This is a genomic window from Streptomyces sp. NPDC086554, from assembly GCF_040686095.1.
Lineage (GTDB): Bacteria > Actinomycetota > Actinomycetes > Streptomycetales > Streptomycetaceae > Streptomyces.
On sequence record NZ_JBFBJK010000013.1, the window covers coordinates 114,712 to 170,907 of the forward strand.

Here is a 56,196-nt window from a genome sequence, read left to right on the forward strand (position 1 = left end):
GCCGAGGCCGAGGAGGCGGGCCGCGTTCTCCTTGAGGATCTTGGGGCGGACCTCGTCCTTGATCTGCAGCTTCTCGAAGTCGGCCAGCCAGCGGTCGGGCGTGAGGACCGGGTAGTCGGAGCCGAAAAGGACCTTGTCCTTGAGCAGCGTGTTGGCGTACTGGACGAGCTGCGGCGGGAAGTACTTCGGGGACCAGCCGGAGAGGTCGATGTGCACGCCCGGCTTGTGCGTGGCCACGGCCAGGGCCTCGTCCTGCCAGGGGAAGGACGGATGCGCGAGGATGATCTTCAGCTGGGGGAAGTCGGCGGCGACGTCGTCGACGCACATCGGATTCGAGTACTTCAGACGGATCCCGCCACCGCCCGGGACGCCGGCGCCGATGCCGGTCTGGCCGGTGTGGAAGAGGGCGATGGCGCCGGTCTCCTCGATCACCTCGTACAACTCATAGGCGAGCGCACGGTCGTTGGGGAAGAACCCCTGGATGCTCGGATGGAACTTGAAGCCCCGCACCCCGTACTCCTCGACGAGCCGCCGCGCCTGGCGCACGCCCGCCCGGCCGCGGAACGGGTCTATGGAGGCGAACGGGATGAGGACGTCCGGGTGTTCGGCCGCGGCCTCGGCGACCTCCTCGTTGGGGACGGGCACCGTGCCGGTGGCGGACTCGGCGTCGACCGTGAAGACGACGGCGGCCATCCGCCGTTCGCGGTAGTACGCGGCGATCTCGGGCAGGGTGGGCTTCCGGTTGCCCTCGACCTTGAAGTACGAGGTCGACGCGGTGTCGAGTTCGGCGGAGAGGGAGGCCGCGCCCTTGGCGGAGACCTCGGCGTGGGTGTGGACGTCGATGGCGACGAGGTCCTCGGGGTCCATGACGGCGGCGCTCACGCGACCGGGACCTTCGGCGCGGGGATGCCGACGGACTGCGGGGAGCTGCCCACGGAGGTGTGCCAGGCGGCGGCGATCGCCTCCGGGCTCCAACCCCCGTCCGCGTAGGCCGCGTTGACCTCCTGGGGGTGCGACCACAGGGTGAGGCGGTCGCCGCCGATGCCGACACACTGGCCCGTGACGTCGCGGGCGGCGTCCGACGCGAGGAAGGGAACAAGCGCGGCGCAGTCCTCGGGAGTGCCGAAGCCCTCGCCCTTGCGCAGGAAGCCGGGCAGCGGCTCGCCGCGGTCGCGCAGCGCCTCGATGTAGGGCGCGAAGGCGGGGATGGTCTCGGTCATCGCGGTGGCGGCGACGGGCACGATGGCGTTGACGGTGATCCGTGCCTTCGCCAGCTCCATCGACCACGTACGGGCCATCGCGGCGATGCCCGCCTTGGCGGCGGCGTAGTTGGTCTGCCCGAAGTTGCCGCGCTGGCCCGCGGGCGAGCCCACCAGGATCAGGCTGCCGCCCTCGCCCTGCTCCCGCATGCGGACGGCGGCGGCGCGAGCACAGGTGAACGTACCCCTGAGATGAGTAGCGACAACGGCATCGAAGTCGTCATCGGTCATCTTCCACAGCACACGGTCGCGCAGGATGCCCGCGTTGGTGACGAGCACGTCGAGCCGGCCGAACTCGTCGACGGCGCGGGCCACCAGGCGGTCGGCGGCCTCGGAGGTGCCGACGGCGACGGGCTCGGCGACGGCACGGGCGCCGGTGTCCCGCAGGGACTTGGCGGCCCGCTCGGCGGCTTCGGGGTCGATGTCGTTGACGACGACGGCGGCACCGGCCGCGGCGAGAGCGGTGGCGTACGCGAGTCCGAGGCCCTGACCGGAGCCGGTGACGACGGCGACCTTGCCGGAGAGATCGATGGCATCGGAGCCATCGAGAACATCTGAGGCATCGGGGGCGGAGGAGTCCAGCACGAAGAGTTTCCCTTCAACAGGCAGCGATGAACGGCGAGTTCACCGGCGAGGCAGCACGAAGGACCGGCGGCACGGCGGCCGGACCGACCTGAGAAAGGAAGCTAAGACAAATCATTGTTGCCGTCAATGATTGCGGCCGTAATCAAGAATGCGGCATGCTGGACCTATGACCGCTCCCAGGACCCCCGAAGCAACCACGTCCACCCGGCCCGTCGACGCGGACGAGCCATGGATGCGCGAGCTGCACGCCGACACCGGCTACCTCCTCTACCGGCTCGGTCTGCGCTCGGGACAGATGTTCAACTCCGCGCTCCAGGAGTCGGGCCTCCGGCTGCGCCACTACGCGCTCCTGCGCTACCTCGCCACCGTCGAGGGCGCCCTGCAGCGGGAGTTGAGCACGGCGCTCGGCTATGACCCGAGCGCCATCGTCGGCCTGGTCGACGACCTCCAGGGACTCGGCCTCGTCGAACGCCGCCCGGCCCCCGGCGACCGCCGCAGCCGCATCGTCGTACTGACCGACAAGGGCCGCACCTACCTGCGCGACAGCGACGCGACGAGCCGGGTGACCGACGAGCTGACCGCCCCGCTGTCGCGGGAGGAACGGGCGACACTGCACGACCTGCTGCTGCGGGTCGCGCGGCCCTAGGGCGCGTACTGCGACAGGCTGACGCGTACTGCGACAGGCTGAATGGAGAACTTCGTGGCAACTGCCTTGCTCACAGTGATTGCCGGACTCGCCGGGCTCGTCATAGGCCGTTTCTGGGACAGCCGCTCCGAGTCCGCCCGCTGGCGCCGCGACCTCAGAGTGCGCAGCTACGAGGATGTCGCCAAGGAGTTTTACCACCACCGAGCGCTCATCCAGCGATGCAGTGCTCTGTCCGTCGACTCCTCGGAGAAGGAGGAGGCCGTCCGCGTGCTCAGCGATCACCATGCCGTATGGAATCAGCAGCTGACCGCTCTATGGATCCACGGCTCAGAGCCCGCCGCCGCTACCGCCTATTCCCTCGATCACGAAATGTCGGCTCTGCGTCGCATCGCCATCCGGGAGCAGATCCCCTTCTCTTCCTGGCACCTCCGCCGGGAGCCGGTCCAGCAGGCGTTTGACGACTTTCTGGACGCCGTACGTGCCGATCTCTCGCTCCCGGCCCTCCAGGTGCTGCGGCGCAACGCGCCCGACCGCATCTCTTGATCGGCCAGGGCCTGTTCATGCATGTCCGTCGGCCGTGTGGTGCCGCATCAACTCACCTGCCGGGTCCGGCCCGTGAGCCCCAGCAGCGCGACCGCAATCACGACGGCTGCCGTCAACAGGGTCAGTAGCGGCATGCGCTGGCCGGGTGCGAGGTGGTGCAGCAGCCGGATGTGGATGACCAGGTGGGGCAGGGCGAAGACGAGGTACACCGCGAGACCAGTGCGGATCATGGTCTGCCGCATGGTGACGGCGCCGACGCCGAGGACCACCGAGGTGGCCAGGCTCATGGCGCCGTAGTCCATCATCAGATGCGCGTTGTACGACATCCGCATTCCCACCCAGGGGATGTCGAAGAACGAGCGCGGGAACAGCAGCGCCCAGCATCCGACGATGAACTGCACCGTCGTCAGGAATACAAGACCGGTGCGGAGCAGGCCGCGGGTGCCGCCGAGTCTGTCGGTGGCGCCCGTCATCAGGATCGGGTTCGTCACGGGTTGCGACCTCCGTGGGGATGCGGTCCCCGGCCGTGCCGGGTCCCGCGTGGCTGTCAGGGTCATCAGCTCAGACCGGACAGCACTCCCGGATGTGACAGCCGGGACTCAATCGGACGTCCCCGGGTCGCACGCCTTCGCCGACCCGGAGAACCGGGTGTCGTACGCGGGCCCCCTGGTGCGCCAGCCGATCAGCGCGGCGAGACAGAGGACCGCACTGCTGAGCCAGGACATCGTTTCCGTGGCCTGCCCCGCGGGCGCGAGGTCGCCACCGACCGCCAGGGCGAGGCTGCCCAGCACACTTCCGATGGACAGGACCGCCAAGTACAGGCCGGTGAAACCCGCCGCCTGGTACTCCTGCGCGTAGATCGGCAGCACCACGTCGACGGCGGTGACCGCGGTGACGAAAAGTGCGTCCGCGGCCAGCAGACGCCGAAGGGGCGCGGACACCAGCGGCCCGAGCCAGTGCCTCCTCCCGGCCGAACTCGGCTGTTCGTACGGCGAGTTGAGCAGCAGACCGACCGCGAAGGACGTCATGAGCGCGATGACGGCGAACGCCAGCGACGGGCGAGACCGACAGGCTCAGCCAACTGGCATCATGACGGCGACGGGAGGCGCACTCGCCCCCATGGCCCCGGCCAGCGCATCGACGATGGCGACGTGCACCGCCAGGAGCAGCAGGACGGTGGCCGTCAGGTGTCCGGCGAGACAGGTGAGCAGGACGGGGCGAGGGGAATGCTGGTCGGCGAGCCGTCCGCGCAGGGGTGCGGTCAGGCCCTGGCCGATCGCCGAGCCGCTGACCGCGAGGCCCGCGGTCGTGTACGAGTAGTCGCGGCCGATCAGAAGCAGCAGGCTCAGGCCGGCCATGGCGGGCGGGATCTTCGACACCATGCCGACGGTGGCGAGCCGCCAGAAGCCGGGAACCCGTATCAGGTCCCGGTAGCCGGCGGTCGGCCGTCGCGGCCCGGCCTCGGTCAGCTCCGTGGGTGCCATCAAGGCATCCGGACGCGGAGCGCCTGCACGATCCAGGCGAGCGGCGGCGCCAGACTCTCCGGGGCGGGCCATCCGTTGATCACGGCGAGCAGTTGCAGATAACGGTCCCTGCGGGGGTCGTCCATGCTCTCCAGACGGGCCGCCAACCGCCTTCGGAGGGCGATGTCGTCGGGCAGGCCAGCGATGTGGGCGTAACGCGCCGTGAGCGTCGACACGATCGGATCCGCCTCGGGTGATGCCGGGTCGGTGCCGGCCGTCAGGGCCGGGGTGACCTGAGCTCGGACAGCTTCGGCGAGGATGCGGGGCAGGCCCGTGGTGTCGTCGGGGGCCCGGTCGGTCGCCATGTCGCGGGCCATTCCCTGCATGGTGGAGCGGAAATCCGCGTCCTGGAACAGTTCGGCAAGCTCTACCCACGCCTCGACCTGTTCGGCTTCGGGGCTATCGGGCAGCTCGGGGGTCATCGAGCGGACGACCGCCGCGAAGGCGGGGTGGTCACGCAGTCCGTCGAAGACAGACCCGAGGAAGTCGTCGACCAGGCGTCGACGTTCGGCCTCGGAGAGCTTGGCCAACTGGTGCATGAGGTCCAACTCCTCTGGGGTGGAGCCCCTCTTGGCCACCGCTGTGAGCACCGCACGCCGCAGGCGCAGCACGCGGATCTGCACGTCGAGGGCGTCGGCGTGCGCCGCGGCGACCTCGGGCAGCGAGACCTCCCGGTCCACGACCTTCCTGATCGATGCGAGGTCGACGCCCAGTTCGCGCAGGGTGCGTACGAGGCCGAGGCGGGCGACGGCGTCGGTGCCGTACAGGCGGTAGCCGGACGGGCTGCGGCCGGCGGGCGGCACGATCCCCTCGTCGGAGTAGAACCTGACCGTCTTGACCGTCAGACCGGTCCGCCGAGCCAGATCACCGATCGAGTAGAGCGTGTCACCGTCCATGTCCCCCACCTTGATGTCTCCCCCCACTGGAGACTCAAGCACTCCCCGCCGGCGACCGGAGCGTCGCGTCAAGCGTTCAACTCGCCGCCCCCGTCAGCCTGATGTCCCGCGACGACGACCCCACGTACACAGCGCGTCGCCCCTCGGGCCGCACCCACCGACCCCCGTCCGTGTCCCAGTACGACAGTTGGCGCTCGTCCACTTGCAGCGTGACCCGGCGCGACTGCCCCGGCCTCAGCTCCACCCGGTCGAAGGCTGCCAGCGTCTTCACCGCCATCTCGACGTCCGTGCCGCGCGGTGCCCCCACGTACACCTGGGGCACCTCCGCGCCCGCGCGGCGGCCCCGGTTGGTCACCGTGAACGACACCTCGTAGCCCGCGCCCGCCCGGCGCACGGACAGGTTGCGGTATCCGAACTCCGTGTAGGAGAGGCCGTGTCCGAAGGGGAAGAGGGGCTCTATGTTCGCCTTGTCGAATCCTCGGTAGCCGGTGAAGATGCCTTCGCTGTACGTGACCACTCCGTCGACGCCGTAGTAGCGCTCGGGGTGTGCCGGGTCCAGGGTGGGGTGGTCCTCGTCCCGCCTCGGCCAGGTCACCGTCGCCTTGCCGCCCGGGTTCGCGCGGCCGGTGAGCAGGTCGGCGGTGGACCAGCCGCCCTCCTGGCCGACGTAACCCGTGTGCAGGATCGCGTCGACCGCATTCCTCCACGGCATCGTCGCCGGGCAACCCGTGGTGAGGACGACGACCGTACGCGGGTTGGCCCTGGCGACCGCCGTGATCAGCTCGTCCTGGTGGGCGGGGAGAGTGAGGGTGCTGAAGTCGCCGCCGCCGCCCAGCGAGCCGCCCGAGCCGTTGAAGGCGAAGACGACCGGTGTGTGGACGCGCCGGGCGAGGCGAGCCGCCGCGGTGATGGACGCGGTGCGCTGCTCAGGGGTCACCCACGCGAACCGCACCTGGACCTGGCCTCGTTCGGCGATGCTCGCCGCCCAGCCGGTCGCCTTGACCACGACCTTGTACGCCCTGCCGCCGGTGAGCTCCACGGGCTCGGCCTGGCCGTTGTCGAGGCCGTCCGTGGTCGGGACGATCGAGGACCACTTGCGGGCGAAGCTGTCACGGGCGGCTGCCGCGGTCGTCAGCTCCTTGCCGTCCAGGCTCAGCGAGACCGCCGCGCCCCAGCCCTGGATCTTGAGCGCGTACTCGCCCGTCGTGGGCGGCACGAAGGTGCCGGTCCACTCGGCCGTCGTTCCGACCGGGAGTGCTTCGGAGCCGACAAAGTCGACCTTCTTGTCCATGCCGCCGCCCTTGCGGACCAGGCCCTCGGGGAACGCGGATGCGGGGACAGCCGTGCCCGTGAGGTCGACTCCGACCTCGTACGCGATCTTCCGCCCTGTGGTGCGGCGCAGTGCGGCGAGCGGGCTGATCAGGCGCTCCTCGAAGCCGTACGCGCGCTCGCCCGAGACCGATGTCGCTACCTGGCCTGCGGTCGGGCCGATGAGTGCGAGGTCGCGCAAGGCGGCGGGCGACAGCGGGAGTCCGCCGTCGTTGGCCAGCAACACCGCGCCCTGGACCGCGACTTCGCGGGCCACGCGGGCGCCGGCCTCAATGTCGATCCGCTTTCGGGCGGGGACCCGGCTGCCGTCGAGCATGCCGAAGGCGTCGTACTGGCCGAGGATCCGGGAGACCGCCGTGTCCAGGGCGGCCTCGGGGATCGAGCCGTCCTTGATGGCCTTCTTCAGGGGGTCCCCGTAGAAGGAGCCGTCCCACATCTGCATGTCCTGGCCCGCTTCGAGCGCGGCCGTCGAGTGGGTGGCGCCCCAGTCGGAGGTGACGAAGCCCTTGAAGCCGAGTTCGCCGCGGAGGATGTCGGTGAGGGTGGTGCGCTGCTCCGAATTCCACTTGCCGTTGAGGTGGTTGTACGCCGACATGACGGAGGACACGCCGGCGCGGACGACCGCCTCGAACGCGGGCAGGTACAGCTCGTGCAGCGTACGGTCGTCGACCACGAAGTCGTAGGAGTTCTCCGGCTTCTCGCGGTCGAACTCGTGCAGGCGCTGGTTGTTGGCGAGGAAGTGCTTGGCCTGGGCGAGCATGCCCTGCGCCTGCACGCCCTCGACCTGGGCTGCGCCGATCAGGCCGTTGAGGTACGGGTCCTCTCCCGACTGGTCCTTGTTGCGGCTGAAGAACGGCGTGCGGGAGAGCTCGATCTGCGGGGCCAGCAGGACGTCCATCTCCAGGGTGCGGCCCTCGCGGCCCATCACCGCCCCGTATTCGCGGGCGAGTTCGAGGTTGAAGGAGGAGCCGAGTGTCGAGACGGGCGGGAGGCCGGTCGCGGACTTGGTGACGTTCACGCCCGCCGGGCCGTCGGACAGCCGCAGCTCCGGGATGCCGAGGCGCTCGACGCCCGGCAGGTATCCCGCCTGCCCCAGTCTGCGGGGGTCGGTGGCGCCGTGGACGAGGCTGATCTTCTCGTCGAGGGTGAGGCGGGCGATGAGCCCCCGGACGCGGCGCGTGGCGGCGGCCGCGCCCGGGGAGCCGACGGCTTCCGCAGCTCCGGATGCGGGTACGGCCGCGGCGGCCGGACCTGCGGAGGCCACGAAGGCGAACGCTGCGGCGGTGCCACCCAATTGCTTCAGAAGTTCACGACGGGTCCTTGCAGGCATGGCGAAATGGCCTCCTGAACGCGGCTCATGGCACGCCGAACTGGCCAGCGCGGCGCCAAGATCTGAACGCGCCATCCGCTCCAGTACGGGTCTGTGGGGCCAGAGTCTTGATTGGTTGAACGCTGAAGGTCAAGGGTCGGGTGAGCAAAACTTGGCCACCCGTTCAGTTTTTGTAGGGTGCGCACGGTGCGGCGCCCGGCGCGGCACCCCGTGCGGCGCCCAGCGCCGGACTCATTGCGGCCCCATGAACGCTCCGCCGCGCCGGGAATAGCGGAGCGATCATGGCGGTCGTCCAAGGTGACGCTCACGCGGCGCACGCCGATGACCATCGGCGTCCATCGATCCGGTAGCGAGGGAGAACATGTCCAAGGCCTACGTATTCACCCGGCACGGCGGTCCTGAAGTGGAGGCCTTCGTCGAACAGGCGCCCCCGGAGCCCGGCCCCGGTCAACTCCTCGTCGCGGTGCGGGCTGCCGGGGTCAACCCCGTCGACTGGAAGCTGCGCGCGGGCAAGCGGCGGCCGGGCTCGCCGCCCGCCACCTTCCCCGAGGTCCTGGGCAGCGAGGTCGCCGGTGTGGTCGAGCGGGTGGGCGACGGCGTCGGGGGGTTCGCCGTCGGGGACGCGGTGTTCGGCAACCCGGTCACGGGCGGGTACGCCGAGCACACGCTCCTCCCCACCACGATCGCCGCCCACAAGCCGGATGACCTGACGTTCACGGAGGCGGCCGCGCTGCCGGTCGCCGCGGCGACGGCGTACGACGGCCTGCGTCAGCTGGATCTTCCGGCTGGGGCGACGCTCCTGATCACCGGGGTCGGCGGCGGGGTCGGGGTGGCCGCGGCGCAGTTGGCGCGGCACTTCGGCATCCGGGTCGTCGGGACGGCGAGCGCGGGCAAGAAGGAGTTCGTCGAGTCCCTGGGCGCGATCCACGTGTCGCCGGGTCCCGATCTGGCGGAACGGGTGCGGGCCGCCGCGCCGGGCGGGCACGTGGACGCGATCTTCGATCTGGTCGGCGGCGACGACGTGGTGGCAGTCGCGGAGCTCCTGACCGACCGCTCGAAGCTGATCACGGCGGCCGTCAAGGAGACGATCGCCGAACTGGGCGGTGCGCCGGTCGCACGGGCACGGAACAGCGAGGTCCTGGAGGCGGTGGCACAGCTTGCCGTCGACGGCGTACTGCGGCCCGAGGTGTCGGCGACGTATCCGCTCGACCGTGCCGACGAGGCGCTGCGGGCCGTGGAGAGCGGCCACACGCGCGGGAAGATCGTGATCGAGGTGAGCGTGTGACCGCCGCCCGCCCCGACCTCGCGAACCCCGAACGCCCGCCGGAAGCAAGCCCGCACCCCTTGGACAACCCGGCCTACGGAGCGCTCGCCGGGCCGCATGCCCGTTTCGCCGAGCGCCGCGGCAGGGTCCTGCGCTACCAGCTCGACGTATCGCCGTGGCTTGCCCTGCCCGACGACCCCGGCCCCGACGACTGGGCGGACCTGGCGCACCTCGCGGGCCCGGGCGCCGAGGTGCCGCTGCCCGGTGTCCGGGCGGCGCTTCCCGAGGGGTGGGAGGTGACGTTCGACATGGAGGGCGTCCAGCTGGTCGACGCATCGGTGGCGGCCGCGCCGGACCCGGAGGCCGTCCCCCTCGGCCCCGCCGACGTACCGGAAATGCTGGACCTGGTCGAACGCACCCAGCCGGGTCCCTTCCTGCCCCGCACCGTGGAGCTCGGCACCTACCTGGGCATACGCCGCGGCGGCACCCTCATCGCCATGGCCGGGGAGCGGCTGCACCCGCCGGACTGGACCGAGATCAGCGCGGTCTGCACCGACCCGGCCCACCGCGGCGAGGGCCTGGCGTCCCGCCTGATCCTCGCGGTGGCCGTCGGCATCCGGGCCCGCGGCGAGACCCCGTTCCTCTACACGTCGGCGCGCAACACCCATGCCATCCGGCTCTACGAGTCGCTGGGCTTCCGGCTGCGGCGCCGTACGCGTTTCCTCTCGGCTCGGGTTCCCACCGGGGCGCTCGCACCGGAAAAGGAGAAGACGCCAAGAGCTCCCCATTGATAACTTCCGGATCATGGAACCCATCGGCGAGAAAGAGATCCGCGCGTCCTTCGTCAACTGCTCCAAGGGCGAGGCCCGCCGGCTCACACTCCCCGCCGGCTTTGCCGAAACGCCCTGGTCAGACCTTGACTTCCTCGGCTGGCGCGACCCCAAGGCCCCGGACCGGGGCTATGTCGTGGCGGAACGGGACGGTGCGTACGTGGGCATCGCGCTGCGCGCTTCGACCGGCGCGCGCAGGAGCCTGCTCAAGTCCAGCATCTGCTCGGTCTGCGTGACCCCGCAGTCCGGCTCGGGCATCACCCTGCTCGTCGCTCCCCTGTCAGGGCCCGCGGGGCGGCAGGGCAACTCGGTCGGCATCTACATCTGCGCGGACCTGGCCTGCTCGCTCTACGTACGCGGCAAGAAGACGACGGCGCTGGCCCGGCGCTTCGAGGCAAGCCTCACCCTCGAAGAGCAGAACGCACGCACGGTGGCGAACCTGTACGGCTTCCTGGACAAGGTCCTCGAAAGGTCAGCGTCTTCGGCGGCCTGATCCCCCCTGCCTGCCCGTCACCCTTTCCCGTCACCCTTTCCCGGGCTCGACCAGCTGCAGTTCCAAGGTGGCCGAAGGCTGAGCGAGCCCGGGCCCGCCGGCCTCGGCCCAGGCGATTATCTCGTCGAGCGACGCGTCGTCCACGGCGAAGCCGACCCATGCCGCCCGGCCGCCCTTCCGCCGTCCCGCTGCTGACGGCTGGACGACGATGATGTTCGCCTGCCCGCAGGGCCCGAGGCACTCACTCGTACGCACGGCGAACCGCCCCGCCGAATCGGCGGCCGCGGCCCGCAACCGCGCCAGTTGCCAGTCGTGGTCGACGCCGGGGTTCTTGCGGGCGTTCCCGCAGCAGCAGCCCCGGCAGACGACGAGCGTGCAGGGCCTGGCGGCGGCGGATCCGATGGCTATGACGGGACTCATCCAGTGATCATCTCAGAGCGCTTCCGTGGACTGCGCCCCTGCCGCGATGAGTTCCGGCCGGGTCGCGAGTCTCTATCTGGGTGAGCAGGCTGTAGCTGGAGAACAGTCTGCAGCCGGTGAACGTCGTAGGACGACGCCGGCACGAGACACCATGGAGGACACCATGACGACCGCACCGGACGACCCGAACACCGCCCTGCCCGGCCGCCCTCCCATCGTCGATCTGGCCACCTGGCAGACCGCCCGCGACAAGCTGCTGGTCCGCGAGAAGGCCCACACCCACGAGGGCGACGCGATCGCCGCGGCCCGCCGCCGGCTGCCGATGGTGGAGTTCGACGGGAAGGTCGAGGTTGTCGGACCCGAAGGACCGGTCCCGTTCATCGACCTGTTCCAGGGCCGCGACGAACTCGTGGTCTACAAGCACATGTGGCACGACGGCGAGCCGCACCAGGGGCAGTGCGCGGGCTGCACCACGACGGCCTGGCACGCGAAGGACGCCGTCTACCTCAACGCCCGCGGCGTCTCTTTCGCCATCCTGACCACGGGCCGCTGGGACGAGGTGGCCTCGTACGTCGAGTTCATGGGCTACACCCAGCCCTGGTACTCGGTGCGCGGTGTGGACGAGCCGGTCGGCGGCGAGATGGGCTACCTCACCTGCTACCTGCGCGACGGCGACCGCGTCTTCCTCACCTACTCCACGACGGGCCGTGGCAACGAGCCGGTCAACGGCTCCCTCGGCCTGCTCGACATGACGCCGTACGGCCGCGGCGAGGCCTGGGAGGACAAGCCCGAAGGCTGGCCCGAGGGGCACGAGTCGTGCTGGTTCTGGAGCTCGGACGCGGACGGGAACGCCACCTGGGGCCCGACCGGCCGCCCCGTACCGCAGTGGACCCGCCCCGGCCGCCTGCTGTGACCCGGCGCGACCCTGCGGTCGGGAGATCCGCTACTCCCGGTGCAGGTACGCCAACCCCGGATGAACCCCCCGATACCCCTCCAGCAACCGCCGTGCCACCGCCACCGAATCCACCAGCGGATGCAGCGCGAACGCCTTCACCGCGGTGGCGCGCGACCCGCTGGATGCCGCCGCCAGGATCTCCCGCTCGACCGCCTTGACCGCGCACACAAGACCCGTCGCGTGCAAGGGCAGCGGATCCACCGTCATGGGGTGGGCGCCGTTCGCGTCCACGGAGCACGGCACCTCGATCACCGCGTCACCGTCCAGCGCCGAAAGCGTCGTGCGATTGCGGACGTTGAGGATCAACGTCGCCCGCTCGTCACGCGCGATGGCCCGCATCAGAGCGAGAGCGACCTGCTCGTACCCCCCGGACTCAAGGTCTTCCTCCGCCCGCTCCCCCACCCCCGCGGCCTCCCGGTTCTCCGCCATGTACGTGGCCTCACGCTCAGCCCGCGTCGCGTCCCAGGCCTTCCAGGCGGAGGACGAGGAGGACGAGGAGGAGGACGAGGCCGAGGAAGCCTCCATCCCCAACTCCTCGTAGAACCGCGCCTGTTGATCCCGTAGAAACGCTCCCCGCGTCTGCTCGGCCTCCTGGTACGCCCGCACCGCCTCGCGGTTGAAGTAGTAATAGTGCAAGTACTCGTTCGGCACGGCGCCCAGCGATCGCAGCCACTCCGCCCCGAAGAGCCGCCCTTCCTCGAACGAGCCGAGCAGCGCGTCATCTCCGAGCAGCCGCGGCAACTCGTCCCGCCCGTCGATCCGCAGGCCGCGGAGCCAGCCGAGGTGGTTGAGCCCTACGTAGTCGATGAATGCCGAGTCCGGATCACCGCCCAGGATGCGCGCCACCCGCCGCCCCAGGCCCACCGGTGAGTCGCAGATGCCGATGACGCGATCGCCCAGCTCCCTGGACATCGCCTCCGTGACGAGCCCCGCCGGGTTGGTGAAGTTGATCACCCAGGCGTCGGGGGCGAGTTCACGCACCCGGCGGGCGATGCCGACGGCGACCGGCACCGTGCGGAGTCCGTACGCGATGCCGCCCGCACCCACCGTCTCCTGCCCCAGAACGCCCTCGGCCAGCGCGACCCGCTCGTCGGCCGCGCGCCCTTCGAGGCCCCCGACACGGATCGCGGAGAACACGAAGTCCGCGCCGCGCAAGGCCTCGTCGAGATCGGTCGTGGCCGTGACGGCGGGCGCGTCCGGCACCCCCACGGCCTGCTCGGCGAGGACGCGGGCGACCGCCCCGAGCCGCGCCGCGTCCAGGTCGTGCAGCACGACTTCGGTGACCCGGCCATCGGCGTGATCGCCGAGCAGCGCCCCGTACACGAGCGGGACGCGGAATCCGCCGCCACCGAGAATGACCAGCCTCACGTCTCAACCACCTTCTGTCGGAACACCTGACGACCACCTCACGCACATCTGTCGACGTGTCAGAACCCACCGGTCGACGGAGGTCACGTTACGTACGATTGCCCGGCAGCGATCGACCCCCCACGGAGGCAGCGCACCCGATGACACGTTTGAAGGCAACCGAAGCACCCACCACACGCACCACGCCCACCGCAGGCACCGCACGCACGACATCCGCGGCCGCCCTGCTCACCGCGCTCACCCTGACGACGGCGATAGCCACCGGCGGCACCGCATCCGCCGACACCACCCCCCGCTCCCCCGGCGGCTGGCAGGAGTCCGGCAGTTCGTCCGTCAACTCCCTCACCGGCAGCCAGGGCCTGGCAAGCCGTGCCGACGGCAGCCTGCTCTACCGGGGCCTCGGCTCGATCCCGCTCGATCTGCGGACCAAGGGCTGGAGCCACATCGGTGACCCGGACATCGCCGACGGCCATACCGTCGACGCCTACCAGGGCGGCGACGACGCGAAGTCGAAGATGTTCGCCGTCACGACGCCCGACGGCAAGCGCTACCTCTACGAGCACCAGCTCGACGCCGGCGAGAAGCTGAACAACTCCTTCGCCTCCGTCTCCCCGGACAACCAGTGGCTGGTGTCCGGCGAATGGGGCGACCAGCCCCGGCTCCAGGTGTTCCCCGCCCCGCTCCTCAACTCCTCGACCCCGCCCACCGGCGGAGCACTCCCCCAGGCCGGGCAGATCACGCTCGACAAGCCGGTGCGCGACATCCAGGGCTGCGACTTCGTCTCCGACACCCGTCTCGTCTGCGCGTCCAACGACGCGTCGAAGGAGCTGTGGCCCGAGGACCGCCCGATCCTCCAGGTGGACCTGGCGCACGCGCTCGACGGGAAGCCCGTCACGGGCAAGGTGACCAGTCTGTTCGCCGCGCCGCAACGGAGCCTGTGCCGCGGCACGTTCGAGACGGAAGGTGTGGACTACGACTCCGCGCGCCGCACTCTGCGCGTCGAAGTGGTGCCGCCGGTGCCCTGCTTGGTGGCGACCTCCGTGTACGCGTACCGGCCGACCACGGGGTGACGGCAGGGGGTCGGTTCAGGCCTCCTTCGGGTACCAGCGCAGCTCCACGGTGTTGCCGTCCGGGTCCTGCACGTACAGGGAGATCGCGGTGCCCCGGGCGCCGAAGCGCTTGCCGGGACCGTCCACCACCGTGAACACGCCGGAATCGATGACCTCTTGCCAGTCGAGCGGTTCGACCACCAGGCAGATGTGGTCGACGTTGCTGCCCACCGGCTCTCCGGCGGGCGCCGTGACGAGGTCGATGATGGTGGTGGGGCTCACCCGCACCGAAGGGAAGGGGACCTTGTCGGCCCGCCATTCGTCCACCCGTACCGGTTCAAGTCCCAGCGGGCCGGTGTAGAAGGCGAGTGAACGCTCGATGTCGGCGACGTTCAGGACGAGGTGGTCGAAGGCGATCACGCGCATGGGGTGTCTCCGCGGGGTCGGGGCGCCGGGGGCGCCGAAGCCGTTGATCTCGGTGACTTCAGCATCGCCCGCCCTGAACCCATCGGTCCAACACATGCTTGTCATCTGATCCATCGTGTTTCACGATGGATCAGATGGAGCTCCAGCAGATGCGCTACGTCCTCGCGGTGGCGGAGACCGCGAACTTCACCCGTGCCGCCGAGCGGTGCCATGTCGTCCAGTCCGCGCTGAGCCATCAAGTGTCCCGGCTGGAGAAGGAATTGGGTGCCCGGCTGTTCGAGCGGACCAGCCGCAGGGTCCGGCTGACCGCCGCGGGTGAGGCGTTCCTGCCGGCCGCCCGCCAGGCGCTTGAAGCGGCCGAGCGGGCTCGGGCGGAGGTGGCGGCGGCCACCGGCGAGATACGGGGCACGCTGGTCATCGGCTCGATCCCCACTGTGACGGCCGTCGATCTCGCGGCGGTGCTGCGGGACTACCGCCTGCGCTACCCCCAGGTGCGGATCAGCCTGCGGACCGGCGCCAGCGAGCGGCTCGTCGAGCAGGTACGCGACGGCGGCCTCGACGCGGCGTTCCTCGGCGTGCAGCCCGGGTTCCGGTCACAGGGCGTCCACGACCTGGAACTCGCCCATGGGCAGCACGTCGCCGTGGTCGCCCCTGACCACCCGCTGGCCGCGGAGCACGAGGTGGACCTCGGCCGCATCGTCGATGAGGTGTTCGTGGACTTCGCCGCGGGCAGCGCCGCCCGTGCCCAGTCGGACGAGGCGTTCGCGGCGGCCGGGCTGCGCCGCGAGGTCGCCTTCGAGGTGTCCGGCGTCGAACTGATGGCCAGGATGGTCCGCCACGGCCTCGGCATCGCCCTGCTGCCCGCGGCGTTCGCCGCCGAACTGCCGGGCGTGCGCGGTGTCCCGGTCACCAACGGTCCGGTGCGGGTGGAGCACCTCGTCTGGAGCCGGTTCACCCCGTCTCCCGCGGCCGCCGCCTTCCTCGCCCTGCTGGGCGTCGGCGCACCGCCGCCCGCGTGACCGCCTTCAGCCGCCCACCGTGGCGATGGAGCGGCCGGCCCATTCCGGGGCCGGTTCCGCGAGGCCGGTGAGGCGTTCGCGGATCTCGTCCGGGAAGGGCGCGGCACGGCCCGCGTTCTGGTCCACGTGGATCGCGAGCAGCTCCGTCGTCGCCACGGGGGTGGCGTCCGGGGCGGGTTCGGCATCCGCGTTCTCGACGACGTACATCTCGTGCGTGAAGCGCACCTTCTTCGCGTCCGCGCCCAACATGCGGGTACGGATGACGAGTTGAGAGCCCTCCGCGACGTCGTTCAGATAGCGGATGTGCGCCTCGACCGTGTAGAGGGAGCAGCCGGTGGACTCGCGGTAGCCCGCGTGCAGGCCCGTCTCGATCATCATGGCGTCGGTGGCGTACCCGAAGACGAGGACGTAGAAGGCCTCGCTCATGTGGCCGTTGTAGTCGATCCACTCCGGCCGGACGGTGCGGCGCAGAAGCGGCAACTGGGCGGTGCTGTCGGTCACTTGGCTTCCTTTCGCTGCTGGGGCAGGCGGCCCGTCGCCCGCAGTACGTCGATGACTCCCTGGTCGCGCTCGGCGACGAGGTCGGCGATGGTCCGGCCGTCCGCCGCGTCGTCGCATCCCGCGACCACGGCGTCGTACAGCTTCTTGTCGAGCTCGGGCGCTTCGAGGCGCGTCCACGGAGACTTCAGGGACGGGCCGAAGTGGTCGAGCATGTGGGCCATGCCGCCCTCGCCGCCCGCGAGCGCGAAGGTGAGCATCGGGCCCATGAACGCCCAGCGCAGGCCCGGGCCTTCGGTGATCGAGTCGTCGATCTCCTGGACCGTTGCCTCGCCGTTGGCGACCATGTGGAGGGCCTCGCGCCACAGGGCTTCCTGGAGGCGGTTGGCGATGAAGCCGGGGACTTCGTCCTTCATGGTGATGACGGACTTGCCCGCGATCTCGTAGAAGCGGGACGCCCAGGTCACGGCCTCGGCGTCGGTGCGCTCCCCGCCGACGACCTCGACGAGCGGGATCAGGTACGGCGGGTTGAAGGGGTGTCCGACGACGAGGCGTCCGGGGGTGGCCGCCTCCGTCTGCATGTCGGTCATCGGGTAGCCGGAGGTGGAGGAGGCGATGACGACTCCGGCGGGCGCGGCGGCGTCCAGCTTGGCGAGCAGATCCCGCTTGAGCTCCAGCTTCTCGGGGGCGCTCTCCTGCACGAACTGGGCGTCGGCGACGGCCTCTTCGAGGGTGGCGGTAACGGTGAGCCGGTCCTGCGAGGCGCCTTCGGCGAGACCGAGCTGGGTGAGCGCGGGCCAGGCGGCGTCGACGAGGCGGCGCAGCTTCTGCTCGGCGTCGGGCGCGGGGTCCCAGGCGGTGACGTCATAGCCACGGGCCAGGAAGTGCGCGACCCAGCCGCCGCCGATGACACCGGCGCCTACGCAGGCGACGCGGCGTACTTCTTCGGGGGTGGTCGTGGTGGTCATGAGGGGGGTCCTTTCTTGCTGCGCGGGGTGCGGGGAAGTGCCCCGAAGGGGAACGCCTAACGGGACTTGAGGCCCAGCTTCTGGCGCGCCTCGTCCGGCGTGGCGACACGCGAACCGAGGTTCTCGGTGATCTGCACGGCACGCTCGACGAGCTGCGCGTTCGTCACCTTGTTGCCCTTGCCGAGGTAGAGGTTGTCCTCCAGGCCGACGCGGACCTGGCCGCCGAGCAGGATCGACTGCGCGACCCACGGCATCTGCATCCGGCCGAGCGCGAAGCTGGCCCACTGGGCGCCTTCGGGGAGCATGTTGACCATGGACTGGAGGACACCCGTGTCGGCGGGGGCGCCCCACGGGATGCCCATGCAGAGCTGGAAGACGGTGGGGTTGTCGAGCAGGCCCTCGGCCAGGAGCTGCTTGGCGAACCACAGCTGGCCGGTGTCGAAGATCTCCAACTCGGGTCGCACGCCCAGCTCTTGGATGCGCTTGGCACCCTGACGGAGCATGTCGGGCGTGGAGATGTAGAGGTTGTCGCCGAAGTTGAGGGAGCCGCAGTCCAGGGTGCAGATGTCGGGGAGCAGGTCCTCGACGTGCGGGAGGCGGTCGATGCCGCCGACGAGGTCGGTGCCGGGCAGCTCACCGAGCTCCTTCAGCGGCTGGACCGGGTCGATGACCAGGTCGCCGCCCATGCCCGCCGTCAGATTGATGACGACGTCGGTGCCGGTCTCCTTGATGCGCTCGACGACCTCGCGGTACAGGCGGGGGTCGCGCGACGGGTCGCCGGTCTCGGGGTCGCGGACGTGGATGTGCACGACGGCGGCGCCCGCGTCGGCGGCCTCGACCGCCGACTTGGCTATCTGCTCGGGCGTGACGGGTACGTGCGGGCTCTTGCGGACGGTGTCGCCGGCGCCGGTGAGGGCGGCGGTGATGATGACGTCTTGGTTCACGGGCATGGTGAACTCTCCCTGGAGTAGGGGACTTTGGGGGGTCTGGGTTTGTGTCTGGGTTTGTGTTGGCGTTGGTGCCGGTGTTCATTGATGCGTACGTTCGTGAAGTGGCGCGCGGTCAGTTCCGCGGGCGGGGCGCGGTCAGCGTCGACTCGACGTACACGAGAAGCGCCTCGTGCATGTCGTCGGCGGACGTGCCGTCGTCGCCGGGAGTCGAGGCGAGCACCTGCGTCGCAAGGCCGTCGATCAGGGCGGTGAGTCTGAGCGCCGCCGAGTGCGGATCGACGAGGCGGAACACGCCCTGGTCGACGCCGCGCCGGATGACGTCGGCGACGGTGGCGCGCCACTGCCGGTAATAGTCGGCGTGCAGGCGGCCGACGGCGGTCGAGCGGGCGGCCTCGGCCCACAGGTCGAGCCAGACGCTCCACTGCCAGCGCTGCTGCGCGGTGCGGGGGGTCTGCAGCTCGATCAGCTGGCGCAGTTCGTCGGCGGCGTCGGCGGCGTCCGCGACGCGTGCCGCGCGGCGGGCGGTGTCCTCGTCCATGCACCAGCGGACGGCGGCTTCGAGGAGGTCGTCGCGGCCGGGGAAGTGGTAGTGGATGGCGGCGGTGCTGGTGGCGCAGGCCTCGGCGATGTCGGCCACTCGGACGGCGTGGAAGCCGCGCTCCGCGACGAGTCGTACGGTCTCGCGGACGATCTGGAGGGGACGGCCGCCGTCCGGGACAGCGGTGCGTTCGCGCTTCGCGGGGGGCGTGGTCGTCTGGGTGCCCAGGAGCCAGCCCGCGTCCACGCCGCCGGTGTCCGCGATGCGGGCGAGTTCGGCGGCGGTGAAGCGGCGGGTGCCGCCGAGGGAGCGGGAGAGCTTGGAGGGGTCCATCACGATGCGGCGGGCGAATTCGCGCTGGGTCGTGCCGGCGTCGGCGATGACTTTGCGGACGCGGTCCGCCACCTCGGGGTCTTGCTGCATGCCGGGCACGGTACCTTCGCGTTGCGCTGACCGCAATCTCGGTGGGCCCGCAGTCGGCTGTACCCAGCAATTGCGCCTCTGACTGACGTATCAGTTACCGCACATGTCTCTCCGTACCCGGCAGGGTCCGCACCCCGGGCCCACCGCCCCTCCCATCGGCACCCGGCACCGGCGTTGTGCCCACCCGTTCCGCCGTGCGGAACGCCTGCCCACAACGGGGACAGCGGAGACAACAGGAGCCGCCGCGGAGCGGCGGGACAGGGAAGCCCTCCACCGGCCCGCGGCGGACCACAGAGCTAGACCCTCTCCTGCACCCCCTTGACGAACTCCTCCAGGAACGGATCCGCGATCTTCACCGGACCGTGCTGGTGGTGCTCCGCCGGGTCCACCTGGATCGAGGAGGCCCGCCCCGCGGCCTCCTCCATCGCGGCGAGCGACTTCGCCGCAGCGTCCGCGTCGCCCGACTGCGCGGCAGTCAACGCCGCGAGCCCGTGCCGCAGGGCGGAACCCCACAGCTCCGTCGCGTCGAGCCACTGCTTCGCGTCATGGAGGAACAGGGAATCCGGCACGCCGGCCCGCAGCACGCCCGGCACTCCCTCAATCGACTTGGCCGTGGGCCGCAGCGCACGCACCGCCCCCGCGGGATCACTCTCGTACCGCTTCCAGAAGGCGTCCAGCTTCGGCCCGAGCACGGGCGACTGCGGCTGCCAGTTCGACTCACCGAACGTCGGCGCCGCATGGTTGAGATCCACGAACGTCTGCACCGCGTCCGCGACCCGCTCATCGCCCCCGGCGAGATACAGCGCAGCCTGCCGCGCCGACCGCGCCCGCTCGTACCCCCGGTCGTTCCAGGAGAAGTCGTTCATCGTGAAGACGGCCGGCTTGCTCGCCGCCTCCTGGTTCATCGGGTTGGAGACAATGCCGCTCAGGTGGCCGGACAGGCCCGCCTCCCGCTTGTCGTAGGGGGCGAGGAGCAGCCGGCCCGCCGTGCGCGCGAAGTCGTTGACGGGGTAGTTGTCCCAGACGAACACCTTCCGCCCGAACAGCTCGGCCGCCTTCTCCGCCTGCGCGTTGGTGATCTCCGGCGGGACCACGTCGGTCCCCGTCCACATCACCTCCACCGCGCCGTCGAGCTCGGCCCGCATCGTCTGCTTGTACGCGGTGTCCGTCAGGTCGCCGTACTCGGTGGGCACCATCTGCAGCGGATTGGCGCCCTCCTTCTGGGCGATGAAGTCCCGCTGGATGGTGTTGAGGAGACCTACCTGAGCCTTCGCCGCCGGGCCACGGCCCGGTTCGCCGAACTTCGTCCTGTCACCCTCGCAGTTCCACTTGGTGTAGCTGATGTCGTCCAGCGGAACGGAGAAGGACCGCACGCCGAGGTCGTACAGCGCTTGGAGCTTCGCGGTCAGCGCCTTGACGTCCGCCGGGTCCGAGTAGCAGATGGACCCGCCGGGCGAGACCGCGAAGGTGAAGCGGACATGGTTGGCGGTCGCGCGGTCGACGAGCTTGCCCAGCTCCGCGAGCTTGTCCGCCGGGTAGGGCTCGCGCCACTTCTCGCGGTGGTAGGGGTCGTCCTTGGGCGCGTACACATAGGTGTTGGCCTTGGTGTCGCCCAGGAAGTCCATCTGGTCGAGGCGTTCGGCCTCGGTCCAGGGCGGACCGTAGAACCCTTCGATGCTGCCGCGCAGCGGCATGGACGGGAAGTCGGAGATCTCGGCCCCGGCGATCCGTCCCCTCGATATGAGCTGACCGAGCGTCTGCGCCGCGTAGAACTGCCCGGTCGCGTCCGTGCCGCCGAGCGCGACGGTGCGGTTCGCGGCCCGCAGCGCGTAACCCTCGTCCTGCTCCGGCACCTTGGTCTCGCCGAGAGCCTTCGCGATGTCGGGGCGGGTCGCGGGGCCGAGCAGCAGGGTCAGCGGGGCACTGCCCGACGCCTTCGTCCGTACGTCGATGTCGCCGACCCCATGGGCGCGCAGGATCTCCGTGACGCGGCCCTGGGCGGCCTTGTCCGTGCCGTCGCCGACGACGAGTTCGGCACGCCCTGCGAGCGGCACGTCGTCGCCCGCGCGGGCCATGTGCTGCGGGGTCGGGGACACGACGGGGAGCCGGCCGGTCACGGCTTCCTCCTCAGCGACTTGGGTGGACGGCGGCGCGGCGGCCGCCGCCGGGGCGAGGGGAACGGCGAGGACGGCGAGCGCGAGAAGCGCCGTCCGCGGTCTGAGAGAGCGTGTGGTGCGGGGCATAAGGCCTCCGAACTTCGGGATGGGGGGTGCGGGTGGGGTGAGGAGGGGCGCGCCGGGCGCGGCGCCCGTAGGGGCGCGGGGAACTGCGCGACCAGCCCCCACCGGCCCGCAGTGAATGAACCGCATAACCAGCGGAGCGCTCGAGCGCTCGAGCGCTCAGTCGCGCGTATGCGCTCGGTACAGGTCCAGTTCGCCGTCGAGTTCGAGGGCGAGCACGGTGCAGAGGGGATCGAGCTGGTCGTCGCTCACATGGACGTACTCCCAGCCGGGTACGTCGCCGAGGCCGCCGACCCGCTCGTGGCGGGCCTCGACTCCCTTGCCGAGGACCCGTGCGGACGTCACGGCGTTGCGTACGCCGCGCAGGACGACGTACTCGTTGGGCCGGTCGAAGAGGAACAGATACAGGGTGCGGCGGTCGGCCGAGAGGGTCGAGGGGCCGTAGAAGTGGCCGTGCGGCAGGCCGCGCTCCGTGCCGTACACGGCGTCGGTGTGCCGGGACGTCCACTCCCCCAGCGCTTCGAGGCGCTCGGTCTGCTCGGGAAGGAGCGTGCCGTCCTCCTTCGGGCCGACGTCGAGGAGGAGGTTGCCGCCGCCTCCGATGGCCTCCACGAAGATGCGGACCAGCTGCCGGGGCGACTTGTGGTGGTCGTCCCGCGGCTGGTAGCCCCAGGAGTCGTTGACGGTGAGGCACAACTCCCATGGCTGGGTGGGCGGTTCGATGGGCACGCCCTGCTCGGGCGTCGCGTAGTCGCCGTGCCCGGTGAGGCGGCCGTTGACGACCGTGTGCGGAGACAGGGCGCGGATCTCCTCGGCGAGTTCCGCCATCCGCCACTGCTCGGGGCTGCGTTCCCACTCCCCGTCGAACCAGAGCAGGTCGGGCTCGAACCGTTCGAGCAGTTCCCGTACCTGTGCGCGGTGGAAGGCGAGGAAGTCCGCCCACCGCTTCTCGGACTCCTCGCCGACGGCGGGCATCGAGTAGCGGTTGCCGCGTTCGTCGGGGTCCTGGCCATCGGGGCGCACGGTGGCGTAGTCGGGGTGGGACCAGTCCAAGTGCGAGTAGTACAGGCCGACTTTGATGCCGCGGGCCCGCAGGGCGGCGACGTACGGGGAGATGAGGTCGCGGCCCGCGGGGGTGCGTTTGACGACGGACAGGTCATTGGCCGCGGTGTCCCACAGGGCGACCCCGTCGTGGTGCTTGGCGGTGAGGACGGCGTAGCGGGCGCCCGCGCGGACGAACAGGTCCGCCCAGGCCTCGGGGTCGTACGCGGAGGCGGTGAAGCCTTCGAGCTGCGCCATGTAGCGGTCGTAGGGCACCTGGTCGTGGAAGAAGGACCAGGACTCGGCGACTCCGTCCACGCTGTAGATGCCCCAGTGGAGGAAGATGCCGAGCTTGGAGTCCGTGAACCACGGCTGCATCACTGGTAGTTCTCCTCGTCGTAGCGAGTGTCGTAGCTCCAGCAGTGGGTCCACTGCCCGTCGTCGAAGTGGGTGCGCGGCGGGAAGGCGGTGGCGCACACCGGTCTGGCGATGGGGCAGCGCGGATGGAACCGGCAGCCGGCCGGCGGGTCGACCAGGCTGGGCGGCTCACCGAGGGTCTCCTCGTCGTCGAGGACCTCGGGTTCGTCGAGCAGTCCGCCCCGGTCCGGGTCGGGCGCGGACTCCAACAGGAGCCGTGTGTAGGGGTGCCGGGGGTGTTCGACGAGTGCGTCGCCGGGGCCCGATTCGACGAGCTGTCCCGCGTAGAGGACCTTGATCTCGTCGGCGAAGTAGCGGGCGCTCGCGATGTCGTGGGTGATGTAGAGGATCGCGAGACCCTCGTCGTCACGGAGTCTGCCGAGGAGGTTGAGGATGTCGAGGCGGATGGAGACGTCGAGCATCGACACCGGTTCGTCGCCGAGCAACACCTTGGGGCGGGCGGCGAGCGCCCGGGCGATGGCGACGCGTTGGCGCTGGCCGCCGGACAGCTCGTGCGGGAACTTGTCGATGAACTGGTCGGCGGGGGTGAGGTTGACCCGCTCCAGGAGGTCGATGACCGCCTTCTCCAGTTCGGCGCGGCCGCGTGCGTGGCCGTGCAGGCGCAGCGGGCGGCCGAGGATGTAGCGCAGCCGGTGCACGGGGCTCAGCGAGGAGAAGGGATCCTGGAAGACCATCTGCACCTGGCGGTAGTACGCCCGTTTGCCCTTGGCCGAGCGGGCCGCCACGACTGGGGCTCCGTCGAGGCGGATCTCGCCCTCGCTGGGCGGATAGCCGAGCGCGAGCAGCCGGGCGAGCGTCGACTTGCCGCTGCCGCTCTCGCCGACGAGGGCGGTGATGCGGCCCTGGTGCAGGGCGAGGGTGGTGGGTTCGACGGCGCGTACGACCTTGCCGTGCTGACCGGGGCCGTGCAGCGGGAAGCGCTTGGTTACCTCGCGGGCCTCAAGTACCGGTTCACCCAGGGACATTGGTGCTCCTCGGCTCGTGCTGCTGCTCCTGAAGCCCGCCGTGGAGATGGCAGGCCACCTCGCCGCCCGCCGTGGCGAGCAGCTCGGGTATGTGTTCGTCGCAGGGGTCGAACCGCTTCGGGCAGCGCGGATGGAAGGGGCAGCCCGTCGGCGGGTGCCGCAGGCCGGGCGGGGAGCCGGGGATGCCGGTGATCTCGCGGCGCGGTCCGTGCAGCGGCGGGAAGGCGCCGCGCAGTGCGGCCGTGTAGGGGTGTCGGGGGTCGGCGTAAAGCTGTCGGGCGGGTCCTGTCTCGACGACCCGGCCCGCGTACATGACGGCGATCCGGTCGGCGATCTCGATGAGCAGCGACAGGTCGTGCGTGATGAAGATGACGGAGAACCCCAACTCGCGTTTAAGGCGTGCCACTTGGCGCAGGATCTGGCGCTGCATGACCACGTCCACGGCGGTCGTCGGCTCGTCCATCACCACGAGGTCCGGTTCGCAGGCCAGCGCGAGCGCGATGGTGGCACGCTGCCGCATGCCGCCGGACAGCTCGTGGGGGTAGGCGCGCACCCGGTCGGCCGGGATGCCGACCATGCCGAGCAGCTCCCCCGCCCGCCGCCAGGCGTCGGCCTTCGACAGGCCGCGGTGCAGCCGCAGTACGTCGGCGAACTGTGCGCCGATGCGGTGCACCGGGTTGAGCGCGTTCATGGCGCTCTGGAAGACGATCGCGACGCGTTCCCAGCGCAGGGCGCGCAGTTCACGTTCGGTGAGCTTGAGGAGGTCGACCGGCGGGCCTTCGCCATGGAGGTGGACCGTGCCCGCCGTGGTGACGGCGGGCGGCCGCTCGAGCCGGGTGAGGGCCGTGACCAGCGTCGACTTGCCGCAGCCGCTTTCTCCTACGATCCCAAGGGTCTCCCCCCGGTACAGGGTGAGGTCGACGTCGCGTACGGCGTGGACGGGTTCGGCCTGGTCGAAGTAGTCGACGCGAAGGCCGCGCGCCCGCAGCAGCACGTCCGTGGTGTCGTCCGGCGTGCTCATCGTGCCTCCTCGGTGGTGCGCAGGGCGGCCGCCGCTGCCCGGCGGCGCACGGCACGGCGCGGCTTGCGGAGGCGGGGGTTGGCGATCTCGTCGATGCCGAAGTTGATGAGGCCCGCCGCGACGCCGATGACGGCGATGCACGCGCCGGGCGGGATGAACCACCACCAGGCGCCGCGCGCAAGGGCCGACGCGTTCTGCGCCCAGTAGAGCATCGAGCCCCAGCTGGTGAGGTTGATGTTGCCGAGGCCGATGAAGGAGAGCCCGGCGTCGGCGAACATCGAGAGGACCACGGCGGACAGGAAGCTCGCCGAGATCAGCGGCGCCATACTGGGGATCAGCTCGCGGGTGATGATCCACCAGCGGGACTCGCCGGTCATCTCGGCGGCGGTCACGAAGTCGCGGCGGCGCAGCGAGAGCGTCTGCGCGCGTTTGCCCCGGGCGCCCCACGGCCAGGACGTCAGGCCGATGATGAGGGCCACGGTCAGCCAGCCGCCGCGCCCCTTGACGTAACTCGCGACGATGATCAGCAGGGGCAGGCTCGGAATGACGAGGGCGATGTTCGTGCCCGCGGTGAGCAGGGCGTCCGCCGTGCCGCCCAGATAGCCGCCGGCGACGCCGACGAGCACCGACAGGGTGGTCGAGATGACGGCGGCGACCAGGCCCACCAGGAGCGAGACGCGGCTGCCGACGACGAGCTGGGCAAGGACGTCCTCGCCGGTCGCCGTCGTACCCAACACGTGGGATCCGGACGGTGGTTGCATGCCGTCGGCGGTGTGGATGGCGGTGGCGGAGAGCCCGAAGACGTCCTCCACGAGGAAGGGTCCGGCCAGCGCGAACAGTGCGAAGAACACGAGGATCGCGATCCCGGCCCGCACCTTGCGGTTCTCCGGAAGCCGTCCCTTGAAGCTCCTGAGAGTGAGGTTCATGCGCGGCCCTCCCTGGCCCGTGGGTCGATCAGGCCGTACACGGAGTCGGCGAGGAAGTTCGCCGCGAGCACCGACAGCGAGACCATCAGGAACAGCGCCTGCATCAGCGGGTAGTCGACGCTGGCAACGGACTGGTAGAGCAGATAGCCGACGCCGGGATACGCGAAGACGGCCTCCACCAGGAGCTGTCCGCCGACCACGTTGCCGATGTTGATGGCGAACCCGGCGACGCTCGGCAGGATCGCGTTGCGGGCCGCGTACCGGAACATCACCCGGCTCTTGCCGAGGCCCTTGGCGCGCGCCAGGAGGACGTAGTCCTCGGAGACCGTCGTGATCATCATGTTCCGCATGCCGATGTACCAGGTGGCCGACCAGCCGAGCGCGATGGTGAGCGCGGGCAGGGCCGCATGGCTGATGACGCTGCCGATGAACTCCGAGTTGAAGCCCGGCGTCAGGTCCCCGTCGTACGCGCCGCCCGTCGGCAGCCAGGCCAGCTGGAAGCCGAAGACGAGGACGAAGAGCAGCGCGATCCAGAAGGTGGGAAGGGCGCCCAGGAACATGGCGCCCGGTGTCGCCACCGAGTCGATCCGTGAGCCCGCGCGGCCGCCCGCCATGATGCCGCCCGCCGTGCCGATGGCGAAGGACAGGACGGCGGTGATGCCGACGAGACCGATCGTCCACGGCAGGCCCGCGCTGATGACGTCCCACACCGGTGTCGGGAAGAACGCCACCGAGAGCCCGAAGTCGAGGTGCGCGACCTGCCCGAGGTAGGTGACGTACTGGCTCCACAGCGGTTCGCCCGGATCGCCGAACAGCCGGTAGATGCTGGCGATCTGTTCGCCGGAGAGGGCCGAGCGGCCCTGCATCTGCGCGATGAGCGCGGACGCCGGGTCGCCCGGCATCAGCCTGGGCAGCAGGAAGTTGAGCGTGATGGCGATCCAGGCGGCCGCCAGGTAGAAGCCGAGGCGCTGCACGAAGTAGCGGGCCGCGCCGAGCCGGAACCGGCGCGCGGGCCGCTCCTTCGGGCTCTCCCCTGCCGCGACGAGAGGCACCGTTCCGGAGGAGGCCGTCATCCGCCTAACTCGCCTTCGCAGGGCGGAGGGACAGGATCGTCTGCACCATGTCGGTGGGGCCCGCCCAGGGCGTGGGGATGGCGTAGGGGTTCTTCTCGTCGGGCCAGCCGGTCCAGTTCTTGCTGTTGTACTGGGCTGATGCGCCGTTGGTGATGAGCGGGGCGGCGGGCACCTCGTCGATCATCAGCTTCTCCAGCTTCGCGGAGAGCTTCTTGATAGTCGCGTCGTCGCCCGCGCGCTCCATCTCCTTGAGGATGCCGTCGGCCTTCGCGCTCTTGTAGTGGCCGTAGTTGGTCCAGATGCCGACGTTGTCGCTGTGCAGCATGTCCCGGTAGAAGTTGTACGGCGTGTTGTAGAAGACGGCGCCGCCGACCAGGACGTCGAACTTGGCCTGCTGGCGCGCCGTGTCGAGCTGGGCGCTCGGCATGGGCTGGACCTCGACCCTCACGCCAGCCTTCTTCAGCTGCTGTGCGAGGACCTTGTCCCGCTGGATGGAGTCGGCGAACTCGGTCACTTCGAGGATCGTGAAGCTGAGCTGCTTGCCGTCCTTGCCGACGAGCTTGCCGTCCTTCTTCTCGTATCCCGCCTTGGCGAACTCCTTCTCCGCCGCCGCCAGTTCGGGCTTGGGCTGATCGGCGTCCTGATACGTGCCGTCGATCCACTTGCCCTGCGTCCTGCTGTCGAGGCCGGTGAGGTTGAGCGGCTTGAGCATGCCCGGGTTGCCGAGGTCGGCGAGCTCGGAGCGGTCGACGGCGAGCGAGAGGCCCTTGCGGACGTGGACGTCCTTGAACGGCGCCTTCTTGTGGTTGAAGAACATGTACGTGCCGCCGTAGGTGGGGTACCAGGCGTGGTGGTTCTCCGGGTCCTTGTCGACGTAGCTCTTCTTCACGTCGGGGACGGCGCCGCCGCTCCACTCGACCTCGCCGCTGAGCAGCTTTCCTATCTCGGACGACGAGGAGACGACCGGCGCCTTCAGCGTCTTCACCGGCACCTTCTGCTTCCAGTAGTCGTCCCTGGCCTCGAAGGTGAGCTGCTGGGCCGCGTACCGCTTGAGCTTGTACGGGCCGCTCGCCACCGGGTCGGGGTTGGTGAAGGTCTTGCCGTCCTTGCCCTTCCAGATCTTGGCGGGGACGGGGCGGATGGAGCCGATGTTGCGCAGGCGGGCGTAGCCGGGGGTGTCGAAGGTGATGACGACGGTGTGGTCGTCGGTCGCGGTTGCCTTCTCGTACTCGAACCGCCAGTCCACCGGCAGGTCCTGCTTGGTGACGTACTCCAGGGCGAAGATGACGTCCTTGGCGGTCAGCTCGGTGCCGTCGCTCCAGTTGGCGCGCTTGTCGAGATCGATGGTGATCTTCTTGCCGCTGTCGGACCAGGCGTACTCGGTGGCCAGCCAGGGGACGAACTTACCGCCCTGGAGGTTGTTGAAGGAGAACAGCGGCTCGTACTGGAAGCCGAACGTGCCCTGGCTCGCCTTCACCGAGAACGGGCTGAAGTTGCGGGCGATGGTGTTGCCGGAGAAGCCCATGTTCACGGTCAGCGAGTCCGTGCCCTTGCCGCCGGAGGCGGTGGGGGTCGCCGAACAGCCTGCGGTGACGGCGAGCGCGAGAGCGGCCGCGCCCGTGACGCCCAGTCTGGTCCACTTCATGGCGGGTTGATACCTCCGGATCGGCAGCATTGGCAACGTTGTCTGAATGCGGGGAGATGCGTGGGGGGGGCGGTGCTCAGGGGGCGGCGCGGGCCGCGGTGCTGCCGCGCGCCTCCAGGTGCGGGAGCTGGTCCTGGACGCGGACGGCGGGGCCGCCGTCGAGGAGGGCGATCAGCTGCTCGGCCGCGTGCCCGCCGTATACGGCGGTGTCGCGGACCAGGGCGGTGAGCGCGGGATGGGTCGATCGGGTGAGGACGGAGTCGTCCCAGGCGACGATCGCAAGGTCGGCGGGTACAGAGATGCCGTGCTCGGCGGCGACACCGAGACCGGCGACGGCCAGCACGTCGTTGTCGTAGACGATCGCAGTGGGCCGCCGCTCCCCCGCCAGGACCCGGCGGGTGGCCTCGGCCCCCTGGGCGTCGGAGTAGTCCGTGGTGAGCGAGTGCACGTGGGTCAGGCCGCGCCGGTCGGCCTCCGCCCGCAGGGAGCGGATGCGCCGCCGGGTGTGGGTGAGTTCGGGGAGCCCGGCGATGTGCGCGATGCGGCGGTGGCCGAGCGCGGACAGGTGGTCGACGATGGAGGCCATGGCGAGGGCGTCGTCGGCCCAGAGGTTGGAGATGCCGGGGTAGTCGGTGTGCGGCTCCGGCAGGGTGCCCACGACGACCGCGGGCAGTCCCAGTTCGTCGAGGAGTGGAAGCCGGGGGTCCGTGCCCCGCGGGTCCACGACGAGCATGCCGTCGACACGGCGCTCGGCCCACCAGCGGCGGTAGACGGAGCACTCCGCGTCGATGTCCTCGACGACCTGGAAGAGCAGCCCGAGCCTGCGGCGCGAGAGCACCTCCTGAATGCCGGAGACGAGCTGGAGGAAGAACGACTCGACGCCCAGCGTCCGCGCCGGTCTGGCCAGGACGAGCCCGACCGTGCCCGAGCCCTCCCCGGAGAGTGCCCGCGCGGCGGCGCTCGGCCGCCAGCCGAGCTCTTCGGCGACCCGGCGGACCCGGTCACGGGTGGACTCGGAGACTCCGGGCCGCCCGTTGAGCGCGAAGGAGACGGCGCTCTCCGAGACACCGGCCCGCACGGCGATGTCCTTGATGGTGGGGCGCCGTGCCGGAGTGCGACGCATGCGTGACCTCCCCTCGCGTTGACTGACCGTTGGCTGACCGCTGACTGGCCGTTGATGGACCGTTGATGGAACGACGCCTGGCTAAAGCGCTTGAGGGCGAGCAGGCTAAAGCGCTAAAGATGCCCGCGACAAGGGGGTGTGAGAATACAAATTCCGGTGCCGTTACGGGTATTGACGAGGGCGCGTTTCTGCTTCACTCTCACCCGGATGAGCCCAGAACCAGGCCATCAGCCCTTCATGCACGGCTACGACGCCGATGCGCTGAAGAACTGGAGCCCGCGGTCCGACCGTTGGGCCCGCTACTTCCGCTCACGTGTTCCGCTCGCTCCCCGCATCGTGCCCTTCCCCGCCACCCAGGCCCGGCCCGAACTCCCCACCGGCGCCCAGGTGATGAACCTGTGCAACGACTACGACGGGGCGTTCTTCACCGCCCGGAAGTACGACGACTCCTTCGCCCGCCGGCTGCTCCGCTTCTGGCAGTACACGGACTTCTACGGCTCCTGGCACGGTCTGCCCGTCGACGGATCGCCGGTGACCGAACCGGTCCACGGCCTGATCAACCCGCCCAATCCTGCCTACACGGACGCGGCGCACCGCAATGGCGTCAGAAGCCTCGGCTGCTGGTTCTGGCCGCGGCCGGGCGAGTTCGCCCCGTATCTCGAACGGCGCGCGGACGGCTCGTACCCGGTGGCGGACAAAATGATCGAGATGGCCGCGTACTTCGGGTTCGACGGCTATTTCATCAATCACGAGGCCGAGACCCCGCCGGACGAGGCGAAACGGCTGCGCGAGCTCCTTGGATATCTGCGGTCCAGGGCTCCGGAGGGTTTCCACCTCCAGTGGTACGACACGATCCGGCCGGACGGCGGGCTCGACTACCTGAACCACCTGAACGAGGAGAACGCCTCCTGGCTGGAGGCGGGCGCCGACAGCTTCTTCGCCAACTACTGGATGACCGAGGCCGGGGTCGAGACCTCCCGGGCCACGGCGCTGCGGCTCGGCCGCGACCCGTACGAGGCGGTCTTCCACGGCACGGAGAACGAGCAGTTCGGCTTCGATCCTGAATACGACCCGCGCCTGGTCTTCCCCGAAGGCCGTCCGGCGCACACCAGTTGGGCGCTCTTCGGCTCGCACTTCGTCTGGGAGCTGCATCCCGGGCGCGAGGACCCGGACGCGCAGGACGCCGTCTTCGAGCGTGAGCGCCGCTACTGGTCGGGCCCGTCCTGCGATCCCACGCGGACCGGCCGCAGCCTGACCCACGAGCCCGGCGCCCCCGACCCCGGCAACCACCTCAAGTGGGACGGCGTGGCGCACTACGTCACCGAGCGCTCGGTGATCGGCGCGTTCCCCTTCGTCACCCGCTTCAACACCGGGCACGGCCGCGGCTTCTTCCTGGCGGGGCGCCGGGCGAGCGACGCGGACTGGTACAACGCTTCGGTCCAGGACATCCTGCCCACCTGGCAGTTCTGGTCCGAGGGCGGGGACGCGCCGCCGGACTTCGACTACACGCGGGCGTACGACGGCGGCTGCTCGCTGCGTCTTCCGGGCGGCGCGACGGTCCGCCTCTACAAGACGGAGCTCATGGTGCGCACGGGCGCGGAGACGGTCTCGGTGACGTACGCGGGGAGCGCGGACGCGCTGGAGGTGGGGCTGGTCTTCGCCGACGCTCCGGAGAGCTTCGTGTGGCTGGCGACGGGGGCGGCTGCCGAAACCGGAACTGGCACCGGCGCCGGATGGCACACGTCCACCCACCCCCTCGCGGAGTTCCGCGACCGCACGATCGCCGCACTGGCGGTGCGTGCCACATCGCCTGTCCACCTCGGTGAACTCGCCTTGCGGGACGGCGAGTTCATCGCGCCGTCATGCCCCAAGGCCTTTCAGGTCGACACCGCGTACGTCGACGACGGCCGCACCGCCGAGGTCTTCCTCTCCTGGCGCATCGCGGACCCCGGACAGGTCTGGTACTACGACCTGCGCCGCGGGGACGAGTGGCTCGGGCGGATCTACGACGAGGTTTACTACGTGAAGTCGCTGCGGCGGCACGGGAACGAGGCGGCCACGGAGCTGGCCCTCACCCCGGTCGCCCCCGACGGCACACCGGGCGATCCCGCTACCTGCTCCGTGAACTGGGTTTGAACCCCGTGCATCACGCAATGGTGTGACGCCCCTGCGGCCACCGCATCCTCCGGCGCCGCAGGGGGTAGTGCTGAGCTGCCCATACGCCGCCGCGCGAGGAGAAATTGACCGTATGTCGCAGCCGTTCGACCTGCCCAGCTTCTACATGGTTCATCCCGCCCGCCTCAATCCGCACGTGGAAGAGGCCAAGGCGCACTCCAAGAAGTGGGCACGCGACATGGGGATGCTGGAGGGCTCGGGCGTCTGGGAGGAGAGCGATCTGGACGCCCACGACTATCCGCTGCTGTGCGCGTACACCCACCCCGACTGTGACGGCACCGCGCTGTCCCTGGTCACCGACTGGTATGTGTGGGTGTTCTTCTTCGACGACCACTTCCTCGAACTCTTCAAACGCACCCAGGACCGCGAGGGCGGCAAGGCCTATCTCGACCGGCTGCCGGCGTTCATGCCCATGGACCTGTCCACGCCCGTGCCGGAGCCGACCAACCCGGTCGAGGCGGGGCTCGCGGATCTCTGGGCGCGGACGGTGCCGCACATGTCGCAGGGCTGGCGGGAACGGTTCGCCGAGAGCACGAAGAACCTGCTGAACGAGTCCCTGTGGGAGCTCTCGAACATCAACGAGGGGCGGATCGCGAACCCCGTCGAGTACATCGAGATGCGCCGCAAGGTGGGCGGCGCGCCCTGGTCGGCGGGGCTCATCGAGTACGCGACGGGAGCCGAAGTGCCGCCCGCCGTCGCGGAGTCCCGCCCGCTGCGGGTCCTCAAGGAGACGTTCGCCGACGCCGTCCACCTGCGCAACGACCTGTTCTCGTACCAGCGGGAGATCGAGGACGAGGGCGAACTCTCCAATGGCGTCCTGGTCCTTGAGAAGTTTCTGAACTGCACGACTCAGGAGGCGGCGGAGGCCGTGAATGATCTCCTGACCTCGCGGATGCAGCAGTTCGAGAGCACCACGCTCACCGAACTGGCCCCACTGTTCGCCACCACCGGGCTCCCCGCGAAGGAGTGCGCGGACGTCCTGGCGTACGCCAAGGGGCTGCAGGACTGGCAGTCCGGCGGGCACGAGTGGCACATGGTCTCCAGCCGCTACATGAACAAGAAGATCGCCGCCGCGGCCTCGCCGCTCTCCGGCCCCTCGGGCCTCGGCACGTCGGCCGCAGGGATCAAGGCGCTCCTGTCGGCCTCGGGCGCGGAGCGGCTGCGCGGCCACACGCACATCCCCTTCCAACGGGTCGGTCCTTCTCTCCTCCCGGACTTCAACCTCCCCTACAGGACGACGCTCTCGCCCCACCTCCAGGCGGCGCGCCCGCGCTGTGTGGAGTGGGCTTCGCGGATGGGCATGCTGGAGCCCCAGCTGGGAGTGGTGAGCTCGGACATCTGGGACGCGCACAAGCTGTACGGCTACGACTTCCCGCTCTGCGCTGCGGGCCTCCACCCCGACGCGGACCTGGAAGCCCTGGATCTGGGCTCGCAGTGGCTGACCTGGGGCACGTACGGGGACGACTACTTCCCGGTGGTCTTCGGCAGGCCCCGCGACCTGGCGGGCGCGAAGCTCTGCAACGACCGGCTCTCCCTCTTCATGCCGCTGGACTTCGCCGACATGCCGGTGCCGACGAACGCACTGGAGCGCGGCCTGGCGGACCTGTGGCAACGCACGGCCGAACCGATGGACGCGGATGCCCGCCGCACGCTCCGCACATCCATCGAGGTCATGACGGAAAGCTGGCTCTGGGAACTGGACAACCAGGCCATGAACCGCATCCCCGACCCCGTGGACTACATCGAGATGCGCCGCCTCACCTTCGGCGCCCCGCTGACGATGAGCCTGTGCCGCCTGGGCAACGGCCCGCAGGTCCCGCAGGAGATCTACCGCACGGGCCCGATGCAGAACCTGGAGAACTCGGCCGGCGACTACTCCGCCCTGATGAACGACGTCTTCTCGTACCAGAAGGAGATCGAGTACGAGGGCGAGGTGCACAACGGCGTCCTCGTCGTCCAGAACTTCTTCGACTGCGACTACCCGACGGCTCTCGGCATCATCGACGACCTGATGAAGTCACGCCTGAGCCAGTTCCAGCACACGGTGACCCACGAACTCCCCGTCCTCTACGACGACTTCGACCTCCCGCAGGAGACCCGGAGCATCCTCGACGGCTACGTACGCGAGTTGGAGAACTGGATGGCAGGCATCTACACCTGGCACCGCGACTGCCGCCGCTACCGCGAGGAGTACCTCTCACGCGGGCCGCTCAGGCCTCCATCGGGCTTGGGCATGGAGGCCGTACGACTGGGCGCGGCAGGACTCCGCTGAGCGTCAGGTACCGTCGTGCGGCTCCGGCAGGATCTGGCGGAGCCTCGGGTCGGGGTGGCGGTCGCGGCGCCATTCGCGTGGGTAGCCGACGGAGACCTCCTGGAAGCGGACGCCGTCGTGACGGGTGGTGCGGGGGATGTGGAGGTGGCCGTAGACGACGGCTGCCGCGTCGTACTTGACGTGCCAGTCCGCGGTCAGTTCGGTGCCGCACCACAGGGCGAACTCCGGGTAGTGCAGGATCCGTGTGGGGTCGCGCACCAGGGGCCAGTGGTTGATCAGGACCGTGGGCAGGCCGGGCGGCCGCTGGGCCAGGCGTTCCTCGGTGTATGCCACGCGGGCACGGCACCAGTCGTCCAGGCCCTGGTAGGGGTCGGGGTGCAGCAGCATCTCGTCGGTGCAGACGACGCCCGCCGCGTGGGCGGCCTCCAGGGCTTCGTGTTTAGTGTGGGTGCCATCGGGGCGGAACGTGTAGTCGTAGAGGAGGAAGAGCGGGGCCACGGTGGCCGGGCCGCCCGCGCCGCGCCATACGGGGTACGGGTCCTCGGGCGTCGCGGCGCCCAACTCCCGACAGAGTTCGACGATATGGCGGTAGCGGGCCTCGCCGCGCAGCTTGACCGGGTCGCTGGGGTGGGTCCACAGCTCGTGGTTCCCCGGCGTCCACACCACTTTGGCGAACCGGTCGGTGAGGGTGCGCAGCGCCCATTCGACGTCGGCCAGGCGCTCGGCGGTGTCCCCGGCGACGATCAGCCAGTCCTCGTCGGTCTGCGGGCGCAGGGAATCGAGGAATTTCCGGTTCTCGTCGTACGCCACGTGCAGATCACTGACGGCGTACAACTTCGGTGTGTTCTCCGGCACTTGGTTCACCACCCGAGGCTAACCGCAGCGACGCCGCCGCGTGACGATCGGCCCCCCGTCAGTGGTGGGAGTCACCGCCCTGCTGGATCTCCAGGTACTCCTCGGGGGTCGCCTTGGGCACCTGAGCCGAAGGTCCGTACATGGCCCGTCCCAGGCGCGCCCGCAGCCGTTCGCCCCGGGTGACCTTGCGGGCCACGCCGTTCGCGTCGACCAGCGGTCCTATCTCGTAGGGCTTGGGCTGCTCGTGCGCCGTGAGGGTGTACAACTCGCCCTGCGAGAGCGGCACATGGACCTCGACGTACTCGCCGTGCGGCAGCCGTTTGATCGTGCCGCTCTCCCGCCCGTGGAGCGCCTTCTCGCGGTCGCGGAGCTGCAGGCCCATGCACCATCGGTGGGTCACGAAGAAGGCGATGACCGGGCCTGCGAAGAAGGCGATCCGCACGAACCAGGTGATCGCGTTGATGGAGAGATGGAAGTGGGTGGCCCACAGGTCGTTGCCGCCGCCGATCATCAGTACGCCGAACAGCGTCAGCCAGGCCACGCCGAGACCGGTGCGCACGGGCGCGTTGCGCGGCCGGTCCGCGATGTGGTGTTCCCGTTTGTCGCCGGTGATCCAGGCCTCGATGAACGGATAGACCGCGATCGCCACCATGATCAGCGGGAAGAGCGAGAAGGGGATGAAGACGCCGAGTTCGAGGGTGTGCCCCCAGGCGTTGATCTCCCAGCTGGGCATCACCCGGATCAGCCCCTCGGAGAAGCCCAGATACCAGTCGGGCTGGGCTCCCGTGGAGACCAGGTCGGGACGGTAGGGCCCCATCGCCCACACGGGGTTGATGGTGGCGACCGCGCCCATGACCGCGAGGACACCGAAGACGAGGAAGAAGAAGCCGCCGGCCTTGGCTATGTAGATGGGCAGGAAGGGCGCCCCGATGACGTTCTTCTCCGTCCTGCCGGGCCCGGCGAACTGCGTGTGCTTGTGGTAGAAGACCAGGATCAGATGGGCGACGACGAGCCCCAGCATGATGCCCGGCAGCAGCAGCACATGCACGCTGAAGAGCCGCGGAATGATGTCGTCGCCGGGGAACTCCCCGCCGAAGAGGAAGAAGGAGAGATACGTCCCGATGACCGGGACGGACAGGATGGCGCCCTGCGCGAAGCGGATGCCGGTGCCGGAGAGCAGGTCGTCCGGGAGCGAGTAGCCGGTGAGTCCTGTGATGATCCCGAGGAACAACAGCGTCCAGCCGAACAGCCAGTTGAGCTCGCGCGGCTTGCGGAACGCCCCGGTGAAGAACACCCGCATCATGTGCACGAGCATCGCGGCGACGAAGACGACCGCGGCCCAGTGGTGGATCTGCCGGATCAGCAGACCGCCGCGCACCTCCATGCTGATGTCGACCGTGGACTCGTACGCCCGGGTCATCTGGATGCCCTTGAGCGGCGTGTAGACACCGTCGTAGACGACCTCGGCGCCGCTCGGCTCGAAGAAGAGGGTCAGATAGATCCCGGTGAGGATCAGGATCAGAAAGCTGTAGAGACAGATCTCGCCGAACATGAAGGACCAGTGGTCCGGGAAGACCTTGCGCATCTGGGTCTTGGCCAGGGAGTTGATGCCGAGGCGGCCGTCCGCCCAGTCGGCGACCCGCTCACCCTTCCCCGCAGGTGCTTGCCGTCCGCTGTTCCGGGTGTGCTCGACACGTCCGCTCATGCGACCCCCCTCAAGGCGGCTCCCAGGGTAGATCGTTGAGGTCGCCACGCCAACAGGCCCTGCAAATACGCCAGTTGACGATCATCGCGTGTGCAGGTCAGGGGTGTGCCGGGGCGGCACCCGGGGCCGAAAAAGGCGATTGCCCGCGCGTCGTCCCGTATGAGACATTCACCCGGCCCCACTCCCCCTCTCCTCAAGGAGCCGGTGATGACGCTCGGCACAGTGCCGCCCGGTCTGGTGCTCGGCGACGCCTCCCGCACTTCGACGCGGGAGCCGCGGCTCCGCTGAGCCCACTGCCCGGCCCTTCCCGGGCCCTCTCCACCACTCCCGCTCCTCGTCGAAGTGCTGTTCGTGCCCCGCACGTTCACCCTCTGAGGAGTATGTGTGTCCGAGACCCACTGGATCCACTGGATCGACGCCGATGCCGAGCACACCGCCCGCTGGCGCTCCGAGACCGGAATGCCGCTGCCCCGCCGTGTCGTCCCGGCCGACGGCCGGCTGAGCGCCGCCACCGCCCACCGTCTTGCCTGCGAAGGCACCGCACTGCTGTGGCAGGGCGACTTCCAGCAGGCGCGCCAGATGCTGCGCGCGATGGGCCGCCGCATCGACCGCAAACCCCCTGCCCGCGTAGCCCCTGCCCGCAAAGCTCCTGCCCCCGCCTCCTCACCGACGGCGGCCTTCCACCTCCACCGCCGGGCCGCAGGCCACCGTGCCCGCGTTCTCGCCAAACTCCTCGTGCCCCTGCGCGAGGACCACACGCTCGGCCTGCGCCGGGCTCCCGACGTCCGCGCCGCCTGCGATGAGGCGTACGGCCCGCCCCAGGGCGGCCCGTGGGCGGTCCCGCTGCGAGAGCTGCTCGGCGTCATCGGCGCACATCAATGGCGTACGAAGGGTGTGGACATCCCCGCGATCGGCGCCAGGATCCACCCGCACTACGGCGTGTTCTCGCCGGTCAGGGGCGAGTACGTGGACCTGGTCGCGCAGGCGCCGCTGCCGGCCGCGGCCCACGGGTCGACGGCCTTCGACCTCGGCACCGGCACCGGTGTCCTGGCGGCGGTCCTGGCCCACCGGGGCGTCCGGCACGTCGTGGCCACGGACAGCAATCCGCGGGCCGTGGAGTGCGCCGCCGACAACATGAACCGCCTGGGCCTGACGCCCCGGGTAAAGATCGCCACCGGCGGCGGGCTCTACCCACCGGGCCGCGCCGCCCTGGTCGTCTGCAACCCGCCCTGGCTCCCCGCCAAGCCCAACTCGGCCCTTGAGCAAGGCGTCTACGACCCCGACGGCGCCATGCTGCACGGCTTCCTGACGGGCCTCGCCGATCATCTGCTGCCAGGCGGCGAGGGCTGGCTGATCATGTCGGACCTCGCCGAACACCTCGGCCTGCGCTCCCCCGGCGAACTCCGGTCGGCGATCACCGCGGCGGGCCTGCACGTCCTGGACCGCCTGGACACCAGACCCCGCCACCGCAGGGCCACCGACCCCACGGATCCCCTGCACGCGGCTCGCGCGGCGGAGATCACATCGCTGTGGCGGCTGCGGATCGCCCGGTAGGTGCGCCCGGCTCCCGCTCCACCTCCCGCACGAGCCCGATCGCCCGCCCCAACGTCGCGAGCCGCGCGTCCAGGCTCTCCCCCGCCGGATAGAAGCGGACCGTGTCCACGCCCGCGTCGTGCCAGACGCGCAGGCGGGTGCGGACCATGTCCTCGGTGCCGATGAGCGTGGTGGCCAGGACCATTTCGTCGGTGATCAGGGCGGCCGCACCGTCGCGGTCGCCGGACTGCCAGCGGGTGCGGACCTCGGCTGCCGTCTCGGCCCAACCCTGCCTGCTGTAGGCGTTGTTGTAGTAGTTGGTGGTGGCGGAGCCCATGCCGCCCAGACTGAAGGCGAGTTCCTTCTTGCGGCCCGCCACCATCGTGCGCAGCGCGTCCTCGTCGTCGGCGAAGGCCACTTCGGCGCCCTGGCAGACGTTCAGGTCGGCGCGGGTGCGCCCGGCCGCGGCCAGGCCCGTGTCCAGGTGGTCGAAGTACGCCTCCTTCGCGCCCTCCGGCACAAAGCTGGTGCCGAGCCAGCCGTCCGCGATCTCGCCGGTCAGGCGCAGCATCTTGGGGGAAAGGGTGGCCAGGTAGATGGGCAGGTCGTGTTCGGCGCGCATCGACAGGCGCATGGGCCTGGCGTCGCCGCCGGGCAGCGGGAGGGTGAACTCCCGTCCCGTGTACGAGATTTTCTCGCCCGTTGCCGCTTGCCGGACGATCTCCACGGTCTCCCGCATCCGTGTCAGCGGGCGGGCGAACGGCACTCCGTGCAGGCCCTCGATCACCTGTGGTCCAGAGGGGCCGAGCCCGAGGATGAAGCGGCCCTCCGAGATGTTCGAGAGGGTGATCGCCGCGCGGGCGATGGCCGCGGGGGTCCGGGTCGCGAGCTGGATGATTCCGGAGCCGAGCGTCATCCGTTCCGTGCGCGCCGCCAAGTAGCCGAGCGGGGACGGCGCTTCGGCGCCCCAGGCCTCCGCGACCCAGCAGATGTCCATCCCGAGCTTCTCGGCCTCGGTGACGAAGTCGGCCGTCTCCCGCCAGTTCGCCCCGGACGCCTCGATCGTCGTCGACGTACGCATCAGGCGCCCCGCCTCTCCGCGGCGGCCCGCGTCCCCTCGGCCAGCTCCTTGATCGCGTCCAGCGTCGCCGCCATGTTCCGCTCGAACTCCCTCATCCGCACGAAGACGATCTTCTGTTCCTTCTCCGGCATCCGGTCGATGGCGTAGGAGAGTCCCGAGCGGCCCGGTCCCAGCTGCATCCACTGCGTGAGATCGGTGCCGCCGTCATCCCTCGCCCGCAGGCTGAACCGCCATACGGCGCTGGGGCGTTCGGGGTTCTCGACCGCCCAGGCGAAGACGCGCGGCGCCTCGCACTCCACGACGTACGACGTCGTCTCCCACGTACCGAACGACTCGTGCTCACTGCGGCCGAGGAACCGGGCGCCTGTCGCCGGCGAGGTCGCCCCGTCGAGCCACTCGACCGACCGCAGCTCCGCGCTCAGCGTGGGCATCAGGCCGATGCCGGCCACCAGTTCCCACACGCGTTCCGGTGACGCCGCGATCTCCCTGCGCACCTCGGTCGTCGGCGTGTCCGCGTAGCACGCGCCTGTCCACTCCATCGTGGGTCGCCTCTCTGTCGTCGCTGACGTCGTCTCTGACCACGAGAGTTGCGTAGATAGACTCACTCGTCAAGAGTGTGCGGGGCAGGGTGCGGGGAGGACGTTCAGTGGCTGAAGCGCTCCTGGATGTCCGGCCGTTCGGCAAGACGTGCCGGGTAGCCGGGGCCGATGCGCGGGCGGGTGTCCGCGGCCGTCATCGGCTCCTTGCAGTGGGCGCAGACCACCTCGGCGGCGGCCTCGTGCCCGCAGCGGTCGTGGTGGAAGACGACCGGCGGCCCCTCGTCGCCGCTCAGCCAGCGGTTGCCCCAGCTGTTCATCGCGGCGAGTACGCCGAAGAAGTCGCGGCCCTTCTCGGTGAGTACGTAGTCGAAGCGCACCGGCTCGCTCTGGTAAGCGCGCTTTTCCATCAGGCCCTCGTCGACCAGGCGGCGCAGCCGGTCGGTCAGCGTGTTGCGCGCGATGCCGAGCTCCTGCTGGAAGGCGTCGAAGCGTTTGATGCCGTAGAACGCCTCGCGCAGCACCAGCGGAGTCCACCAGTCGCCCAGCAGGTCCATGGTGCGGGCGATGGAGCAGGGCCAGTCGGCAAAGGAGGTCCGCCTCATGCCGCAAGGATACGAGGGGATGCAAGAAGGACGCCCGGGCCCCGGTGGGTCTCAGGACAAGACCCAGCAGCCCGCGGCCGGTGCGCGGCGCCACGTGACGTACGACGCAAACTCGGCGTCCCCGTTGTGGAGGGGGCCGGGAGGCTGATCAAGTGGCGGGAGTCATCGCGTCGTTCCGTGCCCAGTGCCCGTTGCCCAGCGCCCAGTGCCCAGTGCCCAGTGCCCAGTGCCCAGTGCCCAGTGCCCATCCGGAGGCTCCGTTGCTCTTCACATCCGTGGACGATGTCGCCGAGCGGCTCGCCGAGACGGGGTATCTGGCGTCGACCGCCGTCGCCACGACCGTCTTCCTCGCCGACCGCCTGGGCAAGCCGCTGCTCGTGGAAGGACCGGCGGGCGTCGGAAAGACCGAGCTGGCCAAGGCGGTCGCGGAAGTCGCGGACGCGACGCTCGTGCGGCTCCAGTGCTACGAGGGCGTGGACGAGTCCCGCGCCCTGTACGAGTGGAACCACGCCAAGCAGCTCCTGCGCATCACCGCGGGGCGCGACGAGTCGTGGGACGAGACGCGCACGGACATCTTCAGCGAGGAGTTCCTGCTCCCGCGCCCGCTGCTCACCGCCATCCGCGGCGACGACCCCAAGGTCCTCCTGATCGACGAGACCGACAAAGCGGACGTCGAGGTGGAGGGGCTGCTTCTGGAGGTCCTCAGCGACTTCCAGGTCACCGTCCCCGAACTGGGCACGATCACCGCGACGCGGCGCCCGTTCACCGTCCTCACCTCGAACGCGAGCCGCGAGCTTTCCGAGGCGCTGCGCCGCCGCTGCCTCTTCCTGCACATCGGCTTCCCCGAGGAGGAGTTGGAGCGCCGCATCGTACGCCTGAAGGTGCCGGGGCTCGACGAGACGCTCGCCCGGTCCGTGGTGCGGGTGGTCGGCGCGCTGCGCGCGATGGACCTGCGCAAGGTGCCCTCGGTCGCGGAGACCATCGACTGGGCCCGCACCCTGCTCGCCCTGGGCGCCGACTCCCTGGACGAGGACGTCGTACGCGACAGTCTCGGCGTCGTGCTCAAGCACCAGGACGACGTGCTGAAGGCGGCGGCCAAGCTGGACCTGGACGACGTGTGAACGCGCCGTCCCCGACCGGCGTCCCGGAGCGTCTGACGGCCCTCGTCCAGGCACTGCGCTCGCACGGCATCCGGATCGGCACGGGCGAGACGGTGGACGCCGGGCAGGCTGTCGAGGCCCTGGGCCTGAGCGACCGGGAGCGGGTGCGCGAGGGCCTCGCGGCGGCGCTGCTGCACAGCGAAGGGCAGCGCCCGGTCTTCGATCCGGTCTTCGACCTGTACTTTCCGCGCGGTGTCGGGGCTCCCGATGGACGCGACGGCTCCGGGCGGGACGGCTCCGGGCGGGACTTCGACCGGGACGATCTGCGCGACCGCCTCGCCGCCGCGCTCGCCGCCAACGACCGGGCGCTGCTTGCCCGGTTGGCGGCGGAGGCGGTGGACGGCATGGGCGCGTACGGCACGCGTCCGGGGACGAACGGGTCCGGTGGCTCCGGCGGTTCGGAGGGCTCCGGCGGCTCCGGCGGCGGTTCGGACGGCTGGTCGTCGCACCAGACGCTCCAGCGCCTGCGCCCGGAGACGCTCCTGGCGCGCGTACTGGCCGCCATCCGCGAGGGCTCCGCCGATTCCGGGTCCGCCGATTCCGGGTTCACCGACCGCATCGAAGCCGACGAGATCCGCCGCCGTATCGAGGACTTCCGCGCGCTCGTGGGCGGCGAGGCGCGCCGCAGGGTGGCCGAGCGGCGCGGCGCGGACCAGATCGCGCGGCGGGCGATCGCCCCGACCGCCGACCGCGTCGACTTCCTGATCGCGGGCCGCGCCCAGCTCGACGAACTCCGCAGGACGGTGCAGCCGCTGGCCCGCAAGCTGGCCACCCGTCTCGCCGCGCGCCGCCGCCGTGCGGCCCGCGGCCGGATCGACCTGCGCCGCACGCTGCGCGGCTCCCTGTCCACGGGCGGCGTCCCGATGCGTCCGGTCCTGCGCCGCCGGCGCCCCGCCCGACCCGAACTGGTCCTCCTCTGCGACGTATCCGGCTCGGTGGCGGGCTTCGCCAACTTCACGATGCTGCTGGTGCAGGCGCTGCACGACCAGTTCAGCAAGGTGCGGGTGTTCGCCTTCGTCAACCGCGTCGACGAGGTGACCGACCTCATCGCGCGCGGCTCGGCCGACCCCGAGGGCCTGAGCACCCGCATCATCTCGGCGGCCGCCGTGACGCGCTATCACGGGGGCAGCGACTACGGCACATCGCTCGGCGAGTTCGCCGAGTGCCATACGCGGGTGATCACCCCGCGCAGCACGGTCTTCATCCTCGGCGACGCCCGCACGAACATGAGCGACCCGAATGTCCACGCCCTGCGCGACATCGCGTCGCGCGCCCGGAAGGTCTACTGGCTCAACCCCGAACGCCGCGCCCTGTGGCAGACCGGCGACTCGGTGGCCGGCACCTACGCCGAACTCGTCGAGATGTACGAGTGCCGCAACGCGCGGCAGCTCAGCGCGCTGATCGGGCGTCTGCTGCCGGTGTGACCCGTCTGGGCCGTCCGACACGTCTGCCCCTCCGGCCGCGGGGCACGTCATCGGGCGAACCAGCTCGCGCCCGCGAGCGGGCCCACGACAGCGGCGGCAAGGGCCACCAGGCGGTACGGCACCTGCTGGATCGTCACACGCATTCCGCCGATGCGCAGTTCGAAGAACGGCGGGGCGGGCGGTGGCGTGGTCTTGGAGCTCATCGGATTCCCTCCGGGACGTGTCGAGGAGTGCGGACGGCCATCGGGCCATGCGCACAGGATCGGAAAACCACGAAGCCCCGCCTGCTGGAGGCGGGGCTTCGGGAAGGTATCGATATGGGCGAGTCAGTCATGCGACTTCGGGATCGCTTGCGCTCATACGAACTGTGTCTGCGGGCGGCGGATGCCTCGCCGGTCTCGGTCTCGGCCTCGCCGTCGTGCGCCGGTCCATGGTTCCTCCTCGGGGGCCGGTGGCCCGTGGGCACCATCCGCCACGGTTCCGGCAGGTGCACCGGGCTCGCGCTTGCGCGACCGCGAAGCGGCTCGGCCTGGTGCACCTGCCGGGTTCGTGGCCTGATGGGCGCACGGGCCACCGGCCCCCGAGGAGCCATCAGGATGTGCGCGGCACTCGGCTGGTCGCACGCGGGCCGTCACCTCTGTCGTACGCGCAGAGCGGTCTGCTCCCGGAAGACGTCTTTCAGGTCCTGGCCCACGCGGCCGTTCCGGATCTGCCTGCGGAAGCGATAGAGCCGTCCCTCGACGGCTCGCTCACTGATCCGGAGGCGCTCGGCGATCTCGCTGTGCGGGTAACCGGCGGCCACAAGCCCGAGCACGGCGCGGACTTCGGACCCGGCCGTCCGCAGCGCCCGCTCCAGCGCGTCGCGGGCCACGACGCCGAGGGCGGGGTCGGCCTGGGTGACCTTGACGGACAGCGCGGCCACGTCGGCGTCGTGCGGGAGAAGCAGGCGTCGGCGGGTCCGCTGCCACTTGCGGAAGACCGCCGGGAAGTACAGGACCAGCCTGCCCACGAAGTACGTCTCCAGTGCCGCTCCCTTCCGTACATCCCAGGTGGACCACACCTTGTCCAGGTCTTCCAGTACGGCGAGGAGAGTCTCGCAGGCCAGGACATGGCGTTCGTCGGGCGAAAGGCGCAGAACTTCCAGGTCGGCGGAGGTCGGGCTGACGGGGCGGCCCTTGGCAGCGCATCGTTCATAGATCTGCCTCGAACGGATCAGGTCCCGCAGCACGCCGTATCCGTACGTCCCAAGATGATCACGGATCTCCTGCGGCGGATCGCCTTGCTCAGGCTGGTACCCCTGTGTCCTCAGCCTGCTCATCGTTCCCCGTAACTGTCCCATGATGGTTATATGCAACACGAACCCCAGAACCCACGCGCGGTTGACAAGTTTTTCTGACCCATGAGTGTCGGCCGGGGCCGCACCTGACGACCACGCTCGCGAACTGAGCCCCCTTAAGCTGTTCCGGTGTTCCGGCACGAGCGGACAGAAACGGCGAGGAGACGACGTGGCAGGCGGCGCGGACCAGGTCAAGGCGGGGATCCGGGCGCGGATCGGCGAGGTGCGCGAAGAGCTGGTCGGACTCAGCCGGCGGATCCACGGCCATCCGGAGATCGCCTTCGAGGAGCGGCGGGCCGCCGGATGGTGTGCCGATGTGCTGCGCGCGCACGGCTTCGCGGTGACCGCTCCCGCGTACGGGCTCGAGACCGCCTTCGAGGCGACCGTGGGGTCGGGTCCGGTGACCGTCGCGCTGGCCTGCGAGTACGACGCGCTGCCGGGGATGGGGCATGCCTGCGGTCACAATCTGATCGCGGCGGCAGGGGTCGGGGCCGCGCTCGGCCTTGCGCCGTTCACCGATGAACTGGGGCTCACCGTCCGCGTGTTGGGGACCCCTGCGGAGGAGAGCGGGGCCGGCAAGGCGCTGCTGATCGACGCCGGTGCCTTCGACGGGGTCGACGCGGCGATGATGATCCATACCTGTCCGTTCGAGGTGGCCGACTTCCGTTCGTACGCGATGGGGGCGCTCTCGGCGACGTACACGGGGAAGTCCGCGCACGCCACGCTCAACCCGCAGGACGGGCGGAACGCGGCGGACGCGCTGACCGTGGCGCAGGTGGCGCTCGGGCTGCTGAGGCAGCAGCTGCCGGGCGAGTGGAAGGTGCACGGGATCACCACCGAAGCCGGGACTGCGCTCAACGCCATTCCCGAGCGGGCGAGCGCGGCGTACGCGCTGCGGACGCCGTCCGTCGAGGAGTTGCGGGAGCTGCGCGAGCGGGTGGCGGACTGTTTCCGTGCGGGTGCGCTCGCCGCCGGGTGCGCGCTGGATCTGGAGCAGCCCGCGCCGGACTACCTCGACTTCCGGTCCGATGCGGCGCTGACCGCACTGTGGACGGCCAACGCCCGGGCACTCGGGCGCCCCGAGCCCCAGCAGCGCGAGCCGTTCGCCTCCACGGACATGGGCAATGTGTCGCACATCGTGCCGTCGATCCACCCGGTGCTCGACATCAGCGGCGGCGGCTGCGCCCCGCACCAGCCGGAGTTCGCCGCGGCGGCCGGCACGCCCGCCGCCGAAGAGGCCATGGTCGACGGGGCGGTGGGGCTTGCGTGGACGGCGGCGGACTTCGCGGCGGCGCGGTCGGCGTGACGGTCGCGCCGGTCGCGCCGGTCGCGCAGATCGTCACGATCACGCCGGTCGTGACAGTCGCGGATCTCGCGATATGAGCCGTCAGCCGGTCGTCGTGACCTTCGTGTCCGTCTTCGTGTCCGCCTTCGCGGTCGCCGTCGGCACCACCACCGGGGAACCGTCGCCCGGTGCCTGAAGGATGTCCGCGTCGATTCCGTACAGCTCCTTGACCAGGGCGGCGGTCACCACCTCGCGGGCCGGGCCGTCGGCGACGACCTTGCCCGCGTTCATGGCGATCACGGTGTCGGCGTAACGCGCGGCGCTCGCCAGGTCGTGCAGGACCATGACGACCGTGCGGCCCGCGGCGGCCACCTCCCTTACCAGGGACAGGACTTCGACCGCGTGGCCGAGGTCGAGCGCGCTGGTCGGCTCGTCGAGCAGCACGATCGGGGTCTGCTGGGCGAGGACCATGGCGAGCCAGCAGCGCTGGCGCTGGCCGCCGGAGAGGTGGTCGAGGCGGCGCGTGGCGAGGGCAGTGGTGCCGGTCGCTTCGAGCGCGTCGCGTACGGCCGTCTCGTCCTCCCGCGACCACTGGCGGAAGAGGCCCTGGTGGGGGTGGCGGCCGTAGCGGACGAGCCCGGCGACGGTGACCGCCTCCGGCGCCTGCGGGGACTGGGCGAGGAGCGCGATGCGGTGGGCCGCGCGGCGCTGCGTGAGCTGCCAGACGTCCTCGTCCCCGGCGCGTACGGTGCCCGAACTCGGCTTGTGGAGGCGGGAGATGGAGCGAAGGAGCGTCGACTTGCCGCAGCCGTTGGGGCCGACGATCGCGGCGACCTGTCCGCTGGGGACGGTCAGGTCGACGCCGTCCACGGCGGTGTGCCCTGGATAGCCGGAGGTGAGCGCCTCGACGGTCAGTTGCACGGGGTTCAGGCCTTTCCGCTCTGCTGCTGGGAGTTCTTGCCGAAGAGGACCCACAGGAGGAAGGGTCCGCCGAGCACGCTGGTGACGACGCCGACCGGGATCTCCACGGGCGCGATGACCCGGCCGAGCGCGTCGGCGCCGCCCACGAGGGCCGCGCCGACCAGGGCCGAGCCGATGACGGGTACGCGGGTGGGGCCGCTCAGCCGCGTTGCGACGACTGGTGCGGCGAGTGCGACGAAAGCGATCGGGCCGCCGATGCCGACGGCCGCACCGGACAGGGCGACGGCGAGCGCGAGGGTCGCGGCGCGCACCCGGCGGACGTTGACGCCGAGGGTGGCCGCCATGTCGTCGTCGAAGCGGAGGAGTTGGAGGCGGCTGCCTGCCACCAGGGCCAGCGGGACCAGGATGAGCAGGGTGAGCGCTAGGGGCGTACCGACGCTCCAGTCACGGCCGTTGAGCGAGCCGACCGTCCAGAGGAAGACGCCGCCCGCGGTGTTGTCGTTCTCGCGGGACATCACGAGGTCGGTGACCGCGCCGATGACGGTGGAGACGCCGATGCCCACGACGAGGATCCGGTAGCCGCCGCTACCCGCGCCGCCCGCGCAGGCGACGACGACCATGGCCGCGGCGGCGGCGCCCAGCGGGCCGAGCCACCAGTCGCCGATCATCCCGGTGGACGAGCCGACGACGGAGGCGACGACGGCTGCGGTGGCGCCCTCGTTGACGCCGATGATGTCCGGTGTGGCGAGCCGGTTGCCGGCCAGGGTCTGGGTGAGGCACCCGGCGATGCCGAGCGCCGCACCGACCATGAGGCCCACGGCGATGCGCGGAAGGCGGAAATCCTGGACCAGCATCACGGTGGCGGAGTCGCCGGTTCCGAGCAGCCCGGAGAGGCTGTCGGAGAAGCTCATCCCCGTCGAACTGGCAAAGGTGGCCAGGGAGACGACCACCGCGATGAGCAGCGTGAGGCCGACGGCGGCCAGGGCGCTGCGGTAGGGGAACAGCCAGGAGAAGGTCCCTACGCGGACCGCCGTGGAGTCGGGCGGGGTCACGTCGGCGGGGTGCTGCGCGCGGCTGTGAACGGAATCCGGCAGGCCGCCGGCCTCGGCACCGGGTACGGCACCGGCTGCTGAGCCCGGCGAGCCGCCCGACGCTGAGCCCTGCGAGCCGCCCGACGCTGAGCCCTGCGAGCCGCCCGACGCCGAGTCAGGCGCGCGGTACGACGCGCGCCCTGGTATGGCGTCCGCGGCACGGTCCCGCACGGAATCCGATGCCCCGTCGGGCGCCGAGCCCGCCGCGCCCTCGGGTATGCGCTCGGCACTCACGCGCCCACCCCCGCCGTCGACATCCGCCGGGACCGCGCGATCCAGATCAGCAACGGGCCGCCGATGAAGGCGAGAAGGACGCTCACCGGGGTCTCCCAGGGGCGGATGACGACGCGGGCCAGTAGGTCGGCGACGATCATGACATTGGCCGCGACGAGCGCGGAGATGACCAACTGGCCCGCGATCCGCGGTCCGGTGACGGCCCGTGCGGCGTACGGGGCCAGCAGGCCGAGGAAGGCGATCGGTCCCGCGAGGGCGACCGCCGATCCGGCGAGCAGCGTGACCGCCGCCGCGACGATCAGGCGGATGCGGCCGGGGTGGTGACCGAGCGACCGTGCGCTGTCGTCGCCGAGGGCGAGCGCCGACAGCGGCCGTACGCAGCAGAAGGCGATGACGAGGCCGACCGCGATCACGGGGATCAGCGGGTACGTCTCGGACGTCTTGATGCCGGCGAGCGAACCGATGGTCCAGTAGCGGTAGGTGTCGAAGGTCGACTGCGTGCCGAGCAGGACGTACGACGTCATGCCGTGGAACGTCGCGCCGAGCGCCGACCCGGCCAGGACGAGGCGAAGGGGCGAGCCCGCGGCCCGTCCTGACGCGGCGAGCAGCAGCACCACCGCGCTCGCGGCCATGCCGCCGACCAGCGCCCACACCAGGACGCCGTACGCCGAGGTCACCTCGAAGTAGGTGAGGCCGATCACCACACCCAGCGCCGCCCCGGAGTTGACCCCCAGGAGTCCCGTCTCGGCGAGCGGATTGCGGGTGACGGCCTGCAGCAGGCAGCCCGCCGCGCCGAGCGCGATGCCGACCAGGAGGCCGGCGAGCGTACGCGGAAGGCGTACGTCCATGACCGCGAGCCGGATCTGGCCGTCGGCCCGCGCGGACGGATCCCCCATCAGGAAGTCCCAGGCGCGGCCCATCGGCGTCGAACCCGACCCGACCAGCAGAGACAGCAGGCCGAGCAGCAGGAGCAGGGCGAGCAGGGCGGCGGCCGCCCACAGCGTGGGGCGGTGATTCTTGGCCAAGTCCGGTATCGGAGGTCTGGATCCGGACGTTGGGACCTGCCCCCCTTGCGCAACCAACATGAACTTAGCCTAACCTAACCTTGACCTTGCGCCCCGAGTCGGGGTGCGGGCGAACTCCCTGTTCCCTCAGGGCCAGTTCGTCATGCCCTGACGCGGCAAGAGATATCCCTTACGTCCGGATTGACCCCCCGGGCGACTGAAGCATGGAGATCACGGACATGTCCTCGAACCACATCCCGCGCACCCGGCTGACCGCGGTAGCAGCCCTCGCCATCGCCTCCGCGCTCACGCTCTCCGCCTGCGGTTCGGACTCGTCCGACGACTCCGGCTCCGGCTCGGGCGACAAGGCGAAGAACGCCGCGAAGGACGTCACGGTCACCGACGCCACCGGTGCGGAGGTAAAGGTTCCGGCCAATCCGGAGAAGGTCATCGCGCTGAGCGAGATGGACCTGGACTCCTCCCTCGCCCTGGACGTCAAGCCGGTCGGCCTCTCCGCGGGCCGCGGCCAGAAGGGCGCCCCCGAGTACCTGGCCGACCAGGCCAAGGGCATCCCGGTCGTGGGCGCGGTCACCGGACCCGACATCGAGAAGGTGCTTCAGGCCAAGCCGGACGTCATCCTCGCCGGGCAGCTCGCCGACCAGCAAGTGCTCAAGCAGCTCAAGGCGATCGCGCCGACGGTCGTCACCATCGACAAGAACAAGGACTGGAAGAAGTCCCTGGAGCTCACCGGCAAGGTGCTCGGCAAGTCCAACGAGGCCACCGCGTTCCTCAAGGACTACGACACCAAGGCCGCCGCCCTGAAGAAGAAGCTCGGCGACAAGGCGGGCTCCAGCGTCTCCGTGGCCCGCTACTCCGCCAAGGGCACCGCCGTCATGCAGCAGGGCGTGTTCATCTCCGACGTCCTGAAGGACCTCGACTTCAAGCGGCCCGGCATCCAGAACGACAAGGGCCAGGGCCACTCCACGCCGCTCAGCGACGAGGACCTGAAGCAGATCGACGCCGACTGGCTGTTCATCGGCACGCTCGCCTCCAAGGGCCCGGACGCCGACCTCTTCAAGGAGCTGAAGGGCAAGGCCGCGTACAAGGAGCTCGACGCGGTCAAGAAGGGCCACGTCACCGAGATCGACGGCTCGAAGTGGACCAGCCTCGGTGGCGCGCAGGCCGCCGTCTCGGTCCTCGGTGACATAGAGAAGGCGATGGCCAAGTGACCTCCGGCATAGCGGAGTCGGAGCTTTCCGGACGGGTCGCCCTTGTCACCGGCGCGAACCGGGGCATCGGCAGGGCCGTGGCCCGCGCGCTCGCCGAACGCGGCGCGCGGGTCGTGGCCGCCGACCGGTCGCCCGACGTCAAGCTGCAGGAGGCGGGCTCGGGCATCACAGGACTCGTCCTCGACGTCACCGACGCGGCCGCCGTGGACGCGGCCGTCGACGAAGTCGAGCGCACGGCAGGGCCGTTGGACATCCTCGTCAATGTGGCGGGCGTGCTGCGCCCCGCCCCGGTGGTCGAACTCTCCGACGCCGACTGGGCCGAGACCTTCGCGGTCAACACGAACGGCGTCTTCCACACGGCGCGCGCCGCGGCCCGCCGGATGACCGTACGGGGCAAGGGCTCCATCGTGACGGTGGGCTCGAACGCGGCCGGGGTGCCCCGCACCCAGATGGCCGCGTACGCCGCGTCCAAGGCGGCGGCCACCATGTTCACCAAGTGTCTCGGCCTGGAGGTCGCCCGCGACGGCGTGCGCTGCAACGTCGTGTCGCCCGGCTCCACCGACACCGATATGCAGCGGCAGCTGTGGACGGTCGACCACGCCGAGGCCGCCGACCGCGTCATCAACGGCGACTCCGCCTCGTACCGGGTCGGCATTCCGCTCGGCCGGATCGCGGACCCCGCCGACATCGCCGACGCCGTCGCCTTCCTGGTCTCCGACCGGGCCCGGCACATCACCCTGCACGACCTGTACGTGGACGGCGGCGCCACCCTGCGCGCCTGAACGCCGCGCCGCCCTCCCCTACTTGACGAGACTTTCACGAGACTGACGAGACTTGACGAGGAGTCACCCGTGACACCCGCCCATGACGCGGTAGCGCTCGCCGCCCCCCACACCCCCGGGGCCGTCGGCGCGGCCACCGCACTGCTCGACGCCTATCAGCCGGGCGACACCCGGTTCTTCGCGTCCCCCACCCGCACGCTCCTCGCCCACGGCTCGGCCGCCGAAGTCCCGCACGACGAGCGGCCGTTGACCGAGCGGGTCGCCGCCACTCTCCAGGCGCAGCGGCTCGCGGGCAACCAGGCCCCGGTCGTGGTGGGCTCCATCCCCTTCGACCCGGCCGCGCCCGCCGTGCTGAGCGTGCCCGAAGCGGTGCGCTGGGCGCCCGCCCTGCGCACCGATCCGCTGGTCGCCCTGCCCACCCCGCCGCCCGCCACGGCCGGCGGCTGGCAGGTGCGCGAGGTCCCTTCGGGCGAGGAGTACGCCGCCTCGGTCGAGGCGGCCGTACGGCGCATGAAGAGCGGTGAGTTCGACAAGGTCGTGCTCGCCCGCACCCTGCGGCTGGACACCGAGGGCCCGCTCGACCTGCCCGCGATGCTGCAGCGTCTGGCCCGCCGCGACCCGCACGGCTACTCCTTCGCCGTGCCCACAGGCCCCGGCCGCACCCTCCTCGGCGCAAGCCCCGAGCTGCTCGTATCCCGGCACGGGGACCGCCTGACCGCGAACCCCCTCGCCGGTTCGACGCCGCGCTCGGCCGATCTGGCCGAGGACGTGCGCCGTGCGGCCGCCCTGCTCGAATCGGCGAAGGACCTGCACGAGCACGCGGTCGTCGTGGACGCCGTGCACAAGGCCCTCGCCCCGTTCTGCACCGACCTGGAGGTCCCCGAGCGGCCCACGCTGGTGCGCACGGCGACCATGTGGCATCTGTCGACGACCGTCACCGGCGAGCTCGCCGACCCGGCCGCCTCCGCCCTTGAGCTGGCCTGCGCCCTGCACCCGACCCCGGCCGTCTGCGGCACCCCGACCGGCCACGCCCGCGGCGTGATCGGCGAGTTGGAGCCTTTCGACCGCGGCCACTACACCGGCATGGTCGGATGGAGCGACGCGCAGGGTGACGGCGAGTGGGTCGTCACGATCCGCTGCGCGGAGGCGGAAGAGCTCGCGGACGGCACCGGCCGGCTGCGGCTGTTCGCGGGCGCGGGCGTCGTCGCCGACTCCTCGCCCGAGGCCGAACGGGCCGAGACGGGCGCCAAGTTCCGTACGTTCCTGGACGCGGTGGGGGTCGACCGATGACGACGGCACACAGTGGCGTGGACGCGCCGCGCATCCCCGACGAGTTCGCCGAGCGGTACCGCGCCGCCGGTTACTGGCGCGGCGAGACCTTCGGCGGCATGCTCCGCGAGCGGGCCGAAGCACACCCGGACCGGGTCGCGATCACCGACGGGGACCGCAACTGGACGTACGGCGAACTCGACGTCCGCGCCGACCGGTTGGCCGCGGGATTCGTGGCCCGTGGCATCGCCAAGGGCGACCGGGTCGTCGTCCAGCTCCCGAACGTCGCCGAGTTCTTCGAGGTGGTCTTCGCGCTCTTCCGGATCGGCGCCCTGCCGGTCTTCGCGCTGCCCGCGCACCGCGAGACGGAGATCCACTACTTCTGCGAGTTCACCGAGGCCGTCGCCTACGTCGTCCCCGACCGGGTCGGCGGCTTCGACCACCGCGACCTCGCGGCGAAGGTCCGCGCCGAAGTGCCCACGCTGCGCGACGTGTTCGTGGTGGGCGATCCCGGTGAGGACACCGCGCACACGGCCCTGTCCGACGTGCCGTGCGAGCCGGTGGAGATCGACGGACCCGCGCCGTCCGACCTCGCCTTCCTCCAGCTGTCCGGCGGCAGCACCGGCGTGCCCAAGCTGATCCCCCGCACCCACGACGACTACATGTACTCGCTGTGGGGCTCCAACGAACTCTGCGGGGTGACCGAGGAGTCCGTCTACCTGGTCGCGCTGCCCGCCGCGCACAACTTCCCGCTCTCGTCGCCGGGTTCACTGGGACTGCTGTACGCGGGCGGCCGCGTAGTGATGTGCCCGCAGCCCGACCCGGACACCGCGTTCCCGGTCATCGAGCGGGAGAAGGTGACCATCACCGGTCTCGTCCCGCCGCTCGCCCTGGTGTGGACCGACGCGGGACGCACCACCGCGTACGACATCTCCAGCCTCGACGTCCTGCTCGTGGGCGGCGCGAAGTTCAGCGAGGCGGCGGCCCGCCGGGTCACCCCCGCGCTCGGCTGCACCCTGCAGCAGGTCTTCGGAATGGCCGAGGGCCTTGTCAACTACACGCGCCTGGACGACCCGGCCGAGACGATCGTCACCACGCAGGGGCGGCCGATCTCCCCCGCCGACGAGATCCGCGTCGTCGACGACTCCGACCAGGACGTGCCCGACGGCGAGTCCGGCCATCTGCTGACCCGCGGCCCGTACACCATCCGCGGCTACTGGCGCGCCCCCGAGCACAACGCCCGCTCGTTCACCGCCGACGGCTTCTACCGCACGGGCGACATCGTCAGGCGCACGCCCACCGGCCACCTGGTGGTCGAGGGCCGGGCGAAGGACCAGATCAACCGGGGCGGCGAGAAGATCGCGCCGGAGGAGGTCGAGAACATCATCCTCGGCCATCCGCACGTCCACGACGTGTCGGTCGTCGCCGTCCCCGACGAGTACCTGGGCGAGCGGACCCTCGCCTATGTCATCCCGCGCGCGGACGCCGAACCGCTCAAGCCGGTCACCATCAAGAAGTTCGTGCGCGAGCGGGGGCTCGCCGCGTACAAGGTGCCCGACCGGGTCGAGTTCGTGACCGCCTTCCCGCAGACCGGCATCGGCAAGGTCAGCAAGAAGGACCAGCGGACGAGCGCCGCGACCCCGGACAGCTGATCCCTGCACGGAGCACCCCGATCCACCCAGCATTCCTGAGCTTCACCGAAAGGCCACCGACCATGGCGCTCCCCGCCGTCACGCCGTATCCGATGCCCGCATCCGACGAGCTGCCCGACAACCGCGTCGCGTGGACCGTGGACCCGCGGCGGGCGGTGCTGCTCGTCCACGACCTGCAGAACCACTTCCTGACCGCGTACACCCCCGACACCTCGCCGACCACCGAACTCCTCACCAACGTCGGCGAGTTGGCGAAGGCGGCGCGCGCGGCCGGCATGCCCGTCCTGTACTCGGCGCAGCCGGGCGGCCAGTCGCCCGAAGAGCGGGGTCTCCAGCAGGACTTCTGGGGCCCTGGCCTTCCGGACGACGAGCACGCGAAGGCGATCGCGGGCCCGGTCGCGCCGGAGCCCGGCGACACAGTGATCACGAAGTGGAAGTACAGCGCGTACGTCCGCACCGACCTCGAGGAGCGGATGCGCGATGCGGGCCGGGACCAGATCGTGATCGTCGGCGTGTACGCGCACATCGGCGTCCTGATGACGGCCTGCGACGCGTGGATGCGGGACGTGCAGGCGTTCGTCGTCGCGGACGCCGTGGCCGACTTCTCCCGTGAGGACCACGACATGGCGCTGCGCTACGCGGCGGGCCGCTGCGCGGTCGTCACCACCACCGACGCGGTTCTGAAGGGGATCTGACATGGCGCTCAGCGTGGAAACCATCCGGGCCGACGTCGCGGACGTGCTCGGCGAGGACCCGGCCGACATACCCGTCGACGAGAACCTGGTCGACTACGGCCTCGACTCCGTACGCATCATGGCGCTCATCGAGCGCTGGCGCCGCGAGCACGAGATCACCGCCACCTTCGTCGACTTGGCCGAGCAGCCCGCGATCGAGGCCTGGGCGCCGATTCTTGGAGCCTCGGCATGAGACTCACCGCTGCCCAGTCGGGCATGTGGTTCGCCCAGGCCCTCGATCCCGGGAGCCCGGCCCAGAACACCGCCGAGTGTCTGGAGATCCACGGGCCGATCGACCCGGCGCTGTTCGCTCAGGCGCTGCGTCAGGTCGTGTCCGAGGCCGACGCCCTGCGCGTACGGATCATCGAAGGGGCCGAAGGGCCTGCCCAGTTGGAGGTCACCGACCCCACGCTGCCGCTGAAGGTGCGCGATCTGCGCGCCGCCGCGGACCCGGACGCCGAGGCGCGGGCGTGGATGCGTGAGGATCTCGCCACGCCGTTCGACCTGGCGGCGGGGCCGCTGTTCGCGCACGCGCTGTTCCGCGTGGGCGACGAGCGGTGGCTGTGGTACCAGCGGGTGCACCACATCGTGATGGACGGCTTCGGCTACTCGCTGCTCGCCCGCCGCACCGCCGACGTCTACACCGCGCTCGCCGCGGGCGAGACCCCGGCGAGCAGCCCCTTCGGGCGGCTCGCGGACCTGGTCGCCGAGGACACCGCCTACCGCGCTTCCGAGACGTACGACAAGGACCGCAGGCACTGGGGCGAGGCCTTCTGCGACCGCCCCGACGCGCCGAACCTGGCCGGGCGCACCGCCCTGCCGTCCCGCACCTTCCACCGCCGCACCGCCCACCTGTCCCCCGAAGCGACCGCGCGGCTGCGGGAGTTGGGGACCTCGATGCGGGCGACGTGGCCGGAGGTGCTCGTCGCCGCGCAGGCGCTGTACGTCTCGCGGGCCACCGGCTCCGCCGAGGTGGTCCTTGGCCTGCCGATGATGGGCCGGATGGGTTCGGTGGCGCTTCGTGTGCCCGGCATGGTGATGAACGTGCTGCCGCTGCGGCTCACCGTCACCCCGCAGGCGACGTTCGCCGAGCTGACCCGGCAGGTGGTGCTCGGCATCCGCGCCGCCCGCCGCCACCAGCGCTACCGCTACGAGGACATCCGCCGCGACCTGGGCCTCCTGGGCGATGGCCGGTCGCTGGTCGGCCCCCTGGTCAACGTGATGCCGTTCGACTACGGCCTGACCTTCGCGGGCGCCCGCACCGACGCCCACAACCTGTCGGCGGGCCCGGTCGACGACCTCACGGTCAACATCTACGACCGCGCGGACGGCAGCGGCCTGCGCATCGACTACGACGGCAATCCGGCCCTGTACGAGCCGGACGAACTCGGCGTCCACCAGGCGCGGTTCATGGAGCTCCTGGAGCGCCTTTCACAGGCCGAGCCGCATGCCCCGCTCGCCGAGCACACCATCGCGCGCCGCTCCGAACTCGCCCTGGTCGTCGAGGAGTTCAACTCCACCGCGCGCCC

The 56,196-nt window shown here is 70.6% G+C and carries 54 protein-coding genes (2 of these 54 cut by a window edge); 22 read left to right on the forward strand and 32 right to left on the reverse strand.

The annotated features are described in order from the left end of the window. Positions 1-867, reverse strand: the 5' portion of a protein-coding gene (locus tag AB0O76_RS22700) for an amidohydrolase family protein (protein ID WP_365494441.1). The gene continues 9 nt to the left of window position 1, outside the view; only the first 867 of its 876 coding nucleotides appear in the window; the start codon lies at positions 865-867; the stop codon falls past the left edge of the window. A gap of 11 nt (positions 868-878) precedes the next feature. Then, entirely contained in the window at positions 879-1,841 is a 963-nt protein-coding gene (locus AB0O76_RS22705) for an SDR family NAD(P)-dependent oxidoreductase (RefSeq protein ID WP_365494444.1), read from the reverse strand. A gap of 235 nt (positions 1,842-2,076) precedes the next feature. On the opposite strand from AB0O76_RS22705, the gene AB0O76_RS22710 reads away from it, so the two are divergent. Together AB0O76_RS22710 and AB0O76_RS22715 are read left to right on the forward strand one after the other, a co-directional pair. After that, positions 2,077-2,490 (forward strand): MarR family transcriptional regulator, encoded by a 414-nt coding sequence (locus tag AB0O76_RS22710; protein WP_365494447.1) that lies wholly within the window; start codon positions 2,077-2,079, stop codon positions 2,488-2,490. A gap of 54 nt (positions 2,491-2,544) precedes the next feature. Next, positions 2,545-3,033 (forward strand): hypothetical protein, encoded by a 489-nt coding sequence (locus AB0O76_RS22715; RefSeq protein WP_365494107.1) that lies wholly within the window; start codon positions 2,545-2,547, stop codon positions 3,031-3,033. Positions 3,034-3,080: 47 nt separating this feature from the next. Here the strand turns inward: AB0O76_RS22715 and AB0O76_RS22720 are convergent, their stop codons facing one another. From AB0O76_RS22720 to AB0O76_RS22740, 5 genes are all read right to left on the reverse strand, one after another. Continuing rightward, entirely contained in the window at positions 3,081-3,524 is a 444-nt protein-coding gene (locus tag AB0O76_RS22720) for a hypothetical protein (RefSeq protein ID WP_365494110.1), read from the reverse strand. A 108-nt stretch (positions 3,525-3,632) separates the two neighbouring features. Then, positions 3,633-4,061 carry a hypothetical protein gene (locus tag AB0O76_RS22725; protein ID WP_365494113.1) on the reverse strand — a complete coding sequence of 143 codons (429 nt, stop codon included), beginning with the start codon at positions 4,059-4,061 and terminating at the stop codon, positions 3,633-3,635. Between the two features lie 45 nt (positions 4,062-4,106). Beyond that, a complete protein-coding gene (locus AB0O76_RS22730; RefSeq protein ID WP_365494116.1) occupies positions 4,107-4,517 on the reverse strand; it encodes an MFS transporter in 411 nt (136 codons plus the stop codon). Next, a complete protein-coding gene (locus AB0O76_RS22735; protein ID WP_365494119.1) occupies positions 4,517-5,452 on the reverse strand; it encodes a MerR family transcriptional regulator in 936 nt (311 codons plus the stop codon). Before AB0O76_RS22735 ends, AB0O76_RS22730 begins: the two co-directional genes overlap by 1 nt. A 76-nt stretch (positions 5,453-5,528) precedes the next feature. Then, entirely contained in the window at positions 5,529-8,111 is a 2,583-nt protein-coding gene (locus AB0O76_RS22740) for a glycoside hydrolase family 3 N-terminal domain-containing protein (RefSeq protein WP_365494122.1), read from the reverse strand. A 361-nt stretch (positions 8,112-8,472) separates the two neighbouring features. Here AB0O76_RS22740 and AB0O76_RS22745 point away from each other — a divergent pair, with 361 nt between their 5' ends. Genes AB0O76_RS22745 through AB0O76_RS22755 form a run of 3 tightly spaced genes read left to right on the forward strand, consistent with a single transcriptional unit; the run spans position 8,473 to position 10,698 of the window. Further along, a complete protein-coding gene (locus AB0O76_RS22745; protein ID WP_365494125.1) occupies positions 8,473-9,396 on the forward strand; it encodes an NADP-dependent oxidoreductase in 924 nt (307 codons plus the stop codon). Beyond that, complete coding sequence (locus tag AB0O76_RS22750; RefSeq protein ID WP_365494127.1) at positions 9,393-10,166, forward strand: GNAT family N-acetyltransferase; 774 nt, start codon at positions 9,393-9,395, stop codon at positions 10,164-10,166. The genes AB0O76_RS22745 and AB0O76_RS22750 overlap by 4 nt, the downstream gene beginning before the upstream one ends. A 13-nt stretch (positions 10,167-10,179) precedes the next feature. Further along, the gene (locus AB0O76_RS22755) at positions 10,180-10,698 is read left to right on the forward strand and encodes an FBP domain-containing protein (RefSeq protein ID WP_365494129.1); all 519 of its coding nucleotides are present in this window, start codon (positions 10,180-10,182) and stop codon (positions 10,696-10,698) included. A 30-nt stretch (positions 10,699-10,728) separates the two neighbouring features. Here AB0O76_RS22755 and AB0O76_RS22760 read toward each other — a convergent pair whose 3' ends face one another. Then, on the reverse strand, positions 10,729-11,118 hold the full coding sequence (locus AB0O76_RS22760) for a (2Fe-2S) ferredoxin domain-containing protein (protein WP_365494132.1): 390 nt from the start codon (positions 11,116-11,118) through the stop codon (positions 10,729-10,731). A 163-nt stretch (positions 11,119-11,281) separates the two neighbouring features. Here AB0O76_RS22760 and AB0O76_RS22765 point away from each other — a divergent pair, with 163 nt between their 5' ends. After that, positions 11,282-12,031 (forward strand): DUF899 domain-containing protein, encoded by a 750-nt coding sequence (locus AB0O76_RS22765; RefSeq protein WP_365494135.1) that lies wholly within the window; start codon positions 11,282-11,284, stop codon positions 12,029-12,031. A 30-nt stretch (positions 12,032-12,061) separates the two neighbouring features. Here the strand turns inward: AB0O76_RS22765 and AB0O76_RS22770 are convergent, their stop codons facing one another. Beyond that, the gene (locus AB0O76_RS22770) at positions 12,062-13,441 is read right to left on the reverse strand and encodes a 6-phospho-beta-glucosidase (protein WP_365494138.1); all 1,380 of its coding nucleotides are present in this window, start codon (positions 13,439-13,441) and stop codon (positions 12,062-12,064) included. Positions 13,442-13,581: 140 nt separating this feature from the next. Between AB0O76_RS22770 and AB0O76_RS22775 the strand changes: the two genes are divergently transcribed. Further along, complete coding sequence (locus tag AB0O76_RS22775) at positions 13,582-14,511, forward strand: hypothetical protein (RefSeq protein WP_365494141.1); 930 nt, start codon at positions 13,582-13,584, stop codon at positions 14,509-14,511. Positions 14,512-14,526: 15 nt separating this feature from the next. On the opposite strand, the gene AB0O76_RS22780 is transcribed toward AB0O76_RS22775, so the two are convergent. After that, the gene (locus AB0O76_RS22780) at positions 14,527-14,916 is read right to left on the reverse strand and encodes a VOC family protein (protein WP_365494450.1); all 390 of its coding nucleotides are present in this window, start codon (positions 14,914-14,916) and stop codon (positions 14,527-14,529) included. Positions 14,917-15,050: 134 nt separating this feature from the next. Between AB0O76_RS22780 and AB0O76_RS22785 the strand changes: the two genes are divergently transcribed. Beyond that, positions 15,051-15,935, forward strand: a complete 885-nt coding sequence (locus tag AB0O76_RS22785; protein WP_365494144.1) for a LysR family transcriptional regulator — start codon at positions 15,051-15,053, stop codon at positions 15,933-15,935. Positions 15,936-15,941: 6 nt separating this feature from the next. Here AB0O76_RS22785 and AB0O76_RS22790 read toward each other — a convergent pair whose 3' ends face one another. The 12 genes from AB0O76_RS22790 to AB0O76_RS22845 all read right to left on the reverse strand — a co-directional run bounded on the left by AB0O76_RS22790 (position 15,942) and on the right by AB0O76_RS22845 (position 29,784). Beyond that, complete coding sequence (locus AB0O76_RS22790) at positions 15,942-16,436, reverse strand: thioesterase family protein (RefSeq protein WP_365494147.1); 495 nt, start codon at positions 16,434-16,436, stop codon at positions 15,942-15,944. Continuing rightward, positions 16,433-17,401, reverse strand: coding sequence for a 3-hydroxyacyl-CoA dehydrogenase NAD-binding domain-containing protein (locus tag AB0O76_RS22795; protein ID WP_365494150.1), 969 nt, complete (start codon positions 17,399-17,401; stop codon positions 16,433-16,435). The genes AB0O76_RS22790 and AB0O76_RS22795 overlap by 4 nt, the downstream gene beginning before the upstream one ends. Positions 17,402-17,457: 56 nt before the next feature. Beyond that, positions 17,458-18,351 (reverse strand): 3-keto-5-aminohexanoate cleavage protein, encoded by an 894-nt coding sequence (locus tag AB0O76_RS22800; RefSeq protein WP_365494153.1) that lies wholly within the window; start codon positions 18,349-18,351, stop codon positions 17,458-17,460. 112 nt (positions 18,352-18,463) lie between these two features. Then, the gene (locus AB0O76_RS22805; RefSeq protein ID WP_365494156.1) at positions 18,464-19,312 is read right to left on the reverse strand and encodes a TetR/AcrR family transcriptional regulator; all 849 of its coding nucleotides are present in this window, start codon (positions 19,310-19,312) and stop codon (positions 18,464-18,466) included. A gap of 296 nt (positions 19,313-19,608) precedes the next feature. Continuing rightward, entirely contained in the window at positions 19,609-21,555 is a 1,947-nt protein-coding gene (locus tag AB0O76_RS22810) for a beta-N-acetylglucosaminidase domain-containing protein (protein WP_365494159.1), read from the reverse strand. 156 nt (positions 21,556-21,711) lie between these two features. Next, positions 21,712-22,971, reverse strand: a complete 1,260-nt coding sequence (locus tag AB0O76_RS22815; RefSeq protein WP_365494162.1) for an alpha-L-fucosidase — start codon at positions 22,969-22,971, stop codon at positions 21,712-21,714. Further along, positions 22,971-23,996, reverse strand: coding sequence for an ABC transporter ATP-binding protein (locus AB0O76_RS22820; protein ID WP_365494165.1), 1,026 nt, complete (start codon positions 23,994-23,996; stop codon positions 22,971-22,973). The genes AB0O76_RS22815 and AB0O76_RS22820 overlap by 1 nt, the downstream gene beginning before the upstream one ends. Further along, a complete protein-coding gene (locus AB0O76_RS22825; RefSeq protein ID WP_365494168.1) occupies positions 23,983-25,017 on the reverse strand; it encodes an ABC transporter ATP-binding protein in 1,035 nt (344 codons plus the stop codon). The genes AB0O76_RS22820 and AB0O76_RS22825 overlap by 14 nt, the downstream gene beginning before the upstream one ends. Next, entirely contained in the window at positions 25,014-25,943 is a 930-nt protein-coding gene (locus AB0O76_RS22830) for an ABC transporter permease (protein ID WP_365494172.1), read from the reverse strand. Before AB0O76_RS22830 ends, AB0O76_RS22825 begins: the two co-directional genes overlap by 4 nt. Next, entirely contained in the window at positions 25,940-27,016 is a 1,077-nt protein-coding gene (locus tag AB0O76_RS22835; RefSeq protein ID WP_365494175.1) for an ABC transporter permease, read from the reverse strand. Before AB0O76_RS22835 ends, AB0O76_RS22830 begins: the two co-directional genes overlap by 4 nt. Before the next feature lie 4 nt (positions 27,017-27,020). After that, positions 27,021-28,661, reverse strand: coding sequence for an ABC transporter substrate-binding protein (locus tag AB0O76_RS22840; RefSeq protein WP_365494178.1), 1,641 nt, complete (start codon positions 28,659-28,661; stop codon positions 27,021-27,023). 76 nt (positions 28,662-28,737) lie between these two features. Beyond that, positions 28,738-29,784 (reverse strand): LacI family DNA-binding transcriptional regulator, encoded by a 1,047-nt coding sequence (locus tag AB0O76_RS22845; protein ID WP_365494181.1) that lies wholly within the window; start codon positions 29,782-29,784, stop codon positions 28,738-28,740. A 207-nt stretch (positions 29,785-29,991) separates the two neighbouring features. Between AB0O76_RS22845 and AB0O76_RS22850 the strand changes: the two genes are divergently transcribed. Beyond that, positions 29,992-31,920 carry a hypothetical protein gene (locus tag AB0O76_RS22850; RefSeq protein ID WP_365494184.1) on the forward strand — a complete coding sequence of 643 codons (1,929 nt, stop codon included), beginning with the start codon at positions 29,992-29,994 and terminating at the stop codon, positions 31,918-31,920. Between the two features lie 112 nt (positions 31,921-32,032). Further along, complete coding sequence (locus AB0O76_RS22855) at positions 32,033-34,231, forward strand: terpene synthase family protein (protein ID WP_365494187.1); 2,199 nt, start codon at positions 32,033-32,035, stop codon at positions 34,229-34,231. 3 nt (positions 34,232-34,234) lie between these two features. On the opposite strand, the gene AB0O76_RS22860 is transcribed toward AB0O76_RS22855, so the two are convergent. Both AB0O76_RS22860 and AB0O76_RS22865 read right to left on the reverse strand, forming a co-directional pair. Further along, on the reverse strand, positions 34,235-35,086 hold the full coding sequence (locus tag AB0O76_RS22860; protein WP_365494453.1) for a metallophosphoesterase: 852 nt from the start codon (positions 35,084-35,086) through the stop codon (positions 34,235-34,237). Between the two features lie 58 nt (positions 35,087-35,144). Continuing rightward, the gene (locus tag AB0O76_RS22865; RefSeq protein ID WP_365494190.1) at positions 35,145-36,791 is read right to left on the reverse strand and encodes a cytochrome bc complex cytochrome b subunit; all 1,647 of its coding nucleotides are present in this window, start codon (positions 36,789-36,791) and stop codon (positions 35,145-35,147) included. A gap of 159 nt (positions 36,792-36,950) precedes the next feature. On the opposite strand from AB0O76_RS22865, the gene AB0O76_RS22870 reads away from it, so the two are divergent. Next, positions 36,951-37,079, forward strand: a complete 129-nt coding sequence (locus AB0O76_RS22870; RefSeq protein ID WP_365494193.1) for a hypothetical protein — start codon at positions 36,951-36,953, stop codon at positions 37,077-37,079. Between the two features lie 96 nt (positions 37,080-37,175). Then, complete coding sequence (locus tag AB0O76_RS22875; protein ID WP_365494196.1) at positions 37,176-38,345, forward strand: class I SAM-dependent methyltransferase; 1,170 nt, start codon at positions 37,176-37,178, stop codon at positions 38,343-38,345. On the opposite strand, the gene AB0O76_RS22880 is transcribed toward AB0O76_RS22875, so the two are convergent. From AB0O76_RS22880 to AB0O76_RS22890, 3 genes are all read right to left on the reverse strand, one after another. Further along, positions 38,311-39,405 carry an LLM class flavin-dependent oxidoreductase gene (locus AB0O76_RS22880; RefSeq protein WP_365494199.1) on the reverse strand — a complete coding sequence of 365 codons (1,095 nt, stop codon included), beginning with the start codon at positions 39,403-39,405 and terminating at the stop codon, positions 38,311-38,313. The two genes, AB0O76_RS22875 and AB0O76_RS22880, sit on opposite strands and share 35 nt — an antisense overlap. Next, positions 39,405-39,944 carry an SRPBCC family protein gene (locus AB0O76_RS22885; RefSeq protein ID WP_365494202.1) on the reverse strand — a complete coding sequence of 180 codons (540 nt, stop codon included), beginning with the start codon at positions 39,942-39,944 and terminating at the stop codon, positions 39,405-39,407. The genes AB0O76_RS22880 and AB0O76_RS22885 overlap by 1 nt, the downstream gene beginning before the upstream one ends. A 104-nt stretch (positions 39,945-40,048) precedes the next feature. Further along, a complete protein-coding gene (locus AB0O76_RS22890; RefSeq protein WP_365494205.1) occupies positions 40,049-40,546 on the reverse strand; it encodes a helix-turn-helix domain-containing protein in 498 nt (165 codons plus the stop codon). 260 nt (positions 40,547-40,806) lie between these two features. Here AB0O76_RS22890 and AB0O76_RS22895 point away from each other — a divergent pair, with 260 nt between their 5' ends. Both AB0O76_RS22895 and AB0O76_RS22900 read left to right on the forward strand, forming a co-directional pair. Continuing rightward, on the forward strand, positions 40,807-41,667 hold the full coding sequence (locus AB0O76_RS22895; protein WP_365494207.1) for a MoxR family ATPase: 861 nt from the start codon (positions 40,807-40,809) through the stop codon (positions 41,665-41,667). Continuing rightward, positions 41,664-43,130, forward strand: a complete 1,467-nt coding sequence (locus AB0O76_RS22900; RefSeq protein ID WP_365494210.1) for a VWA domain-containing protein — start codon at positions 41,664-41,666, stop codon at positions 43,128-43,130. The genes AB0O76_RS22895 and AB0O76_RS22900 overlap by 4 nt, the downstream gene beginning before the upstream one ends. A 47-nt stretch (positions 43,131-43,177) precedes the next feature. Here AB0O76_RS22900 and AB0O76_RS22905 read toward each other — a convergent pair whose 3' ends face one another. Both AB0O76_RS22905 and AB0O76_RS22910 read right to left on the reverse strand, forming a co-directional pair. Beyond that, positions 43,178-43,333: a hypothetical protein gene (locus AB0O76_RS22905; RefSeq protein WP_360764061.1), complete on the reverse strand. Its 156-nt coding sequence runs from the start codon at positions 43,331-43,333 to the stop codon at positions 43,178-43,180. A 428-nt stretch (positions 43,334-43,761) separates the two neighbouring features. Continuing rightward, positions 43,762-44,448, reverse strand: coding sequence for a hypothetical protein (locus tag AB0O76_RS22910; protein ID WP_365494213.1), 687 nt, complete (start codon positions 44,446-44,448; stop codon positions 43,762-43,764). A 220-nt stretch (positions 44,449-44,668) separates the two neighbouring features. On the opposite strand from AB0O76_RS22910, the gene AB0O76_RS22915 reads away from it, so the two are divergent. Continuing rightward, positions 44,669-45,772 (forward strand): amidohydrolase, encoded by a 1,104-nt coding sequence (locus AB0O76_RS22915; protein ID WP_365494456.1) that lies wholly within the window; start codon positions 44,669-44,671, stop codon positions 45,770-45,772. A gap of 81 nt (positions 45,773-45,853) precedes the next feature. On the opposite strand, the gene AB0O76_RS22920 is transcribed toward AB0O76_RS22915, so the two are convergent. The 3 genes from AB0O76_RS22920 to AB0O76_RS22930 all read right to left on the reverse strand — a co-directional run bounded on the left by AB0O76_RS22920 (position 45,854) and on the right by AB0O76_RS22930 (position 49,022). Then, positions 45,854-46,672: an ABC transporter ATP-binding protein gene (locus AB0O76_RS22920; protein WP_365494216.1), complete on the reverse strand. Its 819-nt coding sequence runs from the start codon at positions 46,670-46,672 to the stop codon at positions 45,854-45,856. A 5-nt stretch (positions 46,673-46,677) separates the two neighbouring features. Further along, the gene (locus AB0O76_RS22925; RefSeq protein WP_365494459.1) at positions 46,678-47,766 is read right to left on the reverse strand and encodes an iron ABC transporter permease; all 1,089 of its coding nucleotides are present in this window, start codon (positions 47,764-47,766) and stop codon (positions 46,678-46,680) included. 227 nt (positions 47,767-47,993) lie between these two features. After that, positions 47,994-49,022, reverse strand: a complete 1,029-nt coding sequence (locus AB0O76_RS22930; protein WP_365494219.1) for an iron ABC transporter permease — start codon at positions 49,020-49,022, stop codon at positions 47,994-47,996. Positions 49,023-49,240: 218 nt separating this feature from the next. Between AB0O76_RS22930 and AB0O76_RS22935 the strand changes: the two genes are divergently transcribed. From AB0O76_RS22935 to AB0O76_RS22965, 7 genes are all read left to right on the forward strand, one after another. Beyond that, entirely contained in the window at positions 49,241-50,230 is a 990-nt protein-coding gene (locus AB0O76_RS22935) for an iron-siderophore ABC transporter substrate-binding protein (protein WP_365494222.1), read from the forward strand. Next, complete coding sequence (locus tag AB0O76_RS22940) at positions 50,227-51,012, forward strand: 2,3-dihydro-2,3-dihydroxybenzoate dehydrogenase (RefSeq protein WP_365494225.1); 786 nt, start codon at positions 50,227-50,229, stop codon at positions 51,010-51,012. Before AB0O76_RS22935 ends, AB0O76_RS22940 begins: the two co-directional genes overlap by 4 nt. Positions 51,013-51,081: 69 nt before the next feature. Next, positions 51,082-52,302, forward strand: a complete 1,221-nt coding sequence (dhbC, locus tag AB0O76_RS22945) for an isochorismate synthase DhbC (protein WP_365494228.1) — start codon at positions 51,082-51,084, stop codon at positions 52,300-52,302. Further along, positions 52,299-53,933: a (2,3-dihydroxybenzoyl)adenylate synthase gene (locus AB0O76_RS22950; protein WP_365494231.1), complete on the forward strand. Its 1,635-nt coding sequence runs from the start codon at positions 52,299-52,301 to the stop codon at positions 53,931-53,933. The genes dhbC and AB0O76_RS22950 overlap by 4 nt, the downstream gene beginning before the upstream one ends. Before the next feature lie 62 nt (positions 53,934-53,995). Beyond that, complete coding sequence (locus AB0O76_RS22955) at positions 53,996-54,628, forward strand: isochorismatase family protein (RefSeq protein WP_365494234.1); 633 nt, start codon at positions 53,996-53,998, stop codon at positions 54,626-54,628. Between the two features lies 1 nt (position 54,629). After that, on the forward strand, positions 54,630-54,860 hold the full coding sequence (locus tag AB0O76_RS22960; protein ID WP_360764079.1) for a phosphopantetheine-binding protein: 231 nt from the start codon (positions 54,630-54,632) through the stop codon (positions 54,858-54,860). Continuing rightward, positions 54,857-56,196, forward strand: partial view of an amino acid adenylation domain-containing protein gene (locus tag AB0O76_RS22965; protein WP_365494237.1) — the beginning only. The gene runs 2,545 nt beyond the window's last position; 1,340 of the gene's 3,885 nt are visible here — the first part of the coding sequence; its start codon is at positions 54,857-54,859; the stop codon falls past the right edge of the window. Before AB0O76_RS22960 ends, AB0O76_RS22965 begins: the two co-directional genes overlap by 4 nt.

Excerpts from the sequence above, each read along its gene's own strand:
- AB0O76_RS22710 (WP_365494447.1), top strand. The coding sequence starts at position 2,077 with ATGCGCGAGCTGCACGCCGACACCGGCTACCTCCTCTACCGGCTCGGT.
- AB0O76_RS22725 (WP_365494113.1), bottom strand. The coding sequence starts at position 4,061 with ATGACGTCCTTCGCGGTCGGTCTGCTGCTCAACTCGCCGTACGAACAG.
- AB0O76_RS22730 (WP_365494116.1), bottom strand. The coding sequence starts at position 4,517 with ATGGCACCCACGGAGCTGACCGAGGCCGGGCCGCGACGGCCGACCGCC.
- AB0O76_RS22735 (WP_365494119.1), bottom strand. The coding sequence starts at position 5,452 with ATGGACGGTGACACGCTCTACTCGATCGGTGATCTGGCTCGGCGGACC.
- AB0O76_RS22740 (WP_365494122.1), bottom strand. The coding sequence starts at position 8,111 with ATGCCTGCAAGGACCCGTCGTGAACTTCTGAAGCAATTGGGTGGCACC.
- AB0O76_RS22745 (WP_365494125.1), top strand. The coding sequence starts at position 8,473 with ATGTCCAAGGCCTACGTATTCACCCGGCACGGCGGTCCTGAAGTGGAG.
- AB0O76_RS22755 (WP_365494129.1), top strand. The coding sequence starts at position 10,180 with ATGGAACCCATCGGCGAGAAAGAGATCCGCGCGTCCTTCGTCAACTGC.
- AB0O76_RS22760 (WP_365494132.1), bottom strand. The coding sequence starts at position 11,118 with ATGAGTCCCGTCATAGCCATCGGATCCGCCGCCGCCAGGCCCTGCACG.
- AB0O76_RS22765 (WP_365494135.1), top strand. The coding sequence starts at position 11,282 with ATGACGACCGCACCGGACGACCCGAACACCGCCCTGCCCGGCCGCCCT.
- AB0O76_RS22775 (WP_365494141.1), top strand. The coding sequence starts at position 13,582 with ATGACACGTTTGAAGGCAACCGAAGCACCCACCACACGCACCACGCCC.
- AB0O76_RS22780 (WP_365494450.1), bottom strand. The coding sequence starts at position 14,916 with ATGCGCGTGATCGCCTTCGACCACCTCGTCCTGAACGTCGCCGACATC.
- AB0O76_RS22785 (WP_365494144.1), top strand. The coding sequence starts at position 15,051 with ATGGAGCTCCAGCAGATGCGCTACGTCCTCGCGGTGGCGGAGACCGCG.
- AB0O76_RS22795 (WP_365494150.1), bottom strand. The coding sequence starts at position 17,401 with ATGACCACCACGACCACCCCCGAAGAAGTACGCCGCGTCGCCTGCGTA.
- AB0O76_RS22800 (WP_365494153.1), bottom strand. The coding sequence starts at position 18,351 with ATGCCCGTGAACCAAGACGTCATCATCACCGCCGCCCTCACCGGCGCC.
- AB0O76_RS22805 (WP_365494156.1), bottom strand. The coding sequence starts at position 19,312 with ATGCAGCAAGACCCCGAGGTGGCGGACCGCGTCCGCAAAGTCATCGCC.
- AB0O76_RS22810 (WP_365494159.1), bottom strand. The coding sequence starts at position 21,555 with ATGCCCCGCACCACACGCTCTCTCAGACCGCGGACGGCGCTTCTCGCG.
- AB0O76_RS22815 (WP_365494162.1), bottom strand. The coding sequence starts at position 22,971 with ATGCAGCCGTGGTTCACGGACTCCAAGCTCGGCATCTTCCTCCACTGG.
- AB0O76_RS22820 (WP_365494165.1), bottom strand. The coding sequence starts at position 23,996 with ATGTCCCTGGGTGAACCGGTACTTGAGGCCCGCGAGGTAACCAAGCGC.
- AB0O76_RS22825 (WP_365494168.1), bottom strand. The coding sequence starts at position 25,017 with ATGAGCACGCCGGACGACACCACGGACGTGCTGCTGCGGGCGCGCGGC.
- AB0O76_RS22830 (WP_365494172.1), bottom strand. The coding sequence starts at position 25,943 with ATGAACCTCACTCTCAGGAGCTTCAAGGGACGGCTTCCGGAGAACCGC.
- AB0O76_RS22835 (WP_365494175.1), bottom strand. The coding sequence starts at position 27,016 with ATGACGGCCTCCTCCGGAACGGTGCCTCTCGTCGCGGCAGGGGAGAGC.
- AB0O76_RS22840 (WP_365494178.1), bottom strand. The coding sequence starts at position 28,661 with ATGAAGTGGACCAGACTGGGCGTCACGGGCGCGGCCGCTCTCGCGCTC.
- AB0O76_RS22845 (WP_365494181.1), bottom strand. The coding sequence starts at position 29,784 with ATGCGTCGCACTCCGGCACGGCGCCCCACCATCAAGGACATCGCCGTG.
- AB0O76_RS22850 (WP_365494184.1), top strand. The coding sequence starts at position 29,992 with ATGAGCCCAGAACCAGGCCATCAGCCCTTCATGCACGGCTACGACGCC.
- AB0O76_RS22855 (WP_365494187.1), top strand. The coding sequence starts at position 32,033 with ATGTCGCAGCCGTTCGACCTGCCCAGCTTCTACATGGTTCATCCCGCC.
- AB0O76_RS22865 (WP_365494190.1), bottom strand. The coding sequence starts at position 36,791 with ATGAGCGGACGTGTCGAGCACACCCGGAACAGCGGACGGCAAGCACCT.
- AB0O76_RS22870 (WP_365494193.1), top strand. The coding sequence starts at position 36,951 with ATGAGACATTCACCCGGCCCCACTCCCCCTCTCCTCAAGGAGCCGGTG.
- AB0O76_RS22880 (WP_365494199.1), bottom strand. The coding sequence starts at position 39,405 with ATGCGTACGTCGACGACGATCGAGGCGTCCGGGGCGAACTGGCGGGAG.
- AB0O76_RS22885 (WP_365494202.1), bottom strand. The coding sequence starts at position 39,944 with ATGGAGTGGACAGGCGCGTGCTACGCGGACACGCCGACGACCGAGGTG.
- AB0O76_RS22890 (WP_365494205.1), bottom strand. The coding sequence starts at position 40,546 with ATGAGGCGGACCTCCTTTGCCGACTGGCCCTGCTCCATCGCCCGCACC.
- AB0O76_RS22905 (WP_360764061.1), bottom strand. The coding sequence starts at position 43,333 with ATGAGCTCCAAGACCACGCCACCGCCCGCCCCGCCGTTCTTCGAACTG.
- AB0O76_RS22910 (WP_365494213.1), bottom strand. The coding sequence starts at position 44,448 with ATGAGCAGGCTGAGGACACAGGGGTACCAGCCTGAGCAAGGCGATCCG.
- AB0O76_RS22935 (WP_365494222.1), top strand. The coding sequence starts at position 49,241 with ATGTCCTCGAACCACATCCCGCGCACCCGGCTGACCGCGGTAGCAGCC.
- AB0O76_RS22950 (WP_365494231.1), top strand. The coding sequence starts at position 52,299 with ATGACGACGGCACACAGTGGCGTGGACGCGCCGCGCATCCCCGACGAG.
- AB0O76_RS22955 (WP_365494234.1), top strand. The coding sequence starts at position 53,996 with ATGGCGCTCCCCGCCGTCACGCCGTATCCGATGCCCGCATCCGACGAG.
- AB0O76_RS22960 (WP_360764079.1), top strand. The coding sequence starts at position 54,630 with ATGGCGCTCAGCGTGGAAACCATCCGGGCCGACGTCGCGGACGTGCTC.